Annotated in this window: 38 protein-coding genes and 1 pseudogene (2 of these 39 cut by a window edge); 24 read left to right on the top strand and 15 right to left on the bottom strand. The window is 45.2% G+C overall.

Features of this window, described 5'->3' with window-relative positions:
• The 10 genes and pseudogenes from PAENI_RS30465 to PAENI_RS30510 form a co-directional block, all read left to right on the top strand.
• On the top strand, window positions 1-1,203 hold the 3' portion of the coding sequence (locus PAENI_RS30465; protein ID WP_042185869.1) for an ABC transporter substrate-binding protein. It extends 408 nt beyond the left edge of the window; 1,203 of the gene's 1,611 nt are visible here — the last part of the coding sequence; the start codon falls outside the window, past its left edge; its stop codon occupies window positions 1,201-1,203.
• A 130-nt stretch (window positions 1,204-1,333) separates the two neighbouring features.
• The gene (locus PAENI_RS30470) at window positions 1,334-2,815 is read left to right on the top strand and encodes a glycoside hydrolase family 32 protein (RefSeq protein ID WP_149647835.1); all 1,482 of its coding nucleotides are present in this window, start codon (window positions 1,334-1,336) and stop codon (window positions 2,813-2,815) included.
• A gap of 21 nt (window positions 2,816-2,836) precedes the next feature.
• On the top strand, window positions 2,837-3,730 hold the full coding sequence (locus PAENI_RS30475; protein WP_149647836.1) for an ROK family protein: 894 nt from the start codon (window positions 2,837-2,839) through the stop codon (window positions 3,728-3,730).
• 123 nt (window positions 3,731-3,853) lie between these two features.
• Window positions 3,854-7,621, top strand: coding sequence for a GH32 C-terminal domain-containing protein (locus tag PAENI_RS30480; protein ID WP_262495788.1), 3,768 nt, complete (start codon window positions 3,854-3,856; stop codon window positions 7,619-7,621).
• A gap of 529 nt (window positions 7,622-8,150) precedes the next feature.
• On the top strand, window positions 8,151-9,554 hold the full coding sequence (locus PAENI_RS30485) for an ABC transporter substrate-binding protein (protein WP_149647838.1): 1,404 nt from the start codon (window positions 8,151-8,153) through the stop codon (window positions 9,552-9,554).
• A 74-nt stretch (window positions 9,555-9,628) separates the two neighbouring features.
• Complete coding sequence (locus PAENI_RS30490) at window positions 9,629-10,552, top strand: carbohydrate ABC transporter permease (protein ID WP_149647839.1); 924 nt, start codon at window positions 9,629-9,631, stop codon at window positions 10,550-10,552.
• On the top strand, window positions 10,549-11,418 hold the full coding sequence (locus PAENI_RS30495) for a carbohydrate ABC transporter permease (protein ID WP_149647840.1): 870 nt from the start codon (window positions 10,549-10,551) through the stop codon (window positions 11,416-11,418). Before PAENI_RS30490 ends, PAENI_RS30495 begins: the two co-directional genes overlap by 4 nt.
• 305 nt (window positions 11,419-11,723) lie before the next feature.
• Window positions 11,724-12,704 carry an ROK family protein gene (locus PAENI_RS30500; protein ID WP_410477502.1) on the top strand — a complete coding sequence of 327 codons (981 nt, stop codon included), beginning with the start codon at window positions 11,724-11,726 and terminating at the stop codon, window positions 12,702-12,704.
• Between the two features lie 261 nt (window positions 12,705-12,965).
• A pseudogene (locus PAENI_RS30505) lies at window positions 12,966-13,223 on the top strand (MFS transporter); the annotation flags it as partial.
• Between the two features lie 577 nt (window positions 13,224-13,800).
• The gene (locus PAENI_RS30510) at window positions 13,801-14,982 is read left to right on the top strand and encodes a sensor histidine kinase (protein ID WP_188114758.1); all 1,182 of its coding nucleotides are present in this window, start codon (window positions 13,801-13,803) and stop codon (window positions 14,980-14,982) included.
• A gap of 203 nt (window positions 14,983-15,185) precedes the next feature.
• Here the strand turns inward: PAENI_RS30510 and PAENI_RS30515 are convergent, their stop codons facing one another.
• A complete protein-coding gene (locus PAENI_RS30515) occupies window positions 15,186-17,117 on the bottom strand; it encodes an ATP-dependent DNA helicase (protein WP_262495789.1) in 1,932 nt (643 codons plus the stop codon).
• A gap of 488 nt (window positions 17,118-17,605) precedes the next feature.
• On the opposite strand from PAENI_RS30515, the gene PAENI_RS32880 reads away from it, so the two are divergent.
• Entirely contained in the window at window positions 17,606-17,794 is a 189-nt protein-coding gene (locus tag PAENI_RS32880; protein ID WP_410477499.1) for a V4R domain-containing protein, read from the top strand.
• A 118-nt stretch (window positions 17,795-17,912) separates the two neighbouring features.
• Here PAENI_RS32880 and PAENI_RS30525 read toward each other — a convergent pair whose 3' ends face one another.
• On the bottom strand, window positions 17,913-20,567 hold the full coding sequence (locus tag PAENI_RS30525; RefSeq protein ID WP_149647845.1) for a cation-translocating P-type ATPase: 2,655 nt from the start codon (window positions 20,565-20,567) through the stop codon (window positions 17,913-17,915).
• 556 nt (window positions 20,568-21,123) lie between these two features.
• Here PAENI_RS30525 and PAENI_RS30530 point away from each other — a divergent pair.
• Window positions 21,124-25,581, top strand: a complete 4,458-nt coding sequence (locus PAENI_RS30530; RefSeq protein WP_149647846.1) for a glycoside hydrolase family 10 protein — start codon at window positions 21,124-21,126, stop codon at window positions 25,579-25,581.
• A 454-nt stretch (window positions 25,582-26,035) separates the two neighbouring features.
• Here the strand turns inward: PAENI_RS30530 and PAENI_RS30535 are convergent, their stop codons facing one another.
• From PAENI_RS30535 to PAENI_RS30545, 3 genes are all read right to left on the bottom strand, one after another.
• The gene (locus tag PAENI_RS30535; protein ID WP_149647847.1) at window positions 26,036-28,387 is read right to left on the bottom strand and encodes an MMPL family transporter; all 2,352 of its coding nucleotides are present in this window, start codon (window positions 28,385-28,387) and stop codon (window positions 26,036-26,038) included.
• A 28-nt stretch (window positions 28,388-28,415) separates the two neighbouring features.
• The gene (locus PAENI_RS30540; protein WP_094872232.1) at window positions 28,416-29,033 is read right to left on the bottom strand and encodes a TetR/AcrR family transcriptional regulator; all 618 of its coding nucleotides are present in this window, start codon (window positions 29,031-29,033) and stop codon (window positions 28,416-28,418) included.
• A gap of 244 nt (window positions 29,034-29,277) precedes the next feature.
• On the bottom strand, window positions 29,278-30,720 hold the full coding sequence (locus tag PAENI_RS30545; protein WP_262495804.1) for a DHA2 family efflux MFS transporter permease subunit: 1,443 nt from the start codon (window positions 30,718-30,720) through the stop codon (window positions 29,278-29,280).
• A 294-nt stretch (window positions 30,721-31,014) separates the two neighbouring features.
• Here PAENI_RS30545 and PAENI_RS30550 point away from each other — a divergent pair, with 294 nt between their 5' ends.
• Entirely contained in the window at window positions 31,015-31,596 is a 582-nt protein-coding gene (locus PAENI_RS30550; protein WP_149647849.1) for a TetR/AcrR family transcriptional regulator, read from the top strand.
• A gap of 69 nt (window positions 31,597-31,665) precedes the next feature.
• On the opposite strand, the gene PAENI_RS30555 is transcribed toward PAENI_RS30550, so the two are convergent.
• From PAENI_RS30555 to PAENI_RS30565, 3 genes are read right to left on the bottom strand one after another with little or no spacing between them, the layout of a single operon-like run.
• Window positions 31,666-32,931, bottom strand: coding sequence for an ABC transporter substrate-binding protein (locus PAENI_RS30555; protein ID WP_262495790.1), 1,266 nt, complete (start codon window positions 32,929-32,931; stop codon window positions 31,666-31,668).
• Between the two features lie 38 nt (window positions 32,932-32,969).
• Window positions 32,970-33,809 carry a carbohydrate ABC transporter permease gene (locus PAENI_RS30560; RefSeq protein WP_076298168.1) on the bottom strand — a complete coding sequence of 280 codons (840 nt, stop codon included), beginning with the start codon at window positions 33,807-33,809 and terminating at the stop codon, window positions 32,970-32,972.
• On the bottom strand, window positions 33,809-34,690 hold the full coding sequence (locus PAENI_RS30565) for a carbohydrate ABC transporter permease (protein ID WP_149647851.1): 882 nt from the start codon (window positions 34,688-34,690) through the stop codon (window positions 33,809-33,811). The genes PAENI_RS30560 and PAENI_RS30565 overlap by 1 nt, the downstream gene beginning before the upstream one ends.
• A gap of 174 nt (window positions 34,691-34,864) precedes the next feature.
• Here PAENI_RS30565 and PAENI_RS30570 point away from each other — a divergent pair, with 174 nt between their 5' ends.
• Together PAENI_RS30570 and PAENI_RS30575 are read left to right on the top strand one after the other, a co-directional pair.
• Window positions 34,865-35,332: a VOC family protein gene (locus PAENI_RS30570; protein ID WP_149647852.1), complete on the top strand. Its 468-nt coding sequence runs from the start codon at window positions 34,865-34,867 to the stop codon at window positions 35,330-35,332.
• A gap of 2 nt (window positions 35,333-35,334) precedes the next feature.
• Window positions 35,335-36,033 carry an SDR family oxidoreductase gene (locus PAENI_RS30575; RefSeq protein ID WP_149647853.1) on the top strand — a complete coding sequence of 233 codons (699 nt, stop codon included), beginning with the start codon at window positions 35,335-35,337 and terminating at the stop codon, window positions 36,031-36,033.
• Window positions 36,034-36,315: 282 nt separating this feature from the next.
• Here the strand turns inward: PAENI_RS30575 and PAENI_RS30580 are convergent, their stop codons facing one another.
• The 4 genes from PAENI_RS30580 to PAENI_RS30595 all read right to left on the bottom strand — a co-directional run bounded on the left by PAENI_RS30580 (window position 36,316) and on the right by PAENI_RS30595 (window position 41,109).
• Entirely contained in the window at window positions 36,316-37,323 is a 1,008-nt protein-coding gene (locus PAENI_RS30580) for a FecCD family ABC transporter permease (RefSeq protein ID WP_149647854.1), read from the bottom strand.
• Window positions 37,320-38,327: a FecCD family ABC transporter permease gene (locus PAENI_RS30585; RefSeq protein ID WP_149647855.1), complete on the bottom strand. Its 1,008-nt coding sequence runs from the start codon at window positions 38,325-38,327 to the stop codon at window positions 37,320-37,322. The genes PAENI_RS30580 and PAENI_RS30585 overlap by 4 nt, the downstream gene beginning before the upstream one ends.
• Window positions 38,328-38,332: 5 nt before the next feature.
• A complete protein-coding gene (locus PAENI_RS30590; protein WP_149647856.1) occupies window positions 38,333-39,280 on the bottom strand; it encodes an iron-hydroxamate ABC transporter substrate-binding protein in 948 nt (315 codons plus the stop codon).
• 176 nt (window positions 39,281-39,456) lie between these two features.
• Window positions 39,457-41,109, bottom strand: a complete 1,653-nt coding sequence (locus PAENI_RS30595; protein ID WP_149647857.1) for a helix-turn-helix domain-containing protein — start codon at window positions 41,107-41,109, stop codon at window positions 39,457-39,459.
• Window positions 41,110-41,337: 228 nt separating this feature from the next.
• Between PAENI_RS30595 and PAENI_RS30600 the strand changes: the two genes are divergently transcribed.
• Both PAENI_RS30600 and PAENI_RS30605 read left to right on the top strand, forming a co-directional pair.
• Window positions 41,338-42,171, top strand: coding sequence for a metallophosphoesterase family protein (locus PAENI_RS30600; protein ID WP_149647858.1), 834 nt, complete (start codon window positions 41,338-41,340; stop codon window positions 42,169-42,171).
• A 189-nt stretch (window positions 42,172-42,360) separates the two neighbouring features.
• Window positions 42,361-43,521: a serine hydrolase domain-containing protein gene (locus PAENI_RS30605; RefSeq protein ID WP_149647859.1), complete on the top strand. Its 1,161-nt coding sequence runs from the start codon at window positions 42,361-42,363 to the stop codon at window positions 43,519-43,521.
• 33 nt (window positions 43,522-43,554) lie between these two features.
• Here the strand turns inward: PAENI_RS30605 and PAENI_RS30610 are convergent, their stop codons facing one another.
• Window positions 43,555-44,832 (bottom strand): AraC family transcriptional regulator, encoded by a 1,278-nt coding sequence (locus PAENI_RS30610; protein WP_149647860.1) that lies wholly within the window; start codon window positions 44,830-44,832, stop codon window positions 43,555-43,557.
• 111 nt (window positions 44,833-44,943) lie between these two features.
• On the opposite strand from PAENI_RS30610, the gene PAENI_RS30615 reads away from it, so the two are divergent.
• The 5 genes from PAENI_RS30615 to PAENI_RS30635 all read left to right on the top strand — a co-directional run bounded on the left by PAENI_RS30615 (window position 44,944) and on the right by PAENI_RS30635 (window position 54,040).
• On the top strand, window positions 44,944-47,208 hold the full coding sequence (locus tag PAENI_RS30615) for a beta-glucosidase family protein (RefSeq protein ID WP_149647861.1): 2,265 nt from the start codon (window positions 44,944-44,946) through the stop codon (window positions 47,206-47,208).
• Window positions 47,209-47,770: 562 nt separating this feature from the next.
• Window positions 47,771-49,606 carry a glycosyltransferase gene (locus PAENI_RS30620; RefSeq protein ID WP_149647862.1) on the top strand — a complete coding sequence of 612 codons (1,836 nt, stop codon included), beginning with the start codon at window positions 47,771-47,773 and terminating at the stop codon, window positions 49,604-49,606.
• A gap of 104 nt (window positions 49,607-49,710) precedes the next feature.
• A complete protein-coding gene (locus PAENI_RS32990) occupies window positions 49,711-51,336 on the top strand; it encodes an S-layer homology domain-containing protein (RefSeq protein WP_486187766.1) in 1,626 nt (541 codons plus the stop codon).
• Window positions 51,337-51,395: 59 nt separating this feature from the next.
• Entirely contained in the window at window positions 51,396-52,157 is a 762-nt protein-coding gene (locus tag PAENI_RS32995; protein ID WP_188114760.1) for an exosporium glycoprotein BclB-related protein, read from the top strand.
• Between the two features lie 53 nt (window positions 52,158-52,210).
• On the top strand, window positions 52,211-54,040 hold the full coding sequence (locus PAENI_RS30635; RefSeq protein WP_149647865.1) for an RCC1 domain-containing protein: 1,830 nt from the start codon (window positions 52,211-52,213) through the stop codon (window positions 54,038-54,040).
• 153 nt (window positions 54,041-54,193) lie between these two features.
• Here PAENI_RS30635 and PAENI_RS30640 read toward each other — a convergent pair whose 3' ends face one another.
• Both PAENI_RS30640 and PAENI_RS30645 read right to left on the bottom strand, forming a co-directional pair.
• Window positions 54,194-56,794 (bottom strand): FAD-dependent oxidoreductase, encoded by a 2,601-nt coding sequence (locus PAENI_RS30640; protein ID WP_149647866.1) that lies wholly within the window; start codon window positions 56,792-56,794, stop codon window positions 54,194-54,196.
• Window positions 56,795-56,800: 6 nt separating this feature from the next.
• Complete coding sequence (locus tag PAENI_RS30645) at window positions 56,801-57,085, bottom strand: ArsR/SmtB family transcription factor (RefSeq protein ID WP_042185935.1); 285 nt, start codon at window positions 57,083-57,085, stop codon at window positions 56,801-56,803.
• Window positions 57,086-57,186: 101 nt separating this feature from the next.
• On the opposite strand from PAENI_RS30645, the gene PAENI_RS30650 reads away from it, so the two are divergent.
• Together PAENI_RS30650 and PAENI_RS30655 are read left to right on the top strand one after the other, a co-directional pair.
• A complete protein-coding gene (locus PAENI_RS30650) occupies window positions 57,187-57,507 on the top strand; it encodes a rhodanese-like domain-containing protein (RefSeq protein ID WP_149647867.1) in 321 nt (106 codons plus the stop codon).
• 10 nt (window positions 57,508-57,517) lie between these two features.
• On the top strand, window positions 57,518-57,671 hold the start of the coding sequence (locus PAENI_RS30655) for a rhodanese-like domain-containing protein (RefSeq protein WP_223179045.1). The gene runs 260 nt beyond the window's last position; only the first 154 of its 414 coding nucleotides appear in the window; it begins with the start codon at window positions 57,518-57,520; its stop codon lies beyond the right edge, outside the window.

Consider the following 57,671-nt stretch of genomic DNA (forward strand, 5'->3'; position numbering starts at 1 on the left):
ATGCCAAACTTCAAAAAGGTGCTGGAAGAAGCACCAGAATATAAGAGTATGATTACGGCACCAGATGGCAATATTTATGCCTTTCCATGGATTGAAGAGCTGGGTAGCGGTAAAGAAAGAATCCAGGCGGTAGATAGTATGCCTTGGATCAATGTGGAATGGCTTAAGAAGCTTGGCCTTGATATGCCTAAAACAACAGAAGAATTAAAGGAAGTATTAATTGCATTCAAGACAAAAGATCCAAATGGCAACGGTAAGGCTGACGAAATTCCATTGTCCTTTATTAACAAGCCGGGAGCAGAAGATCTGGCATTCCTATTTGCTTCGTTTGGATTGGGTGAGAACCCTGACCATGCGGTTGTGAGCAATGATGGGAAAGTGATATTTACGGCGGCACAAGAAGACTACAAGGAAGCAGTTTCTTTTATTAACGAGCTGTATAAAGAAGGACTCATTGATATTGAAGCCTACACACAAGACTGGAGTACTTACCTTGCAAAAGGAAAGGATCAGAAATACGGACTTTACTTCTCATGGGATAAGGCCAACATCACCGGAGATAATGACAGCTACGAAGTTATGCCTCCACTTGCTGGACCCGATGGTGAAGTTAACGTAACAAGAACGAACGCGCTTGGTTTGGGAAGAGGTAAGATGGTTGTCACAAGCGCCAATAAGAACTTGGAAACGACAGCGAAATGGGTTGATCAACTCTTCGATCCGATTCAATCTGTACAGAACAACTGGGGGACGTATGGAGATGAAAAACAGCAGAATATTTTCGAATTTGATAAAGAAAAAGGAATGCTGAAACATTTGCCACTGGAGGGTGCAGCTCCTGTAGAACTACGTGAGAAAACAAGTGTCGGTGGACCCCTAGCTATTCTTGATTCTTATTATGGGAAATACACAACCATGCCGGATGATGCCAAAAGCAGAATGGATATTATCAAGAATATCATGGCGCCAAAGATGAAAGCAGAAAACGTAATGCCGAGTGTATTCCACTCCATTCAAGAGCTTGATCGCCTTACGACAATTGAAACGGATCTTTTTGCCTACGTGCTTAGAATGCGCACGGAATGGTACCAAAACGGTAAAATCGAAGCGCAGTGGGATGAATATCTGAAAGAATTGGATCGTCTGGGCTTGCAAGAATGGCTTGAAATTAAACAAGGCGGATATGATAGAGCAACCCAATAACAAATGATTAATATTGTGGGATGAAGGCCGTGTTCCATGCAGTTACACTGCTATACACGACCTTCATCTATATAAAGAGAGATGATCTTAGAACTAAGATCTTATTACGGGAGTAAAGGAGAAAACAATAATGTCAACGATTGCGAAACAAAATTACCGAGGTGTGTATCATTTTTCCCCTAAGGAAAAGTGGATGAACGATCCAAACGGAATGGTTTATTTTGAGGGTGAATATCATTTGTTCTTTCAGCATCATCCGGGTGGAATGACCATGGGAGCTATGCACTGGGGCCATGCGGTCAGCAAGGATCTTGTTACATGGGAGGAACTGCCTATCGCTCTCGCTCCAGATGAATTAGGTATGATTTTTTCCGGCAGTGCTGTAGTTGACTGGAATAATACGACTGGATTTTTTGAAGGTAAACCAGGTTTAGTAGCGATTTTTACGCATCATTTGGATATGCCAGAAGGCAAGCCAGCCATTCAGCGTCAAAGCTTGGCCTACAGTAAAGATAACGGAAGAACCTGGACGAAGTATGAAGGAAACCCGGTACTTGAACATGATACATTCATTGATTTCCGTGACCCCAAAGTATTTTGGTATCAAGATACGAATCAATGGGTGATGATTGTAGCTTGTGGTCAAACGGTGTGTTTATATCATTCTCCTGATCTAATTAACTGGACATATGCCAGCGAATTTGGTAACGGAATCGGTTCTCATGACGGGGTATGGGAATGCCCAGACTTGTTCCCACTTGTTATTGATGGCGATCATTCGAACACGAAATGGGTGATGCTTGTGAGCATCGGTGCGGATCCCGCTTTTGTGGAAGGGTCAAGAACTCAGTATTTCACAGGGGATTTTGATGGAGAAGTGTTCACGCCAGATGAAGATTCGATAAAAGTTCGCTGGATTGATTATGGAAGAGATAATTATGCAGGTGTAAGCTGGTCTGATATACCGGCTGAAGATGGAAGACGACTATTTATCGGCTGGATGAGCAACTGGATGTATGCTAACAAGACGCCGGCAGAAGAATTCCGCGGCGCGATGACGATTGCAAGGGAGCTTCAACTCGAATCAAGACAAGGGGAGATCTTTCTTGTGCAGAAGCCGGTACAAGAGTTGGAATCTGCTCGTGTACAAGTCCTTTCTGTGAAAGAGGCAACGGTGCAAGAAATCAATACTCTTCTTAAGGAGATTCACTTGGAATCTTATGAGATTATAGCTGAGTTCACACGAGGTAAATCTGTAGGCTTCAAAGTAAGAGTAGGTGCGTATAGTCAAACAATAATCGGTATTAACGGTGAGACAGAGGAGCTTTATGTAGATCGGATGGCTTCAGGTCAGCATGATTTCCACGAACATTTCGTAGGACATCATTCAGCCAAGCTCGAAGCGCTTGATGAGTCAAATGATCTCCGTATTTTTGTGGATCGCTCTTCAGTTGAGGCGTTCAGTAATGGTGGTCAGGCAGTGATTACAGATCTTATATTCCCTGGACTAGAATCTAAAGGTATAGCTGTGTTTGCAGAAAATGAGAATGACTTGCTGATTTCCCTGGATATCTATGAGCTTACTCCCTCTGCTGAGCAAGACAAGAATTAGTCATCGAGAGGAGTCATGTATATGCGTATAGGAGCGATTGAAGCTGGCGGGACGAAGTTTATATGTGGCATTGGGAATGAAAATGGGGAAATTGAAGATCAGATTAGTTTCCCAACAGAACATCCTGAGGTGACGTTGCCTAAAGTTATTCAATATTTTCAAGGCAAGCAAGTAGAAGCTATCGGAATTGGATCGTTTGGTCCGATTGATATTCACACAGACAGCCCGACGTATGGTTACGTTACAACAACACCAAAGCCAGGGTGGGGAAATTACGATATGCTGGGCACTTTGAAAAGAAACTTTTCGGTTCCTTTTGGATGGAATACGGATGTCAATGCAGCGGCATATGGTGAAGCCAAATGGGGCGCTGCCCAAGGGTTATCCAGCTGTTTGTACTATACAGTTGGCACGGGTGTTGGTGTGGGAGTGTATTCAGAAGGTAAACTCATTCATGGTCTTGTGCATCCTGAAGGGGGTCATGTTCTTACGAGACGCCATCCTGACGATGTATTCCCAGGGGGATGTCCCTATCATGGGGACTGCCTAGAAGGGATGGCGGCAGGTCCTGCTATTGAAGCAAGGTGGGGGAAGAAGGGCCATGAACTTCCTATGGATCACCTTGCATGGGAAATGGAAGCATTTTATATTGCACAGTCGATTACGGGTGCTATATTGCTTAACTCTCCTCAGAAAATCATTCTGGGTGGTGGTGTTATGCAGCAGTCACAATTGTTTCCACTGATCCGTCAGGCTGTGCTTCAGAACCTGAACGGCTATGTCAGCTCAAGTACTATTTTGGAACACATAGATGAGTATATCGTTCCACCAGGGTTAGGCCAACAGGCGGGATTATGCGGTGCTCTGGCTCTTGGACTCACAGCACTGGAAAGTCAGATTTCTGCTCAATTGTAAAAGAATATATAGAGGAGGTCAGTGCAGTAATGAATTGGCCTCCTTCTTTTTTTTCAATATTAATGATAGAAAAAGAGGGCAAAGAAGATGAAAAATAAAGGAAAAGTCGCAATATGCTTTCTTATGGCAATAGGACTTGTAATGACTTCAGCAGGCATTTATGTAGCAAATCCCGGGACTGGATGGGCTGCGCTCGCTGAACAGGAGGTAAGCAAACGAGCTAAGGAGGGACTTTCTATTTTTGAAAGCGTAACCAATACAAATACGAATTTGACAGGTTGGCAAATAAAAGGAAAAGGTAACTTGGTGGATACTCCTGAAGGAATCTTACTGACTTCCGATCCACAAGAAAATGTAATGGCAATCTCCGAAACGGTGTCAGAGGATTTTATCTATGAAGCTGACGTCATGATCAAGGATATGCAAGCTGATGCGACCTTATTGTTCCGTTCTAATGAAGATGGCTGGGGTTCCTACATGCTCCAAATCGTACCGAATGCAGGTATGATTCGTTTACAAGACGCAAGTGGTAGTGAAGGGAAATTAAAAGAGGAGCGAAAAGTTAGAGTCAAGGCAGGCGAAATCTATCATCTCAAGGTGAAAGCAGAGGGGTCATCGCTGAAAGTATATTGGGACAATGCATATAAACCTGTGATTGAGGTTCAGGATAACGCGTATCGTACAGGTAAGCTAGGACTCAATGTATGGGATGGTTCTGTTTTGTTCCAAAACATAATCGTAAGTGATCTGAAAGGAAATCTTGGTGCTGTGGTTACAAATCAAGGACAATGGCAGCCTAATATCAGCGGCAAAAAAGGAATGGTAGCAAACCAGAGTAAGTCACTGCAAATATATAACAAACAAGCTGCTGATTTTGTATATGAAGGTAATATATCTCTTCGTCCTGATTCTGTTGCAGCGCTCGCCTTTCGTTCATCGGCTGATGGAACAAAGGGATATGAAGCTGCCCTTACGAAGGAAGGAAATCTGGTCCGTGTAAGCTTGACGAAAGCTAACGGAACAACCATTGCAAGTTCACAGCATACCTATCCAAGTCAGACCGGAGCAAAACATCACGTAGAGATAAAGGCAAATGGAAACAGAATTCAGGTCTTCCTAGACGGATACACCCCGGCTGCAATCGATCTAACAGATAAAACCTACACCGATGGATATGCAGGAATCGTCGTTAAACAAGGAACGGCTTACTTCCAGGATACTTATGTGACGGATGCTAGCAGTTATTATAATGAAAAATATCGCCCTCAATATCACTATACGCCAATTCGTGGTTCTGCAAGTGATCCGAATGGACTGGTCTACTTCGAAGGAGAATATCATCTATTCCATCAGGACGGAGGCACATGGGCACATTCTGTCAGTAAAGATATGCTGAACTGGAAGCGGCTTCCGATTGCGCTGCCGTGGAATGATCATGGACATGTCTGGTCTGGATCGGCTGTGGCAGATTTGACGAATGCATCAGGCTTGTTCGGGGATTCAGGAGGTAAGGGGCTAATTGCCTACTACACTTCCTATAATCCCGATGGCCCGAATGGGAATCAGCGTATCGGTCTTGCATACAGCAAGGACCAAGGTCGTACTTGGGAATATTCCAAGGAACGTCCAATGGTTATCGAGAATCCAGGCGATAATGGAGGGGAGCCAGGAGGTTGGGATTTCCGTGATCCGAAAGTGATTCGTGATAACGACAATAACAGGTGGGTAATGGTTGTATCCGGTGGAGATCATATTCGTTTCTTTACTTCAACGAATCTACTTGATTGGACCCTAACAGATAGTTGGGGATACGGGGACTATGTTCGCGGCGGTGTATGGGAATGTCCGGATTTGCTTCAGCTTTCGGTAGCCGGAACATCACAGAAGAAATGGGTTCTGATGATTAGTACAGGAGCGAATTCAAAAACAGGCGGATCAGATGCTGAATATTTTGTGGGTCATTTAACAGCGGAAGGTAAATTCGTAAATGATAATCCGGCAGGCATAGTATTGCGAACTGATTTTGGAAAAGAATTCTATGCATCAATGTCTTTTTCGAACATGCCAGATCATCGCAGTGTAATGATGGCTTGGATGACAAACTGGGACTATCCGTTTGCTTTTCCAACGACCCATTGGAAGGGCGTACTGTCAATCCCAAGGGAAGTCTCATTAGTAACGACTAAAGATGGGATTCAGCTCGTTCAAAGCCCAATCAAGGAGTTGGAATCGCTGCGTAGTCAGCTATATTCTACAGCTAATAAAGTGGTGAGTCCTTCTTCTCAGAACCTACTGAAAGGCGTTACTTCTGGTGCATACGAGATTGAAGCTGAAGTAGAAATTCCTGCAGGCAGTCAGGTAAGTGAATTTGGTTTTAACGTTCGTGTAGGTGGAAGTCAGAAAACGGTAGTTGGATATAAACCTAGTGAGAGTCAGATTTTCGTGGATCGGTCTGCATCTGGTTTGACGGATTTTTCGAGTTTATTTAGTACAAGACATGAAGCGCCAATGCAAACGGAGAATAAGCGTGTTAAGATGCGTATCCTTGTAGACGAGTCTTCTGTTGAGGTTTTTGGCAACAACGGTAAAGTCGTTTTCTCTGATGTCATTTTTCCGGATCCAGCCAGCAGAGCTTTGAGCTTTTACACCAATGGAGGCAACGTAAAGGTCGTATCTCTGAAGGTGAATCGGTTAGGCTCTGTATGGAATCAGGAGTCCAATTCCGCTACCAAGATAATGATGGATACAAATGATCGTGAACTGAGCAAGGGGCAAAGCGACACACTCTTTGCAATGGTAGAGAATGGAACAGGTAATGGTGCACAGCCGCTGAAATGGAATTCCAGTAACAAAGATGTAGTTGAACTAAACGTGGCAGATAACTCACAGGCAACCATTGTAGGTAAAAAAGAAGGCGAGTCGATCATTACTGTCTCTACTCCAAATGGGAAGACTTCAACAAGCGTATTAGTTAAGGTAACTGATGGTGAATTTCATACGAACTTAGGTGGATGGACTAAAGATCTTTCTGCAGCCTCTTGGGTCATTAGTGAAAATGGAATTCGTGGAAATTACTTGAGTGACGCGAATTATATCGCAGAGAAGCAGGCTGGAGACTTTACTTATGAAGCAGATATGATGTTAGGGAAATCCGGGGGAGCAGGCTCTATGTTGTTCCGCGCCAGCGAAGATGGACGCAGCGGATACTACTTAAATCTGGATCCGAATATGAAGTCCGTACGTCTCTTTTATAAAATCGAAGGCCGTATTGAAGAGCGTCAGATTCTAGCAAAAGTTCCGACGTTCATTCAGCCGGGTCAAACCTACAAAGTGAAAATCGAAGCGAAGGGCCCACATATCGTAGTTTATGTAGATGGGCAGAAAGTGATCGACCTCCAGGACGGCACATTTGCCGAAGGCCGCTTTGGACTACATGTATTTGGCGGAAATGTTTCATATCAAAACGTTAACGTGAGCGGAGAAACACCTGCCAATTTAACCACTTCCAGTCTAGTAAATGCAGAACTACAGAAATCCCTTTATACAGCAAATCTCGCAAATGGTGAAGCTGTTACCCTGAAGGATGCGAATGATTCTACGGATCAGAAGTGGGTATTCGTGCCGACGGGGGACGATGCAGGTTCCTATTCTATTCGTACAACAGCCGGTCAGGCGCTTGATCTAGACACAGGGCAAAATAAAATTCAGTTATACCCTTATCTCGGATATAACAATCAGCGTTGGATTTTTCATGAAAATGATGATGGTACCGTAAGTATTATTTCTGCTCATCATAAGAAAGCGCTGGAAGTATCAGCGGATGGAACAACATTGTCTCTAAGCGAATTTGATCCTACTCTTGATCGGCAAAAATGGGTAATTACGAATTAACATGAGAATGATGGAACTAATGGAAGAGCGGCTAAAATTGGCGGCTCTTCTTAAGAAGTCGATCTTAAGATTGAAACTACGAGTTCACTTGTTGCATATAGCAGCTTATGTGTAAAAATGCTAAATAAGCAGAGCAGTGCTTCTCCCGTTGGGGTAGGAGTGCGGCTCTGCTTATTAACGTTACTGCAAGTGAATATTTTGATCCGCTGATTCTGCCGCTATGAAAGAGATGAATCTTTAAAGTTGAAATATTTAAAAATCAGGTTGAAAAATGCTATTTTCCCTAATGGAAAATCATGACACAATATCAATAAAGCGCTTACTTCATAAAAACATCCCAAGTTCATGAATACTCTATACCACTTTTTTTAAAAAATCACGATATTAAAAGTCGTATCAACTGGTCAAAATTTCGGATTCGAAGCAAAGGTTGAAATTATTAAAAAAGTTGGTACTAAACGTTTAACTCAATTACTTAGGGGGTCAAACGGTTAGACATATCTAAGTAATTATGAAGGGGGAGAGGGAATTGAGAGTAGGTAAAGTATTCGGGGTAGGTATTCTTTCAACTGCACTAGCATTAAGTGTCATTGGTTGTGCGAAAGACGAGACAAACACAGCAACCGAGGCAACTGATGCACCCAAAGCATCCGAGAACGCAACTTCCAAGCCTGAGGAGAAGGTCAAGATTATCTATTCGATGTGGGGCAGTGCGGAAGAGGGAAATGTAACCCAGGGAGTGGCGGATAAATTTAATGCTTCTCAAGACAGAATTGAAGTAGAAGTACAAGCGATCCCTTGGGAAAACTACATGACCAAGCTGAATACAATGGCAACGGCAGAGCAATTGCCTGATACAGGGATGCTCAGGGAAGATGGTGTCGTTCAGTGGTCTACCCAAGGCATGCTGAATGATGTGAATACAATGTATGAAGGAAGCGACAGCAAACCACTGGATAGCTTAGCTTACAAATATCAAGGGAAAACCGTAGCCTATGCGGCTGCCAATGAAATCTTACTCCTCTATTACAACAAAGACATGTTCGACAAAGCCAATGTACCCTATCCTCCAGCTGCTTTGGATAAAGCGTGGACATGGGACGAATTTGTAACAACAGCGAAGAAGCTGACCATTGATAAAAATGGTAAACATCCTGATGAGAGTGGCTTTAATGAGCAGAGTATTGTTCAGTTTGGCGCATCCGTTGAGAACTTACCATGGCAGCTCGAGACCTGGGCGCTTGGTAATGGTGGAGGGTTCTATTCGGGTGATGGGACTGAGGTAAGAATTGGAGAAGACGCCAGTATCGAGGGAATTCAGAAGGTTGCAGATCTTTACTTGAAGGATCATGTTGCTCCGTTGTCTGTCGGACAGACTGATGATGGTATTCAACGAACCATTATCGCGGGAACTGTCGCCATGGCTACTAACGGTGCGTGGAACGTGGGAACTAGTCTGAATAAGGCCAAGGAAGAAGGCCTGAACTATGGCGTTGCTGTATTGCCTTACATGAAGGATAAGGTTACCCTCAACACGGGTGGAGCCAATGTCGTGTTCTCCCAGACTAAGCATCCAAAAGAAGCGATGGAATGGCTGAAGTGGTACAACTCTGAAGAAAATAACTGGGGACTCATTAGTTCAGGAATCTGGATGCCGACGCTGGAGAAATGGTATACGGATGAAACCCTTACCCGTAAATGGGTAGAGAACCCTAACTTCCCTGCTTATGAAGAATACAAATCTGCAGTAGTTGATTATGCTCAATCTTCTGCTGTAAAACCAGCATCGTGGTTCTATACGAATCATACGACGGAGTTTAACACCTTGCTTGGATCGATTCTAGGGGATGTGTGGACTGGAAAGACGACCGCTAAGGATGCTATCACGAAAAACCTCGATGCTTTGAAAGCTGCGAATAAAGGTAGTAACTAAGGTCTGGAAGGATGGCCGCTGCTATGCTCACAAACGCGGCGGCCATATTTTGATCATCAGGTGGGGAGAGAAAAATGGAAACTATTAATAAATCTCCGAAGCGCCGTTCACGCATTAATTCAAGTGAGGCACGCGTTGCGTATATCCTGTTGATTCCTGCCTTCCTCGGGCTGATCTTTCTGACGTATCTGCCTCTTGTTGGGGTGCTAGGAATCAGCTTGACGAATTGGACAGGATTGGCGAAACCCAAATTCGTGGGCATCGAGAATTACATAAATCTATTTACCACCGATCCTTATATTAAAGATTCTATTATAGCGACGATCTACTTTGCCATTTTATCAGTAGTTGGAAGTATGATTTATTCACTTTTTATCGCAATGCTTCTGAATCGTAAAATTCCGGCACGAGGTTTTTTTAGAGCGATTTTCTATGTTCCATACGTTTTGCCGGCAGCTGCAATATACGTAGGATGGTCCTGGCTATACGAGGCTAATTTTGGCTTTTTCAACTTTCTGCTCTCCGAAGTTGGTTTAAACAAAGTTTCTTTTATCGCTGATTCCAGCTATGTAGTTCCTTCTCTATCCTTGATATCGATCTGGTTATCAGGAAACTTAATTGTTATTTTCTTAGCTGGACTTCAAAATGTTCCGGGCGTCTATCATGAAGCGGCTGAAATGGATGGTGCCAACGGATGGAAACGATTCTTGCACATCACATTGCCATGCATGTCACCCATTATTTTTTACAATTTGTTAATGAGTTTAATTGCTAATCTCCAGATCGTTACGCCGGTTCTTGCATTAACTAATGGCGGACCGGGTAATTCTTCACGTTTTTTGACTTATCTAATGTATGATCAAGCATTTGTAAATTATAAGTTAGGGTATGCTTGTGCGACAACGTTAGTTATTTTTGTTATTCTTGCAGGCTTTACTGGTGTATTATTCAAAACCTCCAACCTATGGATCTTTAATGAAGGAGGCGATGACAAATGAGTGTAGCAACATACGGAAGACTAAAGAGCAAGAAACGCAATAATCAGTGGATGAACCTTATCTCATTTGTCGCTGTCATTTTCTTTACTATACTCGTGCTCTTTCCGATCTGGTGGATATTTCGCACGTCGCTCATGTCGAATGCCGAGATATACAAATATCCACCTTCACTGCTGCCAGGAAATTGGTTGTTTTCAAACTATGGAGAAACGCTAGAGATATTTAAGTTTTGGAAATATTTATGGAACACCATGATTATTATTGTACCCGCCTGTTTGGCAGGAACCTTTACAGCCACTTTATGCGGTTATGCCTTTGCAAGGCTGCGCTTTTGGGGCAAGAAATTGATTTGGGCTCTTTGTGTCGGTTCGATGCTTTTACCTGCAATGGTTACGCTCATTCCGCTATATATTGGGTGGACGAGGGGCTTAGGAATCCATGATAGCTATCTACCATTGATTTTGCCTTATTTCTGTGGCGGTGGCGCTTTTAATATCTTTTTGATTAGGCAATTTATCATGTCTATTCCGAGAGAGCTTGATCAAGCAGCAACGATCGATGGTGCTGGATATTTCCGTATTTTGTTCAGTATTATTATGCCGGCAATTAAATCTGCAATGATCGTCGTCGCATTATTTATCTTTATCGGTTTATGGAACGATCTACTTCAACAGATGATTTACATAAACTCAAGCGATAAGTATACGATAGCCTTGGGACTGACCGCTTTTAGAGGCCAACTCAAGCAGGACTGGTCACTGACGATGGCGGCTACGTGCATGTCCTTTGTGCCGGGCGTCATTTTTTATCTGATTGGTCAGAAATATTTCGTAGAAGGAATCACTTTGACTGGATTGAAGAATTAGCTCTAATGGCTAAAGATAGCTAGTAGTAGACATGGAGGATTAAATTTCCATCGGGCGCTATCGTTAATTTAGATGATAATTAGAGATTCACGATAGAGTCGTTTTACAAGCAACTTGCCAACAAGGAGGTTGCTTTTTTGTTAATATGGACCCCGAGATATAATATTTAACACTGTCGTATTTAAGGTATGAAGATGAAAACTAGACGACATTAAGGTACAATCATACTTAAAAGGAATACCTGATGAATTGATCCATACGTTCATCGAGCAGGGGGGCTTATGAGAACAGCAAACGCCAACTTAATGAAGGAAATTAACCTTAACAACGTTCGTCAAGTGATGAAACGTATAAATACAGCCACCAAACCCCAGCTGGCAGCACTGACCAAACTGAGCGTCGTAACAGTAAACTCATTAGTCAAGGAGCTGCATGAGTTAGGTGAGCTGTTCGAAGACTTGACTGTACCATCAAACGGCGGTAGACCAGCACAAACTTATCGCTACAATTACAACTTCAGCCTCGGGCTAGTCATTTATCTGAAGGATAAAGAGGGACAGGTACTGATTTCAGCCACCGTCGTGAATTTGGAGAACGAGATTCTGGCGAAGGATGAACATATCATTCCAGTCTTCGAAAGACAATTTTTTTGTGATATTATTGAACACTCTATAGCCTTGTATCCTTCTATCAAGGTTATTGGCATAGGCATTCCGGGACAGGTTGTCAACGGCGAAATTAAAGTCAGCAGCCACCATGAGCTGACTGGCTCACGGATGATTCAAGAGATTGAGCAACAATTTGAGTTGCCTATCTTGGTTGAAAATGACGTTAATGCAGCTATCAGCGGATATTGCATGAACCAGGGAGAGGAAGAGGAACAGTACTTGCTTGGTCTTTACTTTCCAAACAGGTACCCACCTGGCATGGGTATCTATCTGAATGGAAAGATCCTTAAAGGTAATCAGGGCATGTCAGGGGAAATAAAATTCCTGCCCGACATGCCTGACTGGAGTCTCGAGATGGGCAAGGACACGTTCATCAATACTGCCTGCCGGATTATCCAAACCCTGAATGCTGTTCTTGCTCCGGACAAAATTGTAATATATCAGGATAAGGTGGAATTAGAAATCTGGACATCTGCTTGGGAAGCTTATCAGCTTCGACATCCAATGCCCATTTATCCACAGATTGTTATGCAAAATACATTTCAAGAAGATTTCGAGGCCGGCCTGCGCTGGTTGACATTGAAGTCATTGGAGCCGGATTTGGTCGAGCTCCATTAAGAGGTTGTCCCATAAGTCATGAGATGAATGACTTATGGGACAAGCCTCTTTTTTTAGGTGATCAATATGAGTATTGATCCAATTGCTGATATGCACTGCACACTGATGATACAGCTCCAGATCAGTGAATGGGTTGCTTGACAAAGGAATGCTTATATCGCATACTTCATACATAGACTTTATAAAGTATATTTATTAAGTGTATAAATGTATTTCTTTACGCGTGCAACGAATCATTTTTATCACGAGGGGGAAGCATGCTTGTCTACCTGGTTTTTGATTATTATATATCTGGCTTTTATCAGTCTAGGACTTCCTGACTCTTTACTCGGCTCGGCGGGTATCGTGTCCATGATCATTGCGGGAGGGACCATCGTGTCCAGTCTCTTCAGCAAAAGGATGGTCGAGCGTCTGGGTACGGGTAGAATCACATTGTTCAGTTGTTTCCTTACTGCGGTTGCGCTACTTGGATTTTCCATTGCTCCATCGATGCTCTGGTTCATAGTATTTGCCATTCCACGGGAGCGGTGGATGCGGCACTAACATTGATGTTTTTGAGTACAGAGACGATTAATAGATTGCTGATAAAACCCACGCAAGGGAGGGGATAAAGAGATGGTTTATATCATTTTATGCGCAATCATCTGGGTAGGAGTGTATTTGAATCTAGCCGCATCGAAGGAATCCATGGATGTGAAGCCTATTCGTTCCGTGAATGATCTGTTTGAATAACCAAGGAGCAACGTAAAAAGCATTTGATCCTGGATCAAATGCTTTTTTGATAGTACAAAGACTATATCGTTTCAATTGCATAGTTATACTAGAATGACGAAGATGAGGAAGGTTAGTCTTTTGAAGGTAAGTAGGAGCTAACAAGCTCCCCCATGGTTATATAGATTTACCATACATGTACTCAACACCCCAAACCATTCCGTTACAGGCGGAATAGCTTGGGGTGTTGCATTTTTTATAGCGCTTATAATTATTAATTAAGTAAAACTATTGGTTTTGTGAAATATAGTGACTTACTGTTACTTTTGAAGCAGGAAAATATACATATATATTGAATACAAAACAACAAAGAGGGAGGATGAAAATGTCATACAGAGCAAATGCATTACGTTCGTCATTAACCCTAGCTGTTCCAATTATTTTAGATAGGCATTACCATTCTATAACTATGAATAATATCGAATCCGCCTGGTTTGTAAAGACGCATAAGGAATTGTTAGATTCAACATTCAACAAGATATTAATGAGTATGATAGAGGCACTGTTCTTGGATTCCTTTGATTACGACCAATACCTAAACATACTAGAAAAAGAGGGGGTGGAGCAAGGGATTTATACTGCAGAAATATTCGGTGATCATTTTGATATCTTACTTGAAATGAGCAAGGATTTAATCTTAATCGCTCAGAATATGATGTTTAAGATCATTGAAGAGATGGAAGATGATTCTACGACTCGATTGTTTTTTTATAATCGTTTAATGGAAAGCAACTGGACCGGTTTTATGGGCTTTGCAAAGGGTTATTTATCTAATAAAAATCAACAGATTGACAATTTGCATGAACAAAAAATTGCTGTTATGGGACAAATGGCAGCTGGTATGGCACATGAAATACGGAATCCGCTTGCTTCGATTAAAGGGTTTGCCCAGCTTGTAAATAACAGGCTATATGAACCGGAGATCAAGGCGGATGAATTGCGTGCGTATCTGGATATAACCATCAAAGAGATTGATGCTCTGAACGGATTAGTAACGGACTTCCTAGTACTGGCTCGAAAAGGAGATAGTTCGAAAAATAACGGCGTAGTATATAACGTTATCGAGGTTATACATAGAGTTAATAACATCGTGAATCAACTCATACTTAGTGATGATATTATTCTTTCCGTGGAGTATTCTCTAGAGAAAGTAATGACGTATGGAAACGCCTCTCAACTAGAACAGGTAATCCTTAACATTTTAAAAAATAGTATAGATTCATTCACAGCGTTTAGAGGCAGAATAGACATTACAGTTAGCACCGCTAATGAGACTAACGAAATTATCCTTATTTTTAAAGACAATGGAGAAGGAATTCCACTGGATAAACTAAATCGAATATTTGACCCTTTCTTTACAACCAAGCAAAAAGGGACAGGAATTGGATTATCAATTTGTAAACAATTAATAGAGATGTATGGGGGACAAATTAAGGTAGACTCAGAAGTTCAGGTAGGTACTAGCGTGATGGTTATTTTGCCTTGGGTAAATGATTATCACATTTGAGGCTACGAACAATTTGAATGATTGAATGAAGGATGATAAATGGATCATCAGCTTCGGAGAGCTGATACAGCAAAAACAAACAAGCCTGGCACAGAAGCACTTCAGGCTTGTTTGTTTTTTTTCATGCTGAAAAGGATCCTCCAAACGATACACAGTATCGCTATTCAAAAATACGCGTTCCTAAGAGGACGGTACAGCCTGTTCTACTTAACGCTAAGTTGTATCTCTTTTTCTTTTACAAACTTCTCCAGCACTCTAAAATCCTCGGTAACCTTTTTAAATGGTAAAGATTCCAGTGCCTTATCCCGGTAATCCTTTTTCGCAGCAGCAGACAGACGGGAATCAAGTATGCTGAGTACACCAAGGTCAGTCTCACTACGGATCAGTCGCCCGGTTCCTTGTCTTAACCGAAGCAGCATGTCCGGTACAAAAACGTCATTTAAGGGATCCTTCGCCAAAGATGCCTTATATTCATAGACAGGATCGGAAGGAACAGGGAAGGGCAGACGGAAAATAATTAACTGCGACAAATCAGAACCTTCGATATTCACGCCTTCCCAGAATACACCGGTACTAAGAAGAACGCCTTTACTGCCACGGAATTCAGCGATCACCCCGTCCTGAGACGATCCTTCTCTTTGAACATGCACCGCCCATGCAAGCTTCTCGGATTTTAACTTATTATGAATGTACTTCATATCTTCCTTCGCTGAAAAAAGAACCAATGTCCGTCCGTCCGTTAAATTACAGAGCCTCAGCATTTCCTTGTATGCTGCTTCAAGATAACCTACCTTGTTCTGATGGTTGTAGTAAGGGATGTCCTTAGCAATATACAGCATGGTGTGGTTGTCATAATCAAACGGCGAAGCCTGGCGCTCCATATAATCTCCCTTGTAACCGAGCGACTGCGTCAGATATGCATATTGTTCCTCTAGTGTTTCTCCGGTCTGGCACATAGTTGCTGACGTTAAAATAACAGATGTTTTCCCGTTAAATAAGCTATATCTTAGGAACTGGCTTATGCCTTTAGGACAGATACTAATAGTGGCCTCACGCTGGGTATTGCTTCCCCAAATCAGGTAGTTATCCTGGACTCCGGCGAGTACATCAAAGAGATCTATAAGTCCGTTCATGGCTTCAAAAAGATTATCGATCTCTCGCTCATGCTTGGAAGTTAAGACGGATAAGCTGAGATTAAACTCTTTCAAAACCTGAGCCCCCCGCTTTAACGGAATCCCTGTGATCTCCGACACTTTTATCCGGTCATTATCCTGCTTGGCTGTTTGCAGCAAATCCGCTTCTACCTGTTTGAAAATATGACCCACGCATCTTTTTAAAAATTTAAATTGCGGCAAAAGGCCGTTATCTGCGGATTGCTTGAAGAGAATCTGTAAGGTGTCATCCAGAATACGGCAGGTTCCCCGATATGTAAACTCGAGCGTTCTAGCATCTCTAACCTTTGCTTCCAGATTATGAGCTTCATCAATTACGATCAGAGCTGGCCGTTCAGTGATTAATCCCTTCGTTCCTTCTTTTTTCTTGATCAAATCACGGATGAGCAGGTCTTGGTTGACGATAATAAAATCCATGTCGCTGGCGTAGGCGTTAATCTTCGCTCTCATCTCGTAAAATGAACATGTACTTTTATAATGGCATCGTTCAAATTTACAATCATTCACACAAACATTAGACCATACTGCATCACTAACTCCGCCCTTAATATCTGCTCTCTCATCAATGTCATAATTCACAATACGCTGGGCAAGCGTAGATAGAGGAGAGCTTGAATCATCAGGTTGTAACAGGTCTGTTGCCCTGTATCGGCAAGCATATTGCCCCATACCTTTTCCGACTACGGAGCGAACCGATGTAAATCCGAGCCGGCTTCCGATGAATCTCAGATCTTTATGGATCTGTTCTGAAAGTTGTATGGAGGATGTTGCAATAATGATCGGTTGCCTTGAGACCTGGTTAATGAGCAGGCTGGGAATGAGGTATGCAAAGGACTTACCGATGCCGACTCCAGCTTCAATCATTGCGTTTTTACCATTAATATAAGCATCAGCGATATCCAGAGACATATCTTGCTGGCCGATCCGCTCTTTAAGTCCAATCCTGGGAAATCTATCATACATCCGAAAGATGGCATTGACTAAAGAGGGTTCGATGTCCTTTTTTAGCTCCCGCTTCTGTAATTTATATAGATCACTTAACCAGCTAATAACGACCGCCTCTTTTCAAAATCAATTTTCTTCCAGTCCCAGTTTTTTGGGTGAGGTTGTAATTATCGTAGATGAAGCGCTAACAGTCAAGTGTCAGAATATAAAATAATGATTTTTAACCCTTGTTCTTCCAATCATTAGAGATAGGAAGTGCGTAGGATCACAAAGCATTTATTGGATACGTTTATACTCAATATATCAATTAAATTTAAAATATAAATTACATAAGAATTTGGAGGTTACTTGCATGGATCATTTTACTTTTACAGATATGAAAAAAATAAAGAGAGAAAAGAAAAATTGGGGAAGAGTTTGGTGTTACCTCCGTTAATGAACTATTCGGGTTATTCGAACAAATGAAGATAGGGATCCCAATAATAACCCATGAAGATGACAAGGGAATGTCAATTGCAGTACACGATTGTTTCTGCGAAGGGTTACCTATTATGGAAGGGAAAATGGTATGTGACCTAGAGGGGGCCATTATCGAAGGAGCACTTAGCAAAATACGTGGGAAACGAGTTTCCGTCCGGGAAGTGAAATGTAATGTTCATGGGGATGAATGTTGTGAATACATAGTCAAATATTAAAAATTTACGTGATATTTTGATCATAATACGGATGTTTGAATCAGATCTGTAAATGACAGAAGAACAGCGATTCTCCATTCTCGGAGAATCGCTGTTTTGATTTTTTGTTCAATTGTGATTAAGAAGCTGATTTAGGAGTAAACGCTCTACGAATAACCTTCGTCAATTCCATTAGGATGACGGCGCCGAGTGCCAGCCCGCTTGCAATCAGCCAATCGGACATTCCGAATGAAGCCGGAATCGAGAAGATTTCTCTAACTCCTGGCAGAACCGCAATCCCGTAAAAGGCAAAGCAGACCAAAACGGCTCCGATGACGTATTTGTTGCTGAAAAACCCAGCTTCAATAGCTGTTTGACTGTTCGAGCGAGCGGCAAAGGTCTGAAGTGTACGAGACAGGATCAGGGTTGTAAAAGCCATAGCCACGCCCATATCAGGGGAATGCTGGAGTCCGATATACAGGGATATAATTACGGCTATACCTATAAGTAGACCACGGGTAATAATAGCCTGCATCATTCCTCCGGCAAATATACCTTCCTTCAGTTCTCTTGGATTTCTGTTCATCACGTTAGGTTCAGGTTTCTCCATACCAAGGGCAATGGCGGGCAGTGAATCATTCGCCAGATTGATAAATAGAAGCTGAATCGCTGTGAAGGGATTAATCCAGTCGAAGATCAGGGCAAACAGAATGGCGATAATCGCACCCAGGTTGCCTGAAAATAAATAGGCGATCGCTTTTTTGATATTGTCGAATACCGTTCTGCCCACAGATACAGCATTCACAATGGATACAAAATTATCATCGGTCAAAATCATGGCAGCCGCATCTTTAGCAACATCGGTTCCACTGCCCATAGCAACACCGATATCTGCTTGCTTCAAGGCAGGCGCGTCATTTACGCCATCACCGGTCATGGCTGTGATTTTGCCTTTTCGCTGCCACGCCCGGACAATTCTGATCTTATTCTCCGGAGAGACTCGGGCGTACACACCAATCTGTTCAAGCTTATTATCCAGTTCTTCGTCGGACATGGCATCAAGCTCTTGACCGGTTACGGCAATTTCTTTTTCGGTCATAAGGCCGATATCGCGTCCGATCGCTTGTGCGGTTGTCTTATGATCACCAGTAATCATGATGGTCCGAATTCCAGCCTTCTTGGATTCTGCGATCGCGCCATAGACAGCTTCCCGAGGGGGATCAATCATAGCTGTCAAGCCTACGAGCACCAGATTTTGTTCATCCTCAAGACCCACTTCAGTGACTGTATTTGGTACAGTTTTGTAAGCATAGGCAAGTACACGTAGTGCTCTGCTGGAGAATTCCTCATTGGCTTCAATGAAAAGATCAAGAACTTCCGGTGTCATCGGCACTTCTTGTCCACTTAGTAGTACATGCGTACAAAGACTAAAGAGTACATCTGGTCCGCCTTTAGTGATCATTGCTTTTTGTCCGTTAAAAGTGTGTAAGGTCGTCATTAGCTTGCGATCCGAGTCAAAAGGAAGTTCGGCTTCACGAGGGAAATTGTCGCGTATTTCCTTGTAATCTTTATTCATGCTGTTACTGAAGGCAATAAGTGCCACCTCAGTTGGATCGCCTAGTTCTTTACCATCTTCATTAATGTTAGAGTCGTTACAAAGCACGGCAATGTGTAGGAGGCGCCGGGCTTCCTCAGACCATTCTTCGGGCTCTTGATTGAATTGATCACGATCACCTTCCGGTAAAAAGTAATCTACAACTGTCATTTTATTTTGGGTCAGAGTACCGGTTTTGTCCGTACAGATGACACTGGTTGATCCAAGTGCTTCGACGGCTGGCAGCTTACGAATAATCGCATGTTGCTTAGCCATTTTATTCGTACCTACGGATAAGACAATCGTTACGATCGAGGATAGAGCTTCAGGAATAGCGGCGACTGCCACAGCGACTGCAAACATTAGGGCATTCAGAATGGCTTCCGTGGTATCCACTGTATCATTCGACAGCCAAACACGTCCGGCTTGGATGGCAAAGATCAAAACGGACAGCACGATAATTGCTACACCCAACTGCTTGCTAAAGGTTTCGAGCTTACGCTGTAGTGGCGTCTGCTTGGCTTCGGCGCTCTCAATGAGTTCAGCGATTTTGCCGATTTCGGTTGTCAGTGCAGTTCCTGTTACTACAAGAGTTCCACGGCCATATACAACCAAAGAACCGCTAAACGCCATATTACGACGGTCCCCGAGTGGAGATTCCTTCGCGATGGTATCCGTATGCTTCTCTACAGCTTCGGATTCTCCGGTCAGCATGCCTTCATTGATCTTCAAGCTTCCCGATTCTATGATACGGCCGTCGGCAGGTACAAAATCTCCAGCCTCCAGTAATACGATATCACCGCGAACAAGCTCTCTGGCAGGGACTGATTTTAAGGCTCCATCCCGCAACACTTTAGCCTCGGGTGCCGACATCTGCTGCAGGGCATCAAGTGAACTCTCCGCTTTACGAGTTTGGATGACACTTATAACTGCATTGAGAATCAACACGAGGAAAATGATAAGCGATTCCATAACTTGACCCATAACAATCTGGACAATGGCCGCAATAAGCAGTACGACCACCATAGGGTCCTTGAAATTTTCAAGAAAAAGCTTCCAGAGGGGATCTTTTTTCTTTCCTTTTAATTCATTGTAACCATCACGTTCCAGTCGTTTGTCGACTTCTGCCGACGTAAGCCCGTTAGTTGTACTCTGCACTTCCTGTAAACTGTCTGTTACATTCTTGCGGTAATACTCCACTAATGATAGCTCCTCTCCGCTGTGCTGTGTCTTTTTTTAGGTCTCATAAGCTTCGATTTACTGCATAAGTGCACATAACTGCGTGTTCTACACAAGTATGGTATATCAGTTCGTCAAATCAGTAGACTTCAGGACCTATCTTCAAACTTACGATTCAACTTGACGCAAGTTTCAAAATATGGAGCTTAGTATGCGCATATCTAAAAAAAGATCATTCGTAATCGTCCATATTGTGAAATCTTTTTAATGAATAGTATTGGATTACCTATGAAGAAGTCTTAATACATGGGAAGACATAGGGAATTCCTGGATCTTTCGTGTGTTTTCCTATGATTATGGGGGGTAACACCTTTAGTATTAGTATAGTTGTCAATTATGTCGGAGTTGTAAAATGGTGTAAGCACATATGAAAGCGGTTACAAATGGGGGGGTGAATCTCTAAAGTTAAAGACATTGGCTACGCCTAAGTATCAGGAGGATATTTCATTTTAAAGGGTTGGTTCTAGAAAATTTAGGTAATTAACTGATTTCCAAAACTGGAGGAGGAATGCAACAAATGAGTAAAATGCTTAAACAAGTCATCTCGATCTTACTCGCAGCTGCTTTGCTTATTCCGTCTAGCTGGCTGGCTCCGATTACGGAAGCTGCAGCACCCGATGCGATAGTGCCATCAGACTCAGTATTGGTATATCACGAGAATTTTGTGAGTGGCAAAGGCATCGCAGGCCAATCGGGCAGTGCTAGTCTTACGCCTGTCACAGATAAAGCATTTGCTGGCAATGCTGACGGAGCGGCTTTATATGTAGGCAACAGAACAAATAACTATGACGCGGTTGATTTCAAATTTAGTGACATGGGCCTAGAAAACGGTAAAACCTACATGGTGACCGCATCCGTTTATGTTGACGCTGATGTGACTGTACCTAGCGGCGCACAAGCTTATCTCCAAACCATAAACAGCTATGGTCTTTTGGCAAGTGTAAATTATGAAGCAGGTAAAGCGATCACCTTGACTAAAGAATTCACTGTGGATACGAGTAAAGATACGACGCTACGTATTCTGTCGGACGAGATTGGTAAAGCCGTTCCGTTTTACATTGGGGACGTCCTCATCACGGCAAAAAAAGCGGTAACAGAAACGGATAAAGAAATTTATCACGAATCTTTTGTGAGTGGCAAGGGTTTAGCTACACAATCAGGTAGTGCTAATCTAACAGCTGTCACCGGTAAGGTTTTTGCTGGTAATGCTGATGGTGCCGCATTATATGTTAGCAATAGAACAAATGACTGGGACGCGGCTGATTTTACATTTAGCGACATAGGCCTGGAAAATGGTAAAACCTACACGGTGACCGCAACAGTGTACGTTGATCCTGATGTGACTGTACCTAGCGGTGCACAAGCTTATATACAAGCGATAGGCAGTTATGCCCTTTTGGCAAGTGGGGATTATGAAGCTGGCAAAGGGATCACTTTGACGAAAGAATTCATCGTAGATACGAGTAAAGATACGAAACTTCGCGTCCAATCGAACGCGATAGGTAAAGCCGTTCCGTTCTATATCGGCGATGTGTTGGTTACAGAAAAGGTGACAGCAGAGCCGACACCAATACCAACACCAGAACCACCTAGAGATCCAGCGTTACCTTTTACCACGGTTACTTTTGAGGATCAAAAAGCAGGTGGTTTTGAGGGCAGAGCAGGTAGCGAAACGCTTACTATTACCGATGATGAGAATCACACGGATAACGGTTCATATGCTTTAAAGGTAGAGGGCAGAACGAGTACCTGGCATGGGCCTTCATTACGTGTGGAGAAATATGTGGACAAGGGCTACGAATATAAAATTTCGTTATGGGTCAAGCTGATCCAGCCTGCAAGCTCCCAGCTTCAGCTGTCTACCCAGGTTGGCAATGGAAGCAGCGCCAATTATGTACAACTGGCACCTAAAACCATCAGTGCAAACGATGGCTGGGTTCAGTTCGAAGGCACATACCGCTATAACAATGTAAGCAGCGAGTATTTGACCATTTATGTGGAAAGCTCAAGTAACAGTACTGCATCTTTTTATATCGACGACATCAGCTTTGAAAAAACAGGATTGGGTCCGGTTGGTATTCAAAAGGATCTGATTCCGATTAAAGATGCTTATGAAGATCATTTTTTGATCGGAAATGCAATATCTGCGGAGGATTTGGAAGGCGTAAGACTTGAACTTCTGAAAATGCATCATAATGTCGCTACGGCAGGTAATGCCATGAAGCCGGATGCGTTGCAGCCTACAAAGGGCAACTTCACGTTCACTGGTGCGGATGAGCTTGTAGATAAAGTGTTGGATGAGAGAATGCAGATGCATGGCCATGTATTGGTATGGCATCAGCAATCACCAGCATGGATGAATACAACATCAGATGCAGACAACAACACGATCCCCTTGGGACGGGATGAGGCTCTAGATAATTTGAGGGCTCATATCAAAACCGTTATGGAGCATTTTGGCGATAAGGTGATCTCCTGGGATGTTGTCAATGAGGCGATGAGTGATAACCCGTCTAACCCAACGGATTGGAAAACTGCACTGCGATCCGCCCCATGGAAGAGTGCTATCGGCGCAGACTACGTAGAGCAGGCATTCCTGGCGGCAAGAGAAGTTCTAGACGCGAATCCTGATTGGAATATTAAACTCTATTACAATGATTATAACGAAGATAATCAGAATAAAGCGCAGGCCATTTACAGTATGGTCAAAGAAATTAATGATAAATATGCGCTGACTCACCCTGGTAAATTGCTTGTTGATGGTGTCGGCATGCAAGCACATTACAGCATCAATACAAACCCGGAAAATGTGGAGCGGTCCTTGGAGAAGTTTATTTCCTTGGGCGTCGAAGTTAGCATTACCGAGCTGGACATTCAGGCTGGAAGCAACTATCAGCTTTCTGAGAAGCTCGCTAATGCGCAGGGTTATCTGTATGCGCAGTTGTTAAATATCTTCAGAGCTAACGATGAGCATATCAAACGCGTTACCTTCTGGGGTATGGATGATAACACGAGCTGGAGAGCTTCATCCAATCCACTACTGTTCGATAAGAACTTACAAGCCAAGCCAGCTTACTATGGCGTTATCGATCCTGATACCTTCATTGAAGAGCATGAGCCTGAATCGGTTGAAGCTAATCATTCGACCGCTAAATTCGCTGCACCTGTCATTGATGGAACGGTTGACGAGATCTGGAGCCAGACCGCTGAAATGCCGATCAACCGTTATCAAACAGCTTGGCAGGGTGCGAGCGGAGTGGCAAAAGCACTCTGGGATGATCAAAATCTTTATGTCCTGATCCAGGTTAGCGATACGCAGCTTGATAAGAGCAGTGTGAACGCACATGAACAGGATTCGGTTGAAATCTTCGTGGACCCAAACAATGGGAAAACAACGTTCTATCAAGAGGATGATGGGCAGTACAGAATCAATTTTGACAATGAGACTTCATTTAATCCCACAAGCATCGCAGCTGGTTTCGAATCGGCGACTCACATTTCCGGAACAAACTACACGGTTGAAGTGAAGATTCCGCTTCATGGGATAACTCCGGATGACGATACAAAGCTTGGTTTCGATGTACAGATCAATGATGCTAAAGACGGCTCACGTCAAAGTGTTGCGGCTTGGAACGATACAACCGGTACTGGATATATGGACACATCTGTTTATGGTGTACTTACCCTCAAGGGGAAATCTACCGGTTCGGAACCGACGCCAACACCAACGCCAACACCAACAAATACACCAACTGGTAGTAGCAACACTGGTAGTGCAGTAACAACTCCACAGCCTGTAGCCATTGCAAACAAAGATGGTGTTGTTACGATTACACTGGAGGTGAAATCCGATAACGGGCGTGCCATAGGCACGATCTCCAGCGACAACTTGAAAAAAGCGCTTGAACAAGCTACAGCAGCGGCAAACGGCAAGAAACAAATCGTGATCGAAGTACCAAAGCAAACGGATGCGAAAGTGTATGATATACAATTGCCAACCCAAAGCTTGATGGGGAAAGAAAACTTTGAACTATTGCTTAAGACGGAAAATGCTACAATCCAAATTCCAAGCAATATGCTGCCCGACTTAACAGACCTTGCTGAGCAAGTGTCCATACGCATAAGTAAAGTCTCAGCGGACAGCCTGAGTGCAGCTACCCGCAATTTGATCGGCAACCATCCGGTTATTGATCTAAGCGTAGTATCAGGCGATAAAGTCATTCCATGGAATAACCCTAACGCACCTGTCACGGTATCCATTCCGTATACACCGACAGCGGAGGAGCAAAGTAATCCGGATTTAATCGTTGTTTGGTACATCGATGATAAAGGCAACGTAGCTCCGGTTCCGAACGGTCGATATGATGCTGCAACCCAAACGGTTGTATTTCAAACGACCCACTTCAGCACTTATGCAGTAACCTTTGTAAAGAAAAACTTCGGAGACCTGCAGAACCTATCTTGGGCAAAACAAGCCATAGATGTTATGGCAGCTCGCGATGTCATCCAAGGCACCAGCATGAATAATTTCTCACCTGCAGATTCTATGAAGCGAGCGGATTTCATTGCTCTTCTCGTGAGAGCGCTTGAACTGAAGGGAACGGGCAAAAGTGAAGCATTGTTCAGCGATGTCCAAAAGACGGACTATTATTATGATGAACTGGTCATCGCGAAGGAACTGGGAATTGCCACAGGCTTTGAAGATGATACGTTCCGACCAAACATTGAAGTCTCTCGCCAAGATATGATGGTGCTGACTGCGCGTGCGCTAGCGGCATCCGGTAAGCAAATCAAGGCGAGTGGAACTTTAAATGCTTATCTGGATGAAGCAAGCATCTCCAGCTATGCGAAAGACAGCGCATTATTGTTGATCAAATTCGGAGTTGTGAACGGAAAGAACGATAGAATTGCGCCTAACGACACGCTTACCCGTGCTGAAGCAGCAGTTATCTTGTACCGCATCTGGAAGCTGTAGGCTAGCTTTGAGAGAAAGTCTTTATAGGCGGTTACAAGAAATATCAAAAAAAACGTAAACGACAGAAAACAGCGATTCTCCCATCCATGGAGAATCGCTGTTCTTGTTTTTGTATAGGACTCAACGGATATGGGCAATGGCAGAAATGAGTTCAAGGGGTGCACGAAAGGAGTGCCGGAGCCCGTGTTTATTTGCTCCTCTACATTGGAGTTTTTCTCGCCAAACCACCGAAAATCTGTGGAAAATACAACAAGGTGTGCTACGTAAGTTACAAATTTAAACTAACAGAAGCCAACTCACCCAACAGGGTAATTTGTTCGTCGATCAATATAGAGAAGATTTCTCTGACACAGGAGAACTGCAATGCCTTAAAAAGTAAAGCAGACCCTGCAGGTAGTTCGCAGGGTCATGCTCTTCAAAATTTTGGGAGGACAGTTCAAAGGCTATCCTCTTCTTATTTCTTACCTTCTCCCTTGGCATTAAGCATGGCGATCAGCTTATCGCCCTCGACGTCGAGGTTCGGAAGCAGACGGTCTAGCCATTTCGGAAGCCACCAGGCTTTGTCGCCGAAGACGGCCATTACCGCCGGAACGAGCGTCATGCGGATGATGAAAGCATCGATCAGGATGCCGAAGGCCAGTGCGAATCCGATCTGCTTGATCATCGCATCAGGTGCGAAGATGAAGCCAGCGAAGACGGAAACCATGATTACGCCTGCGGCAAGTACGACGCGGCTGGCGAGATCGTAGCCGTGAACGACACTGTCGTTGCCACGACGTCCATGGACGTAAGCCTCACGCATGGAGCTGACGAGGAATACCTGATAATCCATCGCCAGTCCGTACAGAATGCCGGTGACCAGAATTGGCATAAAGCTGAGCAGTGGGCCTCCTGTGTCAAAACCAAACAGAGAGTGCAGCCATCCCCACTGGTACACGGCCGTGGTAAGACCGAAAGTAGCGAGCACACTGAGAATGAAGCCTACCGTCGCCTTGATCGGAACGATGACCGACCGGAAAACAAGCAGCAATATAATTAGGGATAGAATTACGATGATGCCGATATACACGGGAAATGCATCGGATAGCTTGGAGGACATATCGATGTTGATCGCAGTGAAGCCGGTCACGCCAAGCGTTACATCATTTGCTGATGCGAGGCTGGAAGCGGGATCGCGCAGATCCTGTACCAGATCTCTCGTCTTTGTATCTGTAGGGCCAGTTTTAGGGATTAGACTGATAATAGCAATATCTCCGGTCGCGTTGACACCCATCGGGGACACCAGCGTGACGTTCTCATGCATTTGCAGCTCTTGAACCAGCTTACCAAGCGTCTCCATGGAAATCTTGTCGGACGGGTTGTTTGGTTGGGCCACCAGTAGTAGCGGACCGTTGAACCCTTCGCCGAAGCCCTTGGAGATGATGTCATAGCTCTGGCGTGCTGGAGTGTCCAGATTTGCCGAAGCGCCAGACGGAATACCTAGCTCCATTTTGGTTACTGGAATCGCCGCTGTACCAAGAACCAAGACCACTAGAACAATGATAGCCCAGCGGTATTTTACCGTTGCGTTCGCCCAGCGGTGTGAGAACCCGTGACGGGCTTTGTTCGCGGAAGCTACGTTCTTTGAACGTGCCTTGGCGGTGCAGATCCGTTCGCCGACGAGACCCAGCAGCGCAGGCAGCAGGGTAAGCGCCAACAGAACAGTGATCAGCACGCTGACAGCAGCAACGAGAGCCATGGTTGACAAGAAGCCGATGCCGATGACCAACATGCCGCAAAGGGCGATGATGACGGTCAGTCCGGCGAAGAATACTGCACTTCCGGCGGTGCCGACCGCTCGGCTTGCCGCTTCCTTGGCACTTAAATTCTCATCGAGAATTAACCGCCGCTGCCGGTTCACGATAAATAAGGAGTAGTCGATACCGACAGCCAGACCGATCATGACTGCGAGAATGGGTGTAATGTCATTCATGTGCACAATATTCGAAAGAGCAAAAGCACCGCCGACGCTAATCGCGACACCAAGGAGCGCGGTGATCAGCGGCAGTCCGGCTGCAACAATCGAACCGAGTGTAATAAACAGCACAACTGCTGCGACGGCTACGCCGATCGCTTCCGTAGATCCGATGGATGGTGTGCTTTTGAGTGAATCACTCGGAATGGCTGTGATCCCGGAGCCTGCCTGCTCGACTTCGGTTACAGCCTTAATCACGTTATCTGGTACAGAAGAGGGGAGTGATGTCTGCTGAACAGTGAACTGGAATTGGAACAGGGCGATGCTACCGTCGGCGGACAGCATAACGCCGGGAACCGGAGCACCATCAACGATTAGTGGCCCGTAAGGAGCGGCCTGAACCGCAGCGTCTGTCTGACTCGCAGCCGCCGAAGGGTCCGCAGTGGCAGTTTGGCCACCAGCAGCTGCTGATGGGTCTGCTCCTGCAGCTTGACCCGCAGCCGCCGCGGCTTGCGCGGCCAGTTCAGCAGGATTGATGATATAGTCCATGCTGTAGACATCATTTATAGCCTTCAGAATCAGTGCTGATCTCTCCGGCGTATCTAGCCGTTCTCCATCAGGTGCGGTAAAGGCAACGCTCGCCTGTCCGCCAGCAGCTGCTGGAAGTTCCTTGACCAGCATATCCAGTACTTTTTGCGATTCAGTGCCTTCAATTTTCATTTCCGAGCTGGACTGGATGCCATTGACACCAAGCAGGGCGCCTATGACACCGAGAATCAGAATCCAGACGGTAAGGAAATACCAGGGCTTGGTATATGCAGATTTGCCCAATCGGTACAGAAATGTAGACATATTATGGTTTCTCCTTTGTATCTCTAAATTAAAAGCCTTTGCGTAAGTAAGTAAACATGGAATTTAGATATTGATCGAACGATATGGCATCGGAGTGTTCATCCTGCGCTTCACCTGGTAGCATGACGTTCAGACGTCCATCCAGAATCGGCACGAACGCTCCGTAAACGGCACCAGCGAGAAGATGTGTATATCCGTCGGCATAACGTCCATGAGTGAACTGTTCGAGCACTTCCTGCGCGGCAATCTGCAGGCGGCGGAATACGCTGAGGATATAAGGCTCCAGCGACTGATACTGATTAGCCAGCGATACAAACTGCCGCAATTGATACAGAAACTCGGAAGTAAACTGCAGCTTGAACAATTTGTATAAGGCATCCAGCGGTGTTGCATCTGGTGGCAGATCCTCGAATAGCTTGCTCTGACCCTCTCTTGAAGAGTTGCTGATAAAATATGCGGCTACCGCCTCCTCTTTGCATGAGAAGTAGTTGGCAAAGGTTCGCCGGGAGTAGCCGGCCTTCTGTACAACGTCGTCGACGATGAAGCCGTCCATCCCTAGTTCAAGCGCAAGCTCGAAGGCAGATTTGGCTAAGGCATAGGCAGTAGCTTCTTTTTTTTTGTCGCGCAGCGTCTGTTTGGGGTTCAAGTTCTATGCGATCTCCTTTCTTAAGTACAGAGGACATTCTGTGCTCTATTTTCTATTTTTATATTATTGCCCAAAGGGCAAAATTGCGCAATGGGCAATTTTTTAAGCGAGTGGAGGTTATATTCAGGATACAGGGTAGAGCTTATAAGCAGGGTAGTTGTCAGACTAAAAAGAGATCAGCAATGATTAACATCGCTGATCTCTTTTGCAAGTTGCTTTTTATAGTGCTAATTGCTTCTATATATTAAGCTTCTTTAGCAATAATTTTTTTGAGCTTCACTTCGGGTTCTTGCTCCGGATCAGGCGCTTGCCCAACACGTTTAATGAAGAAAGAGAGCAGCAGCCCAAGAATGCCGATACCAACAATAACTAGATAGGAATCATTGATACCTTGAATGGAAGCTTCCATAATCATATGTTCTTGTGTTCCGTTCTGTGTGCTGCCCGAGGCAAGCATATCCTTCATATGCGTTGTAGTACGGCTTGTCATTACAGTGACAAGTAGGGAAGTCCCTACGGCGCCAGCCACTTGTCGAATGGTGTTCGAAATCGCTGTACCGTGCGCACTAAGCTTGGAAGGTAACTGATTTAGTCCTAAAGTTTGTATTGGCATAAGGAGTAGAGCCATACCGATCCGGCGGCCAGTTGACATATATACCAGATACATGTAACTGGTTGAGTCCGTTAAATTCACAAAGCTTAGAGTCGTTGCTATTGTAATCAGTAGACCGATAATAGCGAGCCACTTTGCCCCGAACCGGTCGAACAGCTTTCCGGTTATCGGCATCAATAAACCCATAATGAGCGCACCAGGAAGCAGTAGTAAGCCGGATTCCATCGCTGTAAAGCCACGGGCATTTTGCAGATACAGAGGCAGCAGCATCATATCTGCATACATCACAATTGTAACTGCGATACTGATGACAGTCGTTAAGGAGAACATACTGTATTTGAAGGCCCGAAGATCAAGCAGCGGGTTTTGGGAAGCTAGTTGCTTCCAAGCGAATAAGCCAAGGGAAAGGACACCCAATCCAAGAGACAACAGTACTTCCGCGCTTGACCAGCCTGCGCTGGCAGCACGGCTGAAGCCATACAGCAAGGTGCCAAAACCGATAGTAGAAAGAACTACGCCAACAATATCCAGCTTAGGATAGACACGTTCCGATACATTTCTCAAATAAATAAATCCACAGATGATTACAATGACAGTCAAAGGAATCATGCCGTAGAACATAGTTTCCCAAGAATAATGCTCCAAAATATATCCGGCCAAAGTAGGTCCAATCGCAGGTGCGAAAATAATGGCTAACCCTACCATCCCCATGGCAGCCCCTCTCTTTGCAGGAGGGAACAGGGTCAAGATGACATTTGTGAGCAGTGGCATGATAATCCCAGCGCCAGCTGCCTGAATCATACGCCCGGTCAGTAGAATAGGGAAGTTTGTTGCGAGAGCCGAGACGATCGTTCCAGCTAAAAATATAAACATGGAAGCTTGAAAAAGCTCTCGTGTCGTAAACCGTTGCATCAAATAAGCTGTAATTGGGATTAGAACACCATTAACCAGCATATAGCCTGTTGTCAGCCACTGAGCGGTAGCAGCCGAGATATTAAAATCATGCATTAACTCGGGAACGGCAACGCTCATTACTGTCTGATTCAGTGTCGCAAGAAAAGCGCCCAAAATCATAATGAATAAGATGGGTCCCTTTTTTACGGAACTGCTTGTTACTTCTGTCTTTGTACTCACTCCACTCCATCCTCTCAAATCGTCGATCATGGACTAAATTTACAATGTGTTGTATAGTTTACAATGCATGAATTAGATTATAAATGAAATTTTCATGTAATCAAGCAACGATTTGCGAAAAAATGTAAAATAGTTTACATTCATTTTAAATTTGTAGTGTTTTCTCATGGAAAAACAACAATTTTTTAAAAATTGTAGTTTACGATATGAATGTAAAAGATTGGAGAGAGTAAAATGAATAACACATCGCAACGTACAGATCCCCGGGTACTTCGTACACGTCAATTGCTTAGAGATGCTGTGATTGAATTACTTGAGGAAATGGATATTGAGAAAATATCAGTAAACCGTATTGCAGAGCGGGCTAAAATCAATCGTGTTACTTTTTATCTGCATTATCGGGATCTCCCGGATATGTTGGAAAAGATGGCGGATGAGATGGTGGAGGACATTTTACAAGTCGTCAACAACGATGACAACCATCACGAATCGGTTGAAGAAGAAAATTTGAGGATACTAGAGAGTCTGCTTAAACATATTGCGGAAAATGCAAAATTCTACAAAGTGATACTCACATCGAAAAGAAGCCCGATTTTTACAGATCGTCTGTTCAACTTGATGGCGGAAATCATCTCTGCACACCAGGAGAAAAAGGAGGGGGTTGCTGAGCATTCCAAGATGCCCATACAGAAGGACATTGCCGTTTGGTACGGTTCAGCAGCCCTAATTGGCACGGTTATTTCTTGGCTTCGAGATGACATGCCCTATACGCCAGTGTATCTTGCCAGACAAATTAGTATGCTGCGTGCCAACTAATCAAATGAATACGATCAAAAGAAAAAGCCGCGCATCATTGCGCGGCTTTTGATGTACAGAGCGGGTAACTCACTGCACACTGAGATTATCCCAGTTGACTTGGAATTCCTTCAGCATGCCTTCTTTGGTCAGCTTGCCACCGAGATACCCTTGGATGCTGCTGGATAATTCCTGCGGCATCCCGTTCGGCAGACGGGTCCAGTTCCAGGTCAGCGCTTGATCCTTATCGGTATAAGCCAGCACCTCGGCGCCCAGCGCTCCAAGATCTTCTTCGGTGCCCTTAATGCTGTCGAGCGCAGGGATGAACTGGAATTCCTTAGTGATATACTTTTTCCCGGTCTCGGAGGTGACCAGCCAATCCAGGAAGACCTTGGCTTCCTCCTTAACGGGGGAGTTTTTATTGATCACCCAATTGCTTGGCACGCCTACATACAGCTTGTCATTGTCTTCGGGGGTGTCGTCAATGGGCATCGGTAGGATACCCAGATTTAGATTAGGATCGATGCCGTCGATCTGTCCTTGCGTCCAGTTGCCCTGCTGCATCATCGCGGCTTCTCCGCTCGCTACCATTGTGACTTGGGTATTATAATCGGTCGAGAGTGGATTCTTGTTGCCATACTCTACAGTAAGGTCCAGCAGGTCGATCCATTTGGAGAAAATGGGGTCCCCGGCGAAAGTTTTGGTGCCGTCCGTAAGCCCGGCGATAAATGCTTCGGGTTCTGGCTGCTGGGCGAAAGCTACGTTCACATTATGATTGCCGAGCACGAACCATTCCTGATATCCATTTGCAAAAGGTATGATGCCTGCTGCCTTTAACTTCTCGGAGGCTTCGCGCAGAGCGGTTAGAGTTAAGGGTTTCTCGGTGATACCTGCTTTCTTAAACAGGTCCTTATTATAGATGAAGCCGTATCCTTCGAGATTCATCGGCATGCCATAGAGCTTGCCATCTGCGGTCATCTGTTCTGCTGCTAGGGGCTTTACATCCTTGGCCCAAGCTTCACCGCTTAGATCCTCCAGATATTCCATCCACATATCACGTTCATTGTTGCCGCCAATGGTGAAGATATCAGGTTCATCTCCTGATGAGAACTTGGCGCGTAGGGAGGCGCCATAATCGGTCCCGCCACCCACGCTTTGCACCTCCAGCTTAATATCGGGGTGTTCCTTTTCAAATTCAGTCTTAAGCGAAGCTAGCGCTTCAGATATTTCAACCTTGAACTGGTAGATGTGCACAGTTTTAACTCCATTCGCATTGTCGCTGTTATCTCCGCAGCCGGCTGTCAGAGCAGCCAGCAGCAGGGAGCATGCGAGGAGAATTCCACGTTTGGTTCTCATATTCATTCATCCTCTCTGGCTGAAAATAACATGTATCGTTAGCCCTTTACAGAGCCTTGGGCAATGCCTTCAATAATATATTTTTGCATGGCTAGGAAAAAGATGACCACGGGCGTAATCCCGAGCACAAGTCCCGGAAGTGCCAAATCCCATTGCTTCGTATATTGTCCGAAGAAGCTATAAGTGGCAATGGGAATGGTGCGAAGCACCGGGTCCTGCAGAATAAGCGAAGGCATCAGGTAATCGTTCCAGATCCACAGGGTATTCAGAATAATGACAGTGACAATAATCGGCTGCATGAGCGGAAGCACAATCCGGAAAAAGGTACCATAAGGACTGTTGCCGTCCACTCTCGAAGCCTCCTCAATATCAAGAGGTACCGATTTGACGAAGCCATGGAATAGAAACACAGTCATCGGGGCGCCAAATCCAAGATACGCTAAAATCAAACCTGCGGTTGAATCCATGACGCCCAGGCCGCTAACAACTTGCACCAGCGGGATCATGATCGCCTGAAACGGAATAACCATAGCGGCCACTAAAGCAATATAAAGTATGCGGTTATATAAGCTGTTATTGCGGACCATTTTGTAAGCGCACATAGAGCAGAGGAACGCTAGCAGAATATTACTAATCACCGTGATAATAAAAGAGTTCATAAAGGCACGAGGAAAATTGATAGCTTTCCAAGCTTCGGCGTAGTTGCTCCACTGGAATACGGAGGGCAGCGCAGCGGAATCCGAAAGAATCTCACTATAGCTCTTAACCGAGTTAGCTAGCAGAAAGTAAAACGGTACTAGGAATAGAAGGCCCAGCAGGATTACAATTACTTCGACGAGAAGCAGGGGCACATTGAATTTCTTGGCGGTAGTCTCCATTACAGCTCCACCTCTCTTTTCTTGGTTGCTCTAACCTGTAGCAGGGAGATTGCGGCCACAATGATGAAGAAAATCATCGCTTTCGCGGAGCCCATCCCGAATCGGCTAATAGTATAGGCCTCATTGTAAATATTCAACGCTACAGATTCGGTAGCTTTGAAGGGACCACCCTTGGTCAGCGACAGGTTAAGGTCGAACAGCTTAAACGACCAAGAGATAGAAAGGAACAGACAAACGGTTACAGCTGGCATAACCAGCGGGATGGTGACATGGCGTAAAGCCTGAAAGCGTCCGGCACCATCCACTTTTGAGGCTTCAATCAGGCTTTTGGGAACGTTGTTGATTGCAGAAATGTAGATGACCATTAGGTACCCTGCATTTTGCCAGACAAATACGATCACAATCGCCCAGAAAGCTGTCCCTCCGGTGCCCAGCCACGGAAGATTAAAGAAGGACCAGCCCGTAGCCTGTCCAATCGAGGAGAATCCTCTGACAAAAATAAACTGCCATATGAACCCGAGCAATAGCCCACCAATGACATGAGGGACAAAAAATACCGTTCTCAGAACATTGCGCGTGAACAGCTTACGGGTCAGCACATAAGCGAGTGCGAAGCCGAGCAGATTGGTCAGTACCAGGCCAAATAAAGTGAACTTCGCTGTGAACCAGAATGAATGAAGAAAGGAAGGGTCCTTTGTGAAGATATGTAGATAGTTCCGGAGCCCGGTCCACTCCACATGACGCGAGATTCCGTTCCAACTGGTAAAAGAATAATAGAGTCCTAAAAAGAAAGGAATCAGCACAATCATAAAGAAAAACAAGGAAGTCGGCCCGACAAAAACAAACTGCTGCATCAGGCGTGATCTTTTTCTATGGTCCATCGTTCCTCACCCCTTTTGGTTAATGTAAACTTTTCATTCTATAACCGGATTGGTGATTAAGCGAAACAAACATAATTGAATTATCGCTGCTTAGAATGATTTCATTACAGGCTTGACAGCCCTTTCAAAGAATCGGTATGGTGGACTTGTCAGACTAATAGGAGGTTGATGCGCATGTCAGGATTGCTAGGCAATCATTTTGTTACGCAGATTGGAATATTGGTGAATGATGTGGAGAAGGTAAGTACGGCATATGCGGAGTTTTTTGGACTCAAAAAGCCGGAAATTATCGTTACAGATACAGAAGATGTTGCACAGACACGGCATAATGGCGTGGCTACGCAGGCGCGGGCTAAGCTAGCTTTTTTTGATATGGGCTCTTTGCAGCTGGAATTGATTGAACCGGATCATGAGCCGAGTACGTGGCGGGATTACTTGAATGAGCATGGGGAGGGACCTCATCATATTGCTTTTGTAGTTGAAGGAATGAAAGAAAAGATAATGCTGCTAGAAGGCAAAGGCTTCCCACTCCAGCAAAAGGGTGAGTATACCGGGGGGCGTTATGCTTATATGGACACTTTCAAGGAGTTACAAGTAATTGTGGAGCTGCTAGAGAACGATAAGGATAACGGGGAGGAATAACTATGAATATTATCATTACAGGTGCTGGACGTGGACTGGGTTATGAACTGGCGGCCGAAGCGCTGAAGCGGGGCTATGGAGTTATTGCTGGGGTTCGCCGGCCCGATCAGGAACAAACAGCGCTATCGAAGCTTGCTGAAACCTATGGAGAGAAGCTAACCATCGCTGCGCTGGACGTGACGGACGAGGCAGGAATCGCGGCACTGGCTGCGAGTCTACAAGAACAAGGTCGGACCCTCGGTGCCATTATTAATAATGCGGCGGTACTCAACGCTCGGGATACATCGATTGAAGCGTTGGATTTCCAAGATATGCTTACAACGATGGATATTAATCTGTATGGACCGATACGAGTGGTTAAGCATTTCCTGCCGCTACTTACGGAACCCGAATGCTCGATCATCAATATATCGTCGGAAGCAGGAAGTATCACCAATGCTTATCCGAACGACTATCCTTATGGCATTTCCAAAGCGGCGCTCAATATGTTCACACAGCAGCTGCATGTCTATGTAAAAGAACGTGGGATTCAAGTGCTCAGCGTGCATCCGGGGTGGATGCAAACCGATATGGGCGGGGCAGAGGCACCGACAAATCCAAATCAAAGTGCCGAGGGGATCCTTGACCTGATCGAGAAGCGTACTACACCAGAAGGTCATTTCATGTTTGTAGATTATACGGGTAAGGATATGAAGATTTAGGTGATATATAGGCTGAACTAAATTTGCGAACAAAAAGCTCAGTAGTCACTGCGGTGAATCATTGGACTTCCGGCCGTTGTTGTCCCCAGATTTCTTGATTGAACCGCTCGTAGCGGTGGAAATCTGGGGACAAAGACGGTCACTAGCGCTCCTGCAGTTCCAATATTCCCCTCCGATCCTTCTCGCTATTCGTTATAATCTTTTATTCAGCCTATATAAATAGGAGTGGCAGTAGAAAGAACCTCGGTAATTGTGCCGAGGTTCTTTTGTCTAAACAACTGCTTATTTCTTAAGTAATAAATAAGCGAAATAAGGTACGCCGATTAGCGACACCATGATCCCTGCCGGAATGCCGTCAGGATCGACGAGATTGCGGCCAACGGTGTCCGCGATCAGAAGTAGCCAGCCGCCCAGCAATACAGCGACGGGAATAAACATCTGATTACGCGGGCCGACTAGCGATTTGGCAATATGTGGGGCCATCAGTCCGATGAAGGCGATCCCGCCTGTGACAGAAACCGCGGAGGCGGAAGCTGCAACTGCCGTGAGAATCAGAACGATACGTTCACGTTCGAGATTCAGCCCGACACCAATGGCAGAGACTTCACTTAGGCTGAGCAGGTTGAGTCGCTGTGATTTGTACAGGGTAAAGGGAACTAGTAAGATCAACCAAGGCAGTAAAGCCCAAATGAATGGCCAATCTGTACCCCATATATTCCCTGCGATCCATTTTGCAATAAAATCTACCTTGGCACGATCCGCGGACGAAATGATCACGATCATAACGCCAGACAACGCTAGGGAGAACCCTACCCCAACGAGCACCAACCGAACAGGATCAAGCCCCTTAGTCCGACTATATGATAATAGATAGATTAACGCTGCCGTAAGTAATGCCCCTATAAAAGCAACCAGCGGCAGCGCATAAATGAATGATCCAGCGCTAACCGGGAAAAAAAGAAAGAAAACAGCGACAGCCACACCCGCACCAGAGTTGATACCAATAATACCGGGGTCGGCTAGATCGTTTCGTGTAACGCTTTGCAGAATGGAACCGGATAACGCCAAGGCCATGCCTGCCAGCAGTGTAATCAGAATCCGCGGCAATCTTACAGAGAATAATACAAAGTCCTCTTTAAAGGTTCCATGCCCGAACAGAACCGGAAGCAGTCTGTCAAAAGATAGGGAAGAGTATCCGATTCCCATGCTGACGATTGCTGTTAGCAGAATCAAACCGGTGCATACACATAGGATAATACGTTGCTTTCGCACGGGTGCAGAGGAAATCATGAGAGTGTTTTACCTCCTTTCCGAACAACAAACAAGAAGAAAGGTAGCCCAAGCATAGCTACGACGGCGACCACTGGCGTCTCATAAGGTGCATGGATTGTCCGTCCAATTGTATCCGCGAGAAGCATGAACGATGCACCCGTAAAGATCGATATCGGCAAAATATACCGGTAATCGGTACCGACAATCTTACGGACAATATGCGGAATCATCAGCCCTACAAAAGCCATATCCCCAATTAGAGCGACCGATGCTCCAGTCAGCAGAATAATAAGAGTGAATAGAATCCCTTTAACCACAGCAAGATTTTGTCCTAATCCGATGGCTACCTCGTCACTTAAGCTAAGAATGGTTAACTGGTTTGAAAATATTAATGCCACCACAATGCCGATGAGAATAACGGGTGCGATAGCCTGAAGCTGGCCCCAGGTTGTGCCGATCAATCCACCCGCTGTCCACATGGATACATCCTTGGATATTTTGAAGGCAATGCTTACACCACTTGCGATAGCATACAGAAAGGCAGATACCGCTGCACCGGCGAGTACGATTCGAATCGGAGAGAAGCCACCTTGGCGCACAGAACCTAGAACAAGTACTAGCACGGCTCCTAGGGCAGCGCCAAAAAAACAAGCGATCATGGTACCAAAATAATTCAGTCCCGGCAGAAATACAAACGTAAGAGCCAGCGCCATATTCGCGCCCGAGGTCAGACCGAGCAGGCCTGGGTCGGCTAATGGATTGCGTGTAACCCCCTGCATGATAGCACCGGATACGGCAAAGGCAGCACCGATCAGCATGGCGGCGAGTTCGCGAGGCAGCCGGATCTCACGCAGAATAAGGACATTGTCTGCCTTTGAATTTGAGGTGATGGCAAGCCACAGATCATTGAAAGTGGTTTCTTTAGCCCCGAATAGCATAGCAATCACGAGGCATATAACCATTACCAGCACGCTACCAAGCAGCTTATATAAAAATGGAATGGAAGTTTGCTTCGTAGTCATTATCTTTATTTTCCAAGAAATTGTTGTTCAAAGAATTCCAACTGGTACTCAAGGCTAAGCGGATCGTTAAAATAGAATGCTTTTGCATCAGCCTCGAAAACACGATTGTTTTTGACGGCAGGGATGCTCTTGTAGATTTCTGTATTCTGGAAGGAATTATCTTCATCCGCATTTTTACTGAAAATAACGTAATCGCCCAGATAATCCTTCAGCACTTCTGTCGAGACAGCAAAGAATCCATCCGTTTTGGTGCTTTCTTTTACTGTTTCTGGCATGCCAAGCTTGAAGTCCCCATAGAGGAGTTCAGTTCCGCGGCCAAAGTTATACCCGTATACATACAATTGCTTATTAAAGGTCTCAATAACAGAGACAGTTGCATTATCACCGATCTTCGCTCTGATTTCTTCACCCGCTTTTTTGGTGCGGGGACTAAAATCATCGACCCAAGCTTGAGCTTCTTTTTCTTTGTTCATCAATTTGCCGACTTCCAGCTGTTGGGTTAAGTAATCCACTTTATTATAAGTATAAGTAACGGTTGGTGCGATTTGCTTGAATTTATCGATATTTTTAATATCGGAGAGCCCAATGATCAGATCCGGCTGCAGTTCAATGATTTTCTCCAGACTTTCATCGCTAACCGCTTCTACGTCTTTTAGTTGCTCTTCAAAGCGTGGGTTAGTTTTGGACATTTCATCTACGCCCACAACAGGTACACCCAGTGCCATGACATTACCTGTTAAAAAACGGGTGAGTACAACAACACGCTGAGGATGTGTTGGAACCTCAACAGGTCCATCTTCGGATTGATAAGTAAAAGTCGCACTTTCTGACTCCGCAGCAGGAGTAGAAGATGGGCTGTTTGTAGGACTAGCATCATTCTTCGCCTGATTTCCCCCACAAGCACTAAGTGCAATCCCCATAATAAGTACAAACGGAATAAATATCTTTCTCATTAAATAATTCTCCCCTTTTTTTGTATGACAGTGTTACTTTGAACAATTCAAACAGTGTAAATCAATCTTCAGCCTATGCCTTAGAGTGATTATGAGAATCATTCGCATTTGTAATCATTATAGGGATCACTTATGTGCCTAACCATGCCTTTTTGTTGGAAAAAAGACTTGGACTATTATTTGCCTCCGAATAAAGCTACCGCTCGTCCTAGTTGTAAGCGAATCGAAGCCGGGTTATAAGGCACCCAATCATCCAGATCAAGAATATGGACTTTCTTCTGCTGCACTGCGGGAAGCTGGTTCCAATAAGGGGATTGAAAGATCGCTTCAGTATGCGCAGTAGAGCCTTTGGCATCGGGAAATACAATGACTAAAATTCGGTCTCCTGCATAATCTGCAAGATCTGAAACCCCGATCGAAATCGAATGGAACTGATCTCCCAATCTTTTTATCTCGTTGTCAATCAAGGTCGGTGCTCTAAGTCCAAGGGATTGGTACATCACATAACCTACATTCCTTGCTCCGTAAACGAGTAGCTCCTCAGGCTTGATTACCAGAATGGTGATGATATCATTAGCGACTGTGCTGTGCTGTACTATTTCACGGGCTTCTAGCTCTTCTTGTTCAAAATCCTTCAGCCACTGCTCCGCCCGTTCACTCCGCTGAATGGCTCGGCCGATTAGGCGTAGCTGATCTTTCCAGCCGATTTCGTTCCAAGAGATCTCCATAATAGGTGCTACAGCTCGCAGCTGCCCGGCCTTCAATCCGTATTCCTCCAGATGTTCTTTGGCCGCAATAATCAATTCAACGTTGGCATCAAGTAATAGCGATCTGATCTGTTCAGCCGAGCTGTTTGTATTGATAAACTTCATCGACTGCGGTGGCTCCTGATCCGAAAGATTCAAATATTCACTACTTTCAGAGATGGTAACCGCAGGTTCTAAGCCAAGTAACAGCAAATGGCTTGCATAAGGGGTGAGCATTACGGCAACTCGCTGGAAAGAGCTTCGGCTGTAACCAGACGGAGATGCGCCTGTCTGCAGCTTAAAACGACGACTGAGATAAAATTCATCCTTGTAGCCTACCTTTAGCGCAATTTCCCTAAGTGTGCCTGAACCGTTAAGCAAAAGCTCCTTGGCACTATGAACCCGTAGCCGCGAAAGATATTCGCTCTGGCTGAAGCCTGTCACCTGCTTGAACAGCGTTGAATAATGCGAGCTGCTTACACCCGCAATGGCGGCTAAGTGCTCACGTGTTATTTTTTCGCTAAAGTGATTCTCCAGGTAAGAAATGCTCCGTTCCATCGATGGTTGCTCGTTAACTGTATATCTGGCTTCCTGCTGTTCGAGCAATTGTAGAATAATCTGATGAAAGAGCATTTGATTCTGTACATGGCGTGTTTCTCGATCTGGCAGTCGGTGAAGATACAATTCCTTGATACTGGATACAATGGTAGGCTCATAAGGAAACAACAGTATATTTGAACTCGAAGCCATTTCGCTTTTCCGTATCATCGCACCGCCAGGTATAGCCTGAGTCTGCTCTTGAATCCAGATGGTGAGCTTATAGGCATGAAGCGGCTGTTGGAGATTTGTAATTAAAGAGGCATGCGTATTAGCGGGGAGAAGGAGTACGCTTCCTTCCGTAAGCTCATAAATCAGATTATTAACCTCAAGGCTCCCTTTACCAGCGGCAACGGCCAGTAATACGGTTAGATTCTCATGAATCTGAACTCTTGGTAGATTTGAGGTCCCATACATCGATTGAATGCTGCCAGCGCTATATAAAGGAAAATGAGATTCGGCCCATTCCGGGATAACGTTATTCAAAATAAGGCCTCCGTTACTTGAATATATTTTCAAACTATAAAGCTATGGATTGAACTGTATTATTGACGTCTGTGGAACTAATTATAACATCTTACCTTTTTAGATAAGCCTGTTAATTATTTGCCCTATATATTCTTTTTAAAAGATTCGTCTGTCCAAGAGAACGCATATTGGATCGAATATACATACTACCAGGTATTCTTTATCCATTATAAAGAGGTGATTAAGATGAAAAAGCAGATAGCCTCCACTAAGAAGCGAGAGCTTCTCTCCAGACCTAAGCCCAAACGAAATCTGAATCCTAAAGCAGCAGCTCAGACTATCAACTTCGCGGTAATTGGGGATAGCCATGTGGGATATGGGAATAGCGCAAGCATTTTTAGAAATCTTTTGCCAAAGGCTGTAGGGAGCGGGAATAAGAGGTTTGTTATTTTTGGAGGAGATAACACGCAAGCGGGAGGGAATCATGGAAATAATGCAAATGCCTATTACAAGGACTTCAAGGATACAGTAACTAGCGCGCTCGGAAGTATCCCCTATAAAGCATCGATAGGAAATTGGGAGGCAAGCACCCAGTCCTTATTCACGCAATATTTAGGTGCAGTAGAAGGGCAAATGAATTTCCCTGGGACACAGGGTAAGGTGAAGTACGTGTGGCTTAATTGTGCTCTGGGTCTGTTCACTCCGGGAAGTATAAATATATTGAAAAATTTAGATGATCAGCATTTTTATATTATTGATTTTCATTGGCCTTTAAAAGTGAGCGGGATCACGGTCGATCCTAGCCATGTATTAAGCGTGGCGGAGACTGCTAAGTTTTTTGCAGCTATTCCTACGAAAGTGAGGGATAAAGTGCTAGCTATTTTCACACATCATGGACATTTGTTTTATCGAAAGCTTACTAATATATATCCAGGTTATACAAATACAAAATTCTTTGTGTGCGGATGTTCGGGTGATTATAAATGTAAGCCGAGTGGTGATCGCGGTTATTACAACGCCACATTAACCATCAATGGTACGGCATTGAATGTCGATGCTTTTAAGGTAGCGGTCACTTAGTGAAGAAGTGGATGGGGTTAAAATAAAACGTTAATTTTCGGGAGATAACCGAGATTAGCGTTTTTCTTTTATTAAGAATAGCCCATTAACCATGGAGTCACAGGTAAATAGTAAGTAAGCAGGATTATTTAACATATTTGTATAATAGTTTATATATGTATTGAATAAATTTATTTAGGAGGGCTACCCATGAAAGAACTATTATTTCATTCTTTAGAACAGGCGGGTGTGTCGGCTTACGGTGTAGAGCGTATACGTATAGCAGCTGCACAAATGGTTGAAGACAACATCACACCGGCACAAGTTATTGTTGCTGCGAGAAAGGGGACGCTACTGGTCCATCAAGCGAACGGGAAATTCGGTCCAGATCCAGGCGCAGCGGAATTAACTGTAGATGCTATTTATCCACTGTGTTCCATAACAAAATTGTTTACGGCAACCGCTATAATGATGTTAATGGAAAAAGGGAGGATTGGTCTAAACAGACCAGTTTCCGATTACATCCCCGAATTTACAGGTGAAGGCAAAACTAAGGTATGCGTACATCACTTATTGACACATACCTCTGGCCTGGAGGGTGAGGTGATTTGGCAGAACGGACAGTTGAAAAAGGAAGAAGGAGAGTACCCTCCACACGAACCTAATCAAGATCCAGATCAGCATAAGTACTTATATGGCGGTTATGATGCACCGCTTAGTAACGAACCTGGTACGGTCATGTCTTATTGCGGGTATGGCTATGAGCTGTTGGGTGAAATCATCCGGCGCGTTAGCGGACAGGCTTATGATGTATTCGTAAAGGAAACCATTTTTAAACCGCTTGGTATGGAAAATACATATTATCGTGTACCCATGGACGTGCGGGACAAAGTAGTAAGACGTGCACCAGAAGCAGCGTGCGCGGAATGGGTGGACAGCGAGTATAATTTGAATTCCGTATCTGCGGGGGGCGGCGCTTACTCCACGGCTATGGATTTGGCTGTCTTTGGCCAGATGTTTCTTAACGGTGGGATATATAACGGAGTACGATTCCTTAGTCCGGTAACCGTAAAAGAAATGACCCGCAATCAAATTCCAGGCGTATCCTCACAATATAGAGACGAGGTTTTTCCAGAAGCATATTGGGGGTACGGATGGGCGATTAACGGCTCGAAGCGTGACGGTGGAGATTTGTTCTCTCCAGAAGCCTATTCACACTGGGGCGCGGCAGGTCCATTCCTCTGCGTTGATCCGATTTATCAGACAGTTACGGTGCATTTATCCGTAGAGCTAGATCACCAGAAGCCATTTAAAAATATGTATGTGGATTACTTCAATAATACTGTTCTGGCAGCCATCACTGATCTTTAATCCTCTTTTTAGTTTTTGTCGTGTCATCTATGCTTAAAGCGTGCTTTCCCAGTTTCTTCTGAATTGTTTAGGGGTGGTGCCGGTATATTTCTTAAACACTTTGGTAAAATAGCTCTGGTCATTGAAATGTAGCCTCGTAGCGATATCAGATAAGCTAATGCCCGGTAATTCGATTAATCGTTTGGCTTCTACAATCCGCTCGAATTGAATAAAATCACTGATCGTGAATCCTGTTTCCTTCTTAAATAATAGGGAGAGATAGCTTCTGTTCAATCCAGCGACTTCAGCCAGCTTATCTAAGGAGAGTTCCTCATATAAGTGATTAAAAATATAGTTCTGACAGAGGGCCACGGTGCGCGAAAGTTTCGCCATCCGGCTCTCTTTGACATGGTCGGCGAAATCGCAAAGCGCATTAAGAATAGCATGATCTACAGCCGGAACATCCTTTAGTTCTTCGATATGCTGGATATGAAAGTCGCTGAGGGTATAAGAAATCTCCCAATACAGCCCTCCATCAATAGCAGCTCGTGTAGCGAGCGTAATACAGGAGATCGCCAGATTTTTTTTGTTGCGTAAATGGCTCTTCTTGGAGAGTACTCCGTAATTGTCTTCAGAGAAGGTTGCTTGGACACGAAGTAGCTCAGCCTTATTTCCATTTTTGATATGGTGAAATAAGGATTTTTCCAGCATGGGTTCGTGGTGTAGCCATGTATTCTCACGTCGGTAGGAAACGTCCAAGTCCAAACTGCCTGCGGGAGGCTGTTTATGTTCAAGAGTTCGGGCGTCCAGTAGCAGTTCGCTAAGGGATAACGTCTTTCCGGTGACGAGCGAGTACATCAGCATAGCGGTATGGTAGAGTCTCATTTTATTTAGCACGGTCAAGCTGCGGTAGTATTTCATCCATTGCTCTTGAAGCTTTAATGGAACTTCATGGTCACGCATCAGACTTGTCATATTGTCCTCTGAAAGGTGAGTATAAAGTGTAGGACCGATCACAATGCTTCCCCCGTTACTGCTGCCTGAGGGCAGATGGAGAAGGATGTAATTCTCTAGGAAGTTAGTGGTGCGAATGATCGGTATAGAGGCATTTGAGCTATCGTGGTTAGAGTTGTTCTCGCTTTTAGTAGAGTCTGCAATTCCTGAAAGAAGCTCATTGAGGTTATGAACCCACGGGGCGCTCTCTGAAGAGGAAGGCAGCGCTAGCTCGATTCTCCGATTGGCGTCTAGCAGAAACACAGGAATCTGCAGCGATTCATACAACACTTTACAAATATATTGAGCTCCTTCATGACCATCCAAATGATTCAACATTCTTTCAACCTCCTCGCCCAACCAGAATACCAAAAATACAATGATAATGCCATAAATCTAACATGAAGTAGATTAAAATGGGGATAGTATACATTCAGAGGAGGTATTTTTATGAAAACCAACATTCATGAATTCATATCACAAATGACCCTGGAGGAGAAAGCAGGACTCTGCTCAGGGCTTGATTTCTGGAATACAAAGGGCATTGAACGACTCGGAATCCCCTCTTTAATGGTAACGGACGGACCCCATGGTTTACGCAAGCAAAAAGAGAGCGCCGATCACCTCGGACTCCATAACAGTGTACCCGCGACTTGTTTTCCTTCGGCAGCAGGGATGGCTTCTTCCTGGGATCGGGAGTTAATCGGTCGTGTAGGTAAAGCACTCGGGAAAGAGTGTCAAGCAGAGAACGTTGCTGTTCTGCTCGGACCGGGAACAAATATTAAGCGTTCCCCGCTGAACGGCCGTAACTTCGAATATTTTTCGGAAGACCCTTATCTTTCTTCGGAGATGGGTGGGAATCATATCAAAGGTGTGCAAAGTGAAGGGGTAGGCACCTCGCTTAAGCATTTTGCTGCTAATAATCAGGAACACCGGAGAATGTCTGTAGATGCTGTGATTGATGAGCGGACGCTACGAGAAATTTATTTGGCTAGCTTTGAAGGCGCAGTTAAGAAGAGTCAGCCATGGAGCGTGATGTGTTCTTATAATCGAGTGAACGGTGAGTATGCTTCCGAAAGTGAATTTCTTCTGACTAAGATTCTTAGAGAAGAATGGGGCTACGAAGGATTCGTCGTGTCCGACTGGGGTGCGGTTAATGAACGGGTGAAGGCTCTACAAGCAGGACTGGAGCTGGAAATGCCGTCAACCGGAGGCATTGGCGATGCCAAGATTGTCGCAGCAGTACAAAGTGGCGAGCTGTCTGAAGAAACGTTAGATCTTGCAGTGGAACGTTTACTTACCTTTGTTTTTAAGGCGGTGGAGAACCGTAAAGATAATGCTTCATTTAATGCTGATGAGCATCACCGTCTGGCTCGTGAAGTGGCGCGGGAGAGCATGGTTCTACTTAGAAATGAGGAAGGCATTCTGCCGCTGTCAAAGCAAGGAACGATTGCGGTCATTGGCGAGTTTGCTAGAAATCCGCGTTATCAGGGCGGGGGCAGCTCACATGTGAATCCGACGAAATTGGACGATGCTTTTGAAGAGATGAAGGTCCTTGCAGGTTCTGCCGAACTGCTATATGCGCAAGGATATGAACTGAATCATGACGGGATTAATGAAGCTTTGCTACAAGAGGCACGGGATACAGCGGCAAAAGGGGATGTAGCCGTATTGTTCCTTGGACTTCCGGATAACTATGAATCAGAGGGTTATGATCGCAGTCATTTGTCGCTTCCAGAGAGCCATAAAGCGTTGATCGAAGCAGTGTCCGAGGTGCAAAGCAATATCGTTGTCGTACTCAGCAATGGTTCACCCATAGAAATGCCTTGGATTCATAAAACGAAGGGTATTCTTGAAGGTTATCTAGGCGGTCAGGCTTTTGGCGGTGCAGTGGCAGATTTACTGTTTGGAGAGGTTAGTCCAAGTGGCAAACTGGCAGAGACCTTTCCGATGAAGCTGAGCGATAATCCATCCTTTCTTAATTTCCCGGGTGAAGGGGATACGGTTGAGTACAAAGAAGGCTTGTTTGTAGGCTATCGTTATTATGATAAAAAAGAGCTTGAACCGCTGTTTCCTTTCGGCTTCGGACTAAGCTACACAGCGTTTCAATACAGCAATTTAACAATTTCCAAGAGCAGTATAAAAGATACCGAGACCGTTCAAGTTACGGCTACCGTCAAAAACACGGGTACTCACGCAGGAAAAGAAATCGTTCAGCTCTATGTTAGCGATGTGAAGAGCAGCGTGATCCGTCCACTTAAGGAGCTTAAGGGCTTCCAGAAGATAGCGCTTCAGCCTGGGGAAGAGCAAGAGGTTTCTTTTGAACTGGATAAACGCTCCTTTGCTTATTACAACGTCAACATTGGTGATTGGCATGTGGAAAGTGGAGTCTTTGAGATTGCTATCGGTTCATCTTCACGAGATATTCGTTTGACTGCTTCGATTGAAGTAGAATCGACAGTTCCGCTTGCGTTACGTTATCATCGCAACAGTACCGTTGGTGATTTGCTAGACAACCCACGTACGGCAGATAAAGTGAAGGAGTTCAGCAGTATTTTTGGAATGGAAGGTGCGATGGACGATAATCCGGAAATGTTCATGGCGATGATGAAATATATGCCGCTACGGGCGCTGGTTGGGTTCGGTCAAGGGAAATATACGGAAGAAGATTTAGCCAAGGATCTGCAAGAATTTAATGCTTTGGCTGTAGAGTAGGAGATCAGTTCGAAGAAGTTCGAAAAATATTTCAAGCCATGGTTATCGAGAATGGGTTACTTTCCAAAAGCGGGTTAGAACAATGGTTAGTTTAGATCAAATATGAAGTGGAATTTGAGGGATTGATCCTCAACGTTCTCCAAATAACGTTATTTTATGACAAAGGCTACCCTTAGAGGTAGCTTTTTTGGTTTTCAGAGGATTGGATTAATGATCCTACATTCTCCCGTTCATCTCACTCTAAATCATAAAAAATCCATTAAATAACATATTGTCATATGACAAAAGTGATGACAACGTACACTATTTAAATGCTCTTTTTTTATATATATTGTTGGAATGACATGTACAAGATGCTGGTAGTGGTATGGAAAAAGATGAGATAATCGATAATTTTCTTGATGTATAGGTGAGTTGTAAATAGCAACTTTAGTTGTCTTGATTGCACCATGGATAGAATGGTAGATTTATGTAAATTGTCGAATGTAGGAGGAAATAAGCGTCGATATTGGATGGCATCAGGAGTTAACCATATCTGAAAGCGATCTACAACTAAATAATAATGGATGGTACAAAGCGAATGAATATTAGCATTATATTGTTGGCTCAGCACTTTAACTTAACCGTACAATGTCTGGATCGAATTAAGCAATATACGTCTATGTCCTATGAACTGATTGTTGTCTCGGATAACCAATCTGCCGAAGTGTCGAATTTTCTTGCATATGAATATGGCGTTCATGTCATTCATAGCAGGGGCATAGGGGTTGCAGCTGCATTTAATCTGGGCGCGGCGTCATCTTCGGGTGATCGTCTTGTATTTATCCGCGATCAGATCATGGTAAACGAGGGATGGCTAGAGCAGTTGTCGGGCTGTCTGGATGATCATCCGAATGCTGCAATCGTGGGTCCGAGGATGAATGACGTTAGTGGCGGCCAAAGGATTCCGATTGTTTATCAGAACATGGAGCAACTCTATCAGTCGGCGTCAATGCTTGCCATTGGGAAATCGATGTCTTGGACCCGGGTTCCTAGGCTTGTCAGTTTGCTAATGATGATACCGCGTCTCTATTTTGAGCAGATCGGGTCCTTCGATGATAGGTTTGAGGTCGAATCCTATGAAGATGACGATCTGTGTTACCGCGCGTTATCTATGAATCTGGATATTTACATAGCCGAAGGATGCGTAGTTTTCCGGAAGGAGCCTCCTTCAGTAAATCCCAATGATCCCGATTGGTATAATAAAAGATTGATATTGAATCGTGCTAAGGCCATAAGCAAATGGGGATTCGATTTAACTTCGTCCTTGCATAGCGGCACACGGAAGATCACGGTCAGCCTATGCATGATCGTGAAGAATGAAGAACGCACCTTAGGACGTTGTTTATCCAGCGTGCGGGAGCTAGTCGATGAAATTATTATTGTCGATACGGGTTCGAGTGATGGAACGAAAGAGCTTGCGGCTTCTTATAGAGCTCAGGTTTATGATTTTGAATGGGTGAACGATTTCTCCAAGGCAAGGAATTACGCCTTCAGTCTCGCCACTCAAGAGTATCTCCTGTGGTTGGATGCGGATGATTATCTGCAGTTAGAGGATGCAGAGGCTCTTCGGTCCATTGTATCCGGATTACCTTGGGATATCGATGCCGTATCGATGCATTATTATCTCGAACATGATAAGGACGGAAACGTAACTTCGAGCTTGAGGCGGAATCGTCTGGTTAGAAGAAGTTGTGGCTTCCGTTGGATTGGAACTGTTCATGAGTACCTTGAGGTCGCAGGCAATGTGTTCTATACCGAGTTAGGCATAACGCATGATCGGAAGCATACGCAGTCTTCGCGCAATCTTCTTATTTATGAGGGGATGCTGGAAGCGCAGACGAGCTTCACTCCGCGGGATATATTTTACTATGCTAACGAGTTATACGACCACGGCCAATGGCAGCGAGCGATAGAGCAATACGATGCCTTCATTGCAATGACGAATGGCTGGATGGAGGACAAGCTGTTCGCTAGCCGGCGTGCCGCAGATGCGTTGTCACAATTAGGCCGGTTTCAAGAAGCCAAGCTTAAAGTACTTCAAGCCTTTGCATTGTCGCCTCCCCGAGCAGAAGCCTGTTGCCAATTAGGGTCTTATGAGCTGATCGAACAACGGTTCGAGAATGCTGCTTTTTGGTATAAGCTCGCCACGGAAGTACCTAAGCCGACTGAACCTAACGCTAGAGTAGAAGTTCCGTCATGGACGTGGCTGCCGCATTTACAATTATGCGTTTGTTATGATCGCTTAGGACAATACGAACAAGCTCACTATCACAATGAGATAGCTGGGGGCTATGTACCGGAGTATCCGAGCGTTATGGCAAATCGCGATTATTTGAAGCAATACATAACTTTATAAACTCGAGGGGGACTTAGGTAATGGCAAGATTGAAGAGGACGAAGGCAAGTAGTAAGAAGAGTGGCAAGCAGTTAGCTTACAAGAGCTCGATGGCGTTTATTCTGATGAGTCAATTGATTGCGCCATTGAGTCCTGCTTATAGCGGTATTCTACCACGGGCTAGTGCAGCAGCTTATAGCGATGTTAATACTACCTCTTGGGCGTACCAGTATATTACCAAAGCCTCCGCGCTTGGGGTAATTGAAGGAGATGGTTCCGGCAACTTCAGCCCGAACCGTCCAGTCACGAATCAGGAAGCGGTTGTTATGGTACTCAGGTTCATGGGATATGAGCAGCCTAAGGCAAATGGCGGAAGCCTGCCCTTCACCGTGGATTCATGGGCTACTGTATGGATACAGCAAGCCATTGACATCGGCCTCGTGATTCCAAGCGAGGAAGTGAGACTCAACACCGTCATCTGGGGAAAAGAGCAAGCAAGTCGAGAGTGGATAACACGTCTAATTATTCGTGCGGCAGGCAAGGAATCCGAGGCTACCGAGTTTAAGGATAGCAACATTGGTTTTTCGGATGCGTCAGACGCGTCGGACTGGGCAGCAGGCTACATTAATGCCGCAGTTAACCGCAATGTCATATCTGGCTTCCCTAATAATACTTTCAAGCCTAAGCAGACGGCTACTCGCGCCGAGTTTGCCGCTATCTTATCTAAGACGGAAATATTTGCGAGCACAGTATCCGATCGGATTATCCATGGCTCTGTCGTCTCGATGTCCAAAAACTCGATCGAAGTGTTAAGCAGTACTGGTCAGATGGAGAAGTTCGAAATCAATAGCAATTCTGTTTTGTTCGGAGACAATGGCAAGGGCGTGTTCCCTACGGGGTCTTTGGTGACGCTCATTTATAATGGAGGAATGGCTTCCTTCGTTGAAGTATTGGGAATGGGGGCAGTAGGCCAGACAGGTTCGAAAGGTGAAAAAGGTGATAGGGGAGACACGGGCGCAACTGGCGCAGCAGGTCAAAACGGGTCCTCTGGCTCCAGTGGACTGCAAGGCGCCACTGGAGCAACCGGCGCCACTGGGGCTAACGGAGCGACTGGGGCTGTCGGAGCGACTGGAGCTAACGGAGCGACTGGAGCAGTTGGAGCGACAGGAGCAGTCGGAGCGGCTGGAGCAGTTGGAGCGACAGGAGCAGTCGGAGCGACAGGAGCAGTCGGAGCGACTGGAGCAACCGGGGCGACAGGAGCAGTCGGAGCGGCTGGAGCAGTTGGAGCGACAGGAGCAGTCGGAGCGGCTGGAGCAGTTGGAGCGACAGGAGCAGTCGGAGCGACAGGAGCNNNNCAGTTGGAGCGACAGGAGCAGTCGGAGCGGCTGGAGCAGTTGGAGCGACAGGAGCAGTCGGAGCGACAGGAGCAGTCGGAGCGACAGGAGCAGTCGGAGCGACTGGAGCAACCGGGGCGACAGGAGCAGTCGGAGCAACTGGAGCAGTCGGAGCGACTGGGGCAGTCGGAGCGACAGGAGCAGTCGGAGCGACTGGGGCAATCGGGGCGACAGGAGCAACCGGAGCGGCTGGAGCAGCTGGAGCGACAGGTGCAGTTGGAGCGACTGGAGCTAACGGAGCGGCTGGAGCTAACGGAGCGACTGGGGCAGTCGGAGCGACTGGAGCAGTCGGAGCGACTGGGGCAATCGGGGCGACAGGAGCAACCGGGGCGACTGGCGCAACTGGAATTGGTTTAGATGGAATCGTTCCGTTCAATTCAACGAGTTCCTATCATGCAGGTCAAGTCGTTACTTATTTGGGAAGTATCTACATCGTTACGATAAACAACCCATCCGGAGTACCCTCTGATTTAAATAACGACTATACCCTACTAGTTTCTAAAGGTGAAACCGGAGCAACCGGCGCACAGGGAGTCCAAGGAATTCAAGGGGTAACCGGGGCAACCGGATCTACGGGTGCACAGGGAATTCAAGGAGTTCAAGGGATAACTGGAGCAACCGGGGCATCTGGAGCATCTGGAGCATCAACAATAATTCCATTCTCTTCAGGCGCACCAATCACCATAACGACAGCCCTCGGGGGATTAACCAACACAGTGGCAATGCTCGGATTTGGCAGTTCATACTCAGGAGCTAGTATAGTAGGTGGAAAAATAGATTTAACTAGAAGTAATGGATCTGATCCTACAAAAGATCCATACAACCAAGCATTTATTATTCCACGTAATGGTACGATTACATCAATCTATACTTCCTTCAGCACAACTGCAGCAATGTCTTTAATCGGCACGACCTTAAACGTTTCAGCACAATTATTTAAAGCGGATAGTAACAGCAACATTTTCACTCCTATTAGTGGTGCAACAGTATCCTTGGCGCCTAGTTTGACAGGAATAATATCGGCCGGATCTATTAGTACCGGATCAACCACAGGGTTAAATGCGGCTGTTCAGGCTGGCGATCGCTTAATGTTAGTAGTGGTCCCTACGATAACTTCGGGCCTAGACATGATAACTACACTATCAGGTTATGCGAGCGCTGGAATTGAAATTAAGTAATTCAAGATTTGGGGTTGAAACCCTCCATTTTGTTTGATAGGAAGTGATAAAATATGGCAAGGAAGCTAGTTTCGATAAAAAGATTGAGCTTAATGTTGGTGTTAGTTCTTATATTTACATTCATCACTCAATTTCCGTCTGTGGGGTATGCAAAGGGACGTTCTTACGAACAGGTAAAGCTGCTGGCTGCGCCGGCGAATCTGGCAGTTAGCGGCACAACCTCCATAAGCATCGGCCTTACCTGGGATGCCGTAGTGGGAAGCTCTGACTCCGATGTGAGTTATAAGGTAAGTCTAGTGGAGCAGACTAATTCTAGCGTGACCGATGTGGTCTACACTTTCGATTCAGGCGGATTAACGGAGTATACGGTGAAGGGATTAGCTTCCGACCGGAGCTATAACTTCACGGTCCAAGCGGTAAATTTATCAGGACCTGTGTCCAAAACAAGCCTCCCTTTAATCGCAAGTACGCTTCCAGCGGAACCACAACCTCCGACAACGGAGGAAGAGGAACTCGCTTTAGCCGATCAAGAACCGCCGAGTACACCCGAGCTAAGTCTTATCGGTCGCACATCGGATAGTATTAGCTTGGCATGGAGTTCATCAGAGGATAATGTCGGAGTTGCGGAATATGTTCTATATCAGGACTCCGATCAGTTGGCAGAAGTAACGGTAAGCACAACAGTCTACAAGGCCGTCAACTTAAAGGCTGGACAGGAGTACATCTTTTTAGTACAAGCTATAGACGAAGCGGGGAACAAATCGACTTTAAGCAACGAGTTGAAGGTTAGTACACTTGATGATGTAAGTGATGTTGGCCCGATTATGAGCATGGGCAACGGGAATTCCTTCCATACATTGACTGTACAGCCTGAGGGTACCGTATGGGCTTGGGGCAATAATAGGAAAGGTCAGCTCGGTGATAGTACGACCAATGCTCGTAATAAGCCTGTGCGGATTGTGGGTTTGCCGGAGATAAGCGCCGCATCCGTTGGACAAGACCATTCTATCGCACTCGCAACGGACGGAACGGTTTGGACATGGGGAGGCAATAGTGTGGGCCAGCTGGGTAATGGTACGTTGGAGTCCCAGCTTGTGCCGCAGCAAGTGCCTGGATTGGCGCATGTCGTAGCGGTTCAAGCGGGTGAGCAGCATTCCTTGGCGTTATTGTCTGATGGAACGGTGTGGGCATGGGGACTTAACGCATACGGGCAGCTTGGAGATGGGACCACCGAAGATAGCACAGTACCAGTGCAGGTTGCAGGCTTGGAGTCTATCGCATCGATCTCGGCTGGAGCCTTTCATAATCTAGCGGTTAACCGCGATGGTCAGGTATATGCATGGGGGTTCAATGCTTACGGTCAACTCGGCGATAACACAAAGATCGACCGCGCGACTCCCGTGCAGGTTGCTGAATTAAGCGGCGTTGCGTCCGTATCTGCCGGCTTTTATCACAGCATGGCAGTGAAAAAGGACGGAACCGTATGGAGCTGGGGAACGAACGTCAAGGGGATCTTGGGTGATGGGACAACCGAAGATCATTATACTCCCGTTCAAGCGGTGGATCTTGGTTCAGTGATCAGCGTATCCGCTGGCGCCTTGCATAGTATGGCGCTGAAGAGCGATGGAACCGTATGGATATGGGGAGCGAACAACGAGGGCCAGCTCGGTAGCGGAACCGAGTCGGAGCGTTTCATCGCGTCTAAGCTCGATATTGGTACTCGCATCGTCACTATTAGTGCAGGTTATATGAGCGGGGGCGCGGTTAGCGAGGAGGGAACCTTGCTGACTTGGGGTTACAATGGGTTAGCCCAGCTTGGCGATGGCACTTATACTAATGTCATAGATCCGGTTTCAATTACACTTGTAGAAGAAACTAAATAAATTTGAAAAGTAGGGAATTTCATGCCTTAGCGGCAATGAGTTCCCTATTTTTGTATGTGAGTCAAAGGAGATTGGCCCAAATGCCTCTGTGGGTTGCTAAAAAAAGAGGCTCTTCTATATAAATAGAGGAGTCTCTTTGCGGTGTTAAGGTATTTAGATAAATAGATTATGACTAGATTGATCGGCTTGACCGAGGTAATATCCTACGCCGCCGATCCCCACGCCGTCGATCAGTTCTTCACGGGTGATGCCCATAAGATCCATGGACATTTGGCAGGCAACGATCTCGACGCCTTGGTCGACAGCCATTTGAATCAATTCTTCCAAAGAAGAGACATTATTGTTCTTCATTACAGAGCGGATCATTTTGGAGCCCATGCCCATCATGTTCATATTCGAAAGCGTTAGCTTCCGACTGCCGCGGGGCATCATCGCTCCGAACATTTTGCCGATAATATTCTTGTTCACAGGCACTTTCTCATCCTTGCGGATAATATTGAGACCCCAGAAGGTAAAGAACATCGTCACTTTTTTGCCGCTGGAGGCTGCTCCGTTGGCAATGATGAAGGAAGCGATCGCTTTATCCAGATCACCGCTGAATACCACCATCGTACTTGCATTACTAGTTTGGACAGGCTGTGCTCCTGCTGGTACGGAATCCGCGGTAATGCCTTTGCGCAGATAAGCTTCAATCATACCAGTAGGCAGCTTCGTTAATTGCAAAAGCGTGTGCTTAGACATGCGAGCCCATGCCTTAATATCTTCATAGAATCCCGGATCGGAAGCCGTTACCTTCAAGACTTGGCCGTCCAAGAGCGGGTCCATGCTCATCTTGACTTGGATCAGCGGCCCAGGGCAGCATAGTCCGCAAGCATCAAGCACGGAATCAGGTGTTAGATCGGATTCTTGTTTGGCAGGGGTGGATACAGATGCGCTGGAGTTGGCTGCGAAAGCTGTAGCGTTGGTATTGCCTGCAGCTGAAGCGGTGCCAGTCCCAGGTCCAGTTCCATTGCTAGTGTCAGTTCCCGCCGGTGCTCCCGTTGCTGCGATTTCTTTACGGGCTGCTGTTGAAATACCTGCGTTTGGCGTCAGACTATCTTTTTTTTTAGGTGAATATTTACTCAGTTGATATGTCTTATAGCCTCCGGTCAGGTTCTTCACACGGAAACCTTTTTGCTGCAAAATCCGGGAAGCTGTGTAGCCTCTAAGTCCAACTTGGCAATACACCCAAATTTCTTTACTAGGGTCAAGCTCACTTAGACGACCACGCAAATCATCCACAGGGATGTTAATGGAGCCTTCAATGTGACCGTTGGCATGCTCGATTTCCGAACGTACGTCAACTAAAATGGTATTGTTGTTGTCACGACCTTCTAAATCCTTAGGAACGAATACTGTAGTCATGCCTTTCAAAATATTTTCAGCAGCAAAGCCAGCCATATTCACTGGATCTTTAGCGGAAGAATAAGGAGGGGCATAAGATAGCTCCAACTCCGTCAAATCAGTGACCGTACCTCTAAAACGAATCACTGTAGCGATATCGTCGATACGTTTATCTACACCACTATACCCCACGGCTTGTGCACCGAGCACCGTACCTTTTGGATCAAAGATCAGCTTCATTGATATTGGAGTTGCCCCCGGATAATAAGTTGCATGAGAGCTTGGATGAACATAAATCACGTGATACGGTAAGCCCAAACGCTGTATTGTTTTTTCGTTATTGCCGGTAGAAGCACCAGTCACACCAAATACTTTAATGATAGAAGTCCCTTGGGAACCTTTGTAGGTAGTGCCTAGACCACTGACGTTGTCCGCAGCAATCCGTCCTTGCTTATTGGCAGGACCAGCTAGTGGAATAGCAGTTTTAGTTCCGTTCACGAAATCAACCACCTCGACCGCGTCACCTACTGCATAGACCTGATCCAAATTTGTTTCCATGCGCTCGTTGACCAAGATATGGCCGCGTGGACCGAACTCTAAACCACTATCCTTCAAGAAAGAGGTATCCGGCGAAACGCCGATGGCCAACAGAACCATATCACTTTGAAGCACAGTGCCACTTGCCAACTGAACCTCTATTTGTTCACCCACTTCTGCAAACCCCTGGACCATATCGGAAAAAATAAGATTAACGCCATGCTCGTCGAGCTCTTTTGCCAGAATAGAAGACATTTCAGTATCGAACGGAGCTAAGATTTGTGGACCCGCCTCGATCAAGCTTACTTCTAGACCTGCTTCTCTGAGGTTCTCAGCCATCTCAACACCGATAAACCCACCACCGATCACAACGGCGGAACGAGTGCCTTCGGCTGCGACTTTGGTTTTGATTTTATCGGTGTCGGGAATGTTGCGCAGCATGTGTATTTTGGAACTCTCGATACCAGGTAGATTCGGACGAATCGGTTTAGCGCCGGGTGATAAAATAAGCGCATCATAGCTCTCTTCATAGGAGCCTTTTTCTATACTTTCTACTCTTACTTTCTTATTCACAGGGTCGATAGATACCACTTCGCTTTGAATCCGAACATCGATATTAAAACGTTTATACATTGCCTCTGGTGTCTGAACTAGCAGCTTGGAGCGATCCTGAATGGAACCTCCGATATAATAAGGTAGTCCGCAATTGGCAAAAGAAATGTACGGATCACGCTCAAACATGATGATATGAGCCTCTTCATCTAATCTCCGAAGTCTGGCGGCCGCTGATGCGCCTCCTGCAACTCCTCCGACAATCAGTACTTTTTTACTCATGATGATTTATTCCTCCCCTAAAAATAGCTGAATTAGATGTTTGATTTTCTCGTCTTTAACAGAATAGTTAATTTCCAGTCCATTACGTTCGGTTTCGACAATGCCTAGAGCTCTAAGCTTCTGCAAATGCTGGGATACCGTAGATTGTGGAAGGTCGAGACAGTCCTGCATGAAGCTAACGTTGCAGCTGCCTTTTTCAAGCAGACCTTTAATGATGCACAAGCGAACGGGATGAGCGATAGCCTTTAAGGTCTCGGCGGTTTGGTTATAGGCTTTGAAATTTTTGTCCATGGTTATGAACTCCTCGCTTTACAATATCCTTATATCGTAATATTATGATATAGTGATATGAAAATCAAGTTATTTTTAAAAAAGAGAAGGAGAGATGCTCGATGTCTTTTAAAATTTCAAAGGAAATTACCCCTCAGCAAGTGGCGGAACGTCTGAAGAATGGAGAGGCTCCTATGCTGCTAGATGTACGCGAACCCGCCGAATGGGTGGAGGGACATGTGATCGGTGCGAAGCATATTCCGCTTGGGCAGCTGTTAATGCGTATAGATGAACTAGATCCTAATGGAGAGACGATTGTGATGTGCCTAAGTGGTGGTCGTAGTGGACTGGCGTGTGAGCTGCTGAGCGAAAAAGGATATAACGTTGTGAATATGATGGGCGGATTAAGCGCTTGGACGGATGATTTTTTGGTACGGGGGTAATAGCATGAACATGATGTTTAGGATCCTACTGAGTATAGTAATTGCTTTTAGTATTGTAAGGTTCTTACGTTCCGCTTGGCCAGTCCGTTCACTCTCATATGTGGAAGCCCGCGACGTTCGCGAATTAGCAGATCAAACACTGGACATGAAAATGCTCGATGTTA

Origin of the sequence: Paenibacillus sp. B2(2019), from assembly GCF_008370385.1 — a bacterium.
In the GTDB taxonomy this organism is placed as follows: Bacteria; Bacillota; Bacilli; order Paenibacillales; family Paenibacillaceae; genus Paenibacillus_AQ.

Coding starts and splice junctions, on each gene's coding strand:
- PAENI_RS30570 (WP_149647852.1), top strand. CDS start 34,865: ATGTCAGGATTGCTAGGCAATCATTTTGTTACGCAGATTGGAATATTG.
- PAENI_RS30500 (WP_410477502.1), top strand. CDS start 11,724: ATGAAGGAAATTAACCTTAACAACGTTCGTCAAGTGATGAAACGTATA.
- PAENI_RS30560 (WP_076298168.1), bottom strand. CDS start 33,809: ATGGAGACTACCGCCAAGAAATTCAATGTGCCCCTGCTTCTCGTCGAA.
- PAENI_RS30510 (WP_188114758.1), top strand. CDS start 13,801: ATGTCATACAGAGCAAATGCATTACGTTCGTCATTAACCCTAGCTGTT.
- PAENI_RS30580 (WP_149647854.1), bottom strand. CDS start 37,323: ATGATTTCCTCTGCACCCGTGCGAAAGCAACGTATTATCCTATGTGTA.
- PAENI_RS30495 (WP_149647840.1), top strand. CDS start 10,549: ATGAGTGTAGCAACATACGGAAGACTAAAGAGCAAGAAACGCAATAAT.
- PAENI_RS30615 (WP_149647861.1), top strand. CDS start 44,944: ATGAAAACCAACATTCATGAATTCATATCACAAATGACCCTGGAGGAG.
- PAENI_RS30480 (WP_262495788.1), top strand. CDS start 3,854: ATGGCAATAGGACTTGTAATGACTTCAGCAGGCATTTATGTAGCAAAT.
- PAENI_RS30635 (WP_149647865.1), top strand. CDS start 52,211: ATGGCAAGGAAGCTAGTTTCGATAAAAAGATTGAGCTTAATGTTGGTG.
- PAENI_RS30605 (WP_149647859.1), top strand. CDS start 42,361: ATGAAAGAACTATTATTTCATTCTTTAGAACAGGCGGGTGTGTCGGCT.
- PAENI_RS30610 (WP_149647860.1), bottom strand. CDS start 44,832: ATGTTGAATCATTTGGATGGTCATGAAGGAGCTCAATATATTTGTAAA.
- PAENI_RS30585 (WP_149647855.1), bottom strand. CDS start 38,327: ATGACTACGAAGCAAACTTCCATTCCATTTTTATATAAGCTGCTTGGT.
- PAENI_RS30620 (WP_149647862.1), top strand. CDS start 47,771: ATGGATGGTACAAAGCGAATGAATATTAGCATTATATTGTTGGCTCAG.
- PAENI_RS30645 (WP_042185935.1), bottom strand. CDS start 57,085: ATGGACAAAAATTTCAAAGCCTATAACCAAACCGCCGAGACCTTAAAG.
- PAENI_RS30600 (WP_149647858.1), top strand. CDS start 41,338: ATGAAAAAGCAGATAGCCTCCACTAAGAAGCGAGAGCTTCTCTCCAGA.
- PAENI_RS30555 (WP_262495790.1), bottom strand. CDS start 32,931: ATGAGAACCAAACGTGGAATTCTCCTCGCATGCTCCCTGCTGCTGGCT.
- PAENI_RS30550 (WP_149647849.1), top strand. CDS start 31,015: ATGAATAACACATCGCAACGTACAGATCCCCGGGTACTTCGTACACGT.
- PAENI_RS30490 (WP_149647839.1), top strand. CDS start 9,629: ATGGAAACTATTAATAAATCTCCGAAGCGCCGTTCACGCATTAATTCA.
- PAENI_RS30470 (WP_149647835.1), top strand. CDS start 1,334: ATGTCAACGATTGCGAAACAAAATTACCGAGGTGTGTATCATTTTTCC.
- PAENI_RS30640 (WP_149647866.1), bottom strand. CDS start 56,794: ATGAGTAAAAAAGTACTGATTGTCGGAGGAGTTGCAGGAGGCGCATCA.
- PAENI_RS30535 (WP_149647847.1), bottom strand. CDS start 28,387: ATGTCTACATTTCTGTACCGATTGGGCAAATCTGCATATACCAAGCCC.
- PAENI_RS30565 (WP_149647851.1), bottom strand. CDS start 34,690: ATGGACCATAGAAAAAGATCACGCCTGATGCAGCAGTTTGTTTTTGTC.
- PAENI_RS32880 (WP_410477499.1), top strand. CDS start 17,606: ATGTCAATTGCAGTACACGATTGTTTCTGCGAAGGGTTACCTATTATG.
- PAENI_RS30530 (WP_149647846.1), top strand. CDS start 21,124: ATGAGTAAAATGCTTAAACAAGTCATCTCGATCTTACTCGCAGCTGCT.
- PAENI_RS30545 (WP_262495804.1), bottom strand. CDS start 30,720: ATGATTTTGGGCGCTTTTCTTGCGACACTGAATCAGACAGTAATGAGC.
- PAENI_RS30590 (WP_149647856.1), bottom strand. CDS start 39,280: ATGAGAAAGATATTTATTCCGTTTGTACTTATTATGGGGATTGCACTT.
- PAENI_RS30575 (WP_149647853.1), top strand. CDS start 35,335: ATGAATATTATCATTACAGGTGCTGGACGTGGACTGGGTTATGAACTG.
- PAENI_RS30475 (WP_149647836.1), top strand. CDS start 2,837: ATGCGTATAGGAGCGATTGAAGCTGGCGGGACGAAGTTTATATGTGGC.
- PAENI_RS30515 (WP_262495789.1), bottom strand. CDS start 17,117: ATGTATGATAGATTTCCCAGGATTGGACTTAAAGAGCGGATCGGCCAG.
- PAENI_RS30650 (WP_149647867.1), top strand. CDS start 57,187: ATGTCTTTTAAAATTTCAAAGGAAATTACCCCTCAGCAAGTGGCGGAA.